Below are 57,303 nucleotides of genomic sequence, written 5' to 3'. Positions count from 1 at the left end.
GCCCCCTGCCGGTTGCTGACGCATGTGCGGAATCGCAGGTTTCGCCGGTGCCGTACAGGGTCTTCCCGAAGATCGCCTGGCCCTGCAGCGCATGATCGGCACGCTGCACCACCGCGGACCGGACGGTAGCGGCACGCATCTGGCGCCCGGCGTCGGCCTGGCGCATGCACGACTGGCGATCATCGACCTCGCCACCGGCCAACAGCCGCTGCACGACGGCCATGAGACCGTCTGGACCGTGTTCAACGGCGAGATCTTCAACTACGTCGAATTGCGCGACGAGCTGGAAAAGCAGGGGTACCGGTTCCGCACGCGGTCCGACACCGAAGTCATCGTCCACCTCTACCACCGCGACGGCGACCGTTTCGTCGAAAAGCTCAACGGCCAGTTCGCCATCGCGCTGTGGGATGCACGGCGGCGCAGGCTGCTGCTGGCGCGTGATCGCGCCGGCATCCGCCCGCTGTACCACGCCACCGTGCGCGGACGCGTGTGGTTCGCCTCCGAGGTCAAGGCGCTGCTGGCCGTGTTGCCGGAATGCGCGGCGATCAATCCGGATGGCCTGGCGCAGGCGTTCACCTTCTGGGGACCGTGCGATCCGGACACGCTGTTTTCGGGCATCGAGAGCCTGCCACCCGGTCACCTGATGACCGTGGAGGCGGACGGCACCCGCACCGTCGAACAGTACTGGGACTGGACGTTCCCGCGCGTCGGCGACGCACCGGCCTTCACCTCCTTCGACGACGCCGTGCATGAGCTGCGCGACCTGCTCGACGATGCGGTGCGCCTGCAACTGCGCGCGGACGTGCCGGTGGGCGCCTACCTCAGCGGCGGACTGGATTCCTCGGGCATCGTCGCACTGGTCAAACAGGCTGGCATCGCCGCGGTACGCACGTTCTCGGTGACGTTCGAAGACGCCGAATTCGACGAGCGGGAACAGCAGCAGGCGATGGTGCGCCATCTCGGCACCGACCACACCACCCTGCACTGCACGCGCCGCGACATCGCCGATGCGTTCCCTACCCTGATCCGGCATACCGAAGCGCCCGTGCTACGTACGGCGCCGGTGCCGCTGATGCTGCTGTCCGCAAAAGTGCGCCAATCGGGATACAAGGTGGTACTGACGGGCGAAGGCGCCGACGAGGTATTCGGCGGCTACGACCTGTTCAAGGAAGCCAAGGTGCGGCGCTTCTGGGCGCGCAACGCCGACTCGCAATGGCGTCACTTGCTGTTGGGTCGCCTGTACGGCTACCTGAAGCATTCGCCGGTTGGCACACCGGGATTCGCCCGCACGTTCTTCGGACAGGGCATGGAACACCTGCCGCGCCCGATCTTTGCGCACGCGCCGCGCTGGACGACCTCGCGGCGCGCGCTCGCCTTCCTTGCGCCGGATGTGCAGGCGCGCATCAGTGCATTCGATCCGTTCGCGTTCTACGAAGATCGACTGCCTGCGGCCATCAAGGACTGGTCGCCGCTGGCGCGCGACCAGTACGTGGAAGCGAAGTCGTTGATGGCCGCGTACCTGCTCTCCTCGCAAGGCGACCGCGTCGCGATGGCCAACTCCATCGAGGGCCGCTTCCCGTTCCTCGACCATCGGCTGATCGAGTTCGCCAACCGGCTGCCGCCGCAATGGAAGCTGCGCGGACTGACCGAAAAGCACATCCTGCGCAAGGCGCTGGCGCCATTGCTGCCAGCGGAAATCGCCAGCCGCACCAAGCAACCCTACCGGGCACCGGACGCCAGCAGCTTCTTCAGCGACGGCCGCCCGGCCGACTACGTCGACGAGTTGTTGTCGGCCGAGCGCATCCGCGATGCCGGCTGCTTCGACGCCGGCAAGGTCCGCCTGCTGTTCGAAAAATGCCGCACCGGACGCGCTGTCGGCTTCGCCGACAACCAGGCCTTCGTCGGCATCCTCTCGACGATGCTGCTGCACGACGGCTTCATCCGAGATCGCATCCCCCAGACCACCACGCTGCCGGCCACCGGAACGGAATGAACATGACCGAGACCACCATCCGCGAGAAGATCCGCGGCCACATCCTCAACAACCTGATGTTCACCAACGACCAGGCCAGGCTCGCCGACGACGCCTCGCTGCTGGATCTTGGCGTGATCGACTCCACCGGCGTGCTCGAACTGGTCCTGGTGATCGAGGAGAACTTCGCCGTGCAGGTGAAAGACTCGGCGATGGTGCCGGAGAATTTCGATTCGGTGGACAGGATCGTGTCGTTCGTCATGCGCTCGAAGGCGGCATGACCGCGGCGAGCGAGCGACGGCTGCGTACGCTCCAGGCGCACTGGCAGACCGCGCACGACAAGCCCGAGGAAACGCCGGAAAACACCTTGCAGGCGTTGTGGTCCGCAGCCGCCGGCATGCCGCTGTCGGCCGTCGCCGCCACCGCCGCCGTACTGCCCGACCTGGATGCCGATGCCGAGCAACGGCTGGACGCGCTGTTGGCGCAGCGCCTGGCGGGCGTGCCGCTGGCGCACCTGACCGGACGCCAGCACTTCCTGGGCCTGGAGTTGCTGGCGGGCCCCGAAGCGCTGATCCCACGTCGCGAGACCGAATTGCTGGGGCGCGCGGCGATCGAACTTGCGCGCGCGGCCGCCACGCACGGCCGTAACGCCATCGCGATCGATGTCTGCACCGGCTCCGGCAACCTGGCGCTGGCGCTGGCGCTCCATGTCGACGGCCTGCGCGTGTTCGGTGCCGACCTCAGCGAGGATGCCGTGGCCCTTGCGCGTCGCAATGCGGCGCTGCTGGGTCTGTCCGACCGTGTCGAGTTCCGCGCGGGCGACCTGCTCGCGCCATTCGACGACGACGCCTTCCACGGTGTCGTTGACCTGCTGCTCTGCAATCCGCCGTATATCAGCAGCGGGAAGGTCGGGGCGATGCCGGAGGAGATCTCCGCGCACGAGCCCCGGCTGGCGTTCGATGGCGGTCCGCTCGGCGTGTCGCTGCTGGCGCGGCTGATGCAGGACGGCGGCCGCTTCGTGCGCCCCGGCGGCTGGCTCGCGTTCGAAGTCGGGCTGGGCCAGGGTGCGGCGATGGCGAGGCGGCTTCGCAACGACGGCGCATGGGACGACGTGCGTGAACTGATGGATGACAGCGGAGCCGTGCGCGCGTTGCTGGCGCGACGCTCGGACCGCGTGACGGGAGAAAACGGATGAGCGTATTCGGCTGGGAAGCACTGGACATCGACTACGAACAGGAAGCCGAGCGCATCTGCGCGCGCCTGCGCGAGACCTTGGCGCAATCCTTGCGCAGGCGGGGGCTGGTGGTCGCCATCTCCGGCGGCATCGACAGCTCGGTCTGCGCCGCGCTGGCGGTACGCGCGCTGGGGAGCGAGCGCGTGCACTGCCTGATCCTGCCCGAACGCGATTCCGACCCGGACAGCGCTGCACGCGCCGGCTTGCTGGCCGAGACACTGGGCGTGGGCGTGGACACGTTCGACATCGCGCCCGCGTTGGAGGCGATTGGCGCGTATGCCGCGCGTGACGCCGCCGTTCGCACCGTGCTGCCCGAGTACGACGAAACATGGAAGATGAAGCTGGCGATCGCCGGCGGCAGCGAGGGCGCGATCAACCGCTTCCGCCTGGTCGCCCAGTCGCCGGATGGCACGATGCACGACCGCGAGCTCCGGCTGCACGAGTACCTGACCATCGTGGCCGCCACCAGTTACAAGCAGCGGCTGCGCAAGACCATCGAATACTTCCATGCCGACCGCTTGCACTACGCGGTGGTGGGCACGCCGAACCGGCTGGAATACGACCAGGGTTTCTTCGTGAAGAATGGCGATGGCTCGGCCGACGTCAAGCCGATCGCGCATCTCTACAAATCGCAGGTCTACGGCATGGCCCGCCACCTCGGCCTGCCGGAGCGGCTGTGCAACGCACAGCCGACCACCGACACCTACAGCCTGGAACAGGGCCAGGACGAGTTCTACTTCGCCCTGCCCTACCGCGCGATGGACCTGGCGTTGTGGGGCCTCGAACACGACGTGCCGGCGGCGCAGCTCGCGCACGTGCTTGAAACGACGGTCGAGCAGGCGGAAGCCGTCTATGCCGACATCGTCAGGAAACGCCGGAGCACGGCGCCGCTGCACTTGCGCCCGGTCCTGCTGGGCACGGTCTCGGTCGGCGACACCGCGGGCGAACGCGCTGCGTGAACGCGCCGCTCGCCGACGGCAGTTCCTACGCGATCACGCCCGCGGACTTCGTGCGCGATCAGGACGCCGTGGTCGACGTCTGGCGGTCCAGCCTGCACGACGACCAGGCGCGTGCGCTGAAATTGGACTGGTTCTACCGGCATGCGCCACATGCGGCGCTGCTGCAGGTGCTGGTGCACCAGCCCAGCCAGGCCATCGTCGGCACGGCGGGGGTCGGCTGGCGGCACATGCGGCTGGACGGCAGGGCACTCCGCGGCGGCCTGCTCGCGGACATGGCGGTCATGACCGGACACCGCATGCTCGGGCCGGCGTTGCTGCTGCAGCGCACAGCCTGCGAAGTGGCCCTCCAGGTGGGCGACCTGGTCTACGGTTTCCCCAACCCCAATGCGGTGCCGGTGGTGAAGCGACTGGGTTACGTCCATGTCGGCGACATGACCACCTACGTGCGCGCGGTGCGCCACACTTCCTATCTGGCGCGCCGGCTACCCACCGCACTGGCCGGCCTGCTGGGCACCGGCATCGACCGCCTGGTGCGTCTGCGCGACCGGCTTCACCGGTTGACCGGCCGACGCCTGCATGCCGCCTGGCGCACCACGCCCCACGAAACGGTGCACGCGCAGGCATGGTCCAGCCCCGGCACGCTGGAAGGCGTGCACGATCGCGATGCGCTGCAGTGGCGATTCGCACGCTGCCCGCTGGCGAGCTTCCGCTTCCTCTACGTCCGGCGCGACGGCGACACGCAACCGTGCGCCTGGTTCGTCTGCCGGCAGGACGGCGACACCCTGCGCGTGGCCGACTTCAAGACCGATCCCGCGGGCGATGCTTCGCGCAGCCTGGCCGTACTCGCGGACAGCGCCTTTCGGCTGGGCTGCCGCTCGATCTCGCTGGAAGGCTGCCTGCCCGAAGGCGAGAAAGCGCTGCTGCGCAGGCATGGCTTCTTCGTCCGCCAGGCACGCCCCGTGTATGCGCGCTGGAAGCAGCCCGACGCAGCGCCGCGTGCGGCGTTCCGGCTGACGCCGTTCGACGAGGACGAATAAACCTTCGACACCGCAACGCAAAAGGGACATGCCGATGGCATGTCCCTTCGCGATCCGTGCCCGTCGTCCGGGCCCGCAATGGCTTACCAGGCGATCTGCGTGCGCAGCGCGTACTGGCCGGTCTCGTCGGGACCGTTGGCAAAAGCCTCGTTCTTGCCCTTCGTGTAGTTGAACATGAAGCGCAGGTTCGGGTTGACGTAGTAGTTCATGCCGAGGATCCAGCTGGTGACCTGGCGGTTCAGCGTTTCGTTCTCGACATAGTCGTAGCGGCCGGTCAGCTCCCACAGGCCCTTGTCGGCGACCTTGGGCGAACCGAACACGCCGGTGGCGCTCTTGTACGGCTTGTGGCCACCGTTGAGCATGAAGCTGCCCTGCACGTAGTACGTCGTGACGTTCTGGTCGCGGCCCAGCGGCTGGCCGTAGGTGGCGTCGGCGTATTCGGCCTGGAAGAAGGCGGGGCCGAACGAACCGGCGGCTTCCACCGCCATCACGTCGACGGTATTGCGGCTGGCACCGGTCGTCGTGGCGATCACCTGCGACGGACCGCGACGGCCGGCGTAGTTGGAGGTGGCGACCAGGTCGGCCGAACCCTGGTTGTTGTTTTCGAGGCTGTACCACGCGCCGAAGTGCAGCGTGCTGTTGTCGGTGTTGATCGGCGCGAACGTCACGCGACCGGCGACACCCGTGCCCTCATTGCGCGTGCCGGCGGCACCACGCAGGTTGAACACGCTCATGCCGGCGGTGTAGTTCTCGCCGGCGCGCATGTAGCCCACGCCCTGCTGGAACTGGCGACCACTGAACAGGCCGGTCGCGGACGAGAACGGACGCTCCATGGTCAGCAGCTCGTTGGAGCTGGTCAGTTCCTCCATCGCACGGTAGGGCTTGAAGTGACCGATGGTGAACTTGCCGCCCAGCGCGGACTTGGCGATGTAGACGTCGCGGAAGCCGTCGAGACCACCGCCGGCACCGAAATCGTTCTCCATCTTGTATTCCCAACCGTAGGCCTTGCCCGACAGGGTCAGGCGCGCGCGGCGGAACTCGGTGGTGCCGGTGCTGCTGGCCAGGTCACGATCGAATGCATAGGTGTCGAAGTGGATGCGGCCACCGACGGAGGCTTCGAACTTGCCGTCGGCCGATGTCACCTTGACGCCGCCCTTGGTGTCGATCTTCGGCGAGCCGTTGCTGAGCTTGTCCAGCTGCGACGCGGTGTCCAGGTTGACGTCGGACTGCGCGTCGCTGCGCTCTTCCAGTTCCAGCAGTTTGGTCTGCATGGCTTCCAGCTGCGCCTTCAGTTCGGCGATCTGCTGGTCACGGTTGTCGGCGGCGGCGGCCGAAAAGCTGGTGCTGCCCATCGCAACGGCAAGCGCGGCAGCCAGGAGGGAATAACGCATGGGTGACTCTCCGAGTGGAATAGAAGTAAAGGCGCGGGCTTCGTGGGCGCCGTGCTTCGCTTCCGAGATCACCTTCGGAAATCATTAAGCGCCCGTCAAAGATGCGCTAAAGCATGGGAGTGAAATCTTGCAGTCACATGTGAGTTTCATGACCATGATGTGACAAAGCGTGCAGGGGCACGGTATCGGCTGCCGTCCGGGTCGCAACATATAGAAGCGTGTCGCGCGCCACCCCGACGCGGCCCGGGAACGACCTTCGCTCCCGGCATGGCCCGCCTCCATCCCGGCGTGTATCCAGGCGCGCCATCGGCAAGCGTCACGGGACTGTCGCAATGGCGACACGGGGCTGTCACACAAACGTCGTGGAATGGCCACCCAACGGGCATGCCCGTCCTTCCACCCTGCCTTCTCCCAGGAGACTTCCGTGTTGAATTCGATCAAATCCCGCGTGGCGCTGCTGGCGCTCGCCTCGGCTTTCTCGGCGCAGGCCTTCGCCGCCGACGTGACCGGCGCCGGTGCGTCGTTCGTGTACCCGGTGATGACCAAGTGGTCCGCCGACTACGCCAAGGCCACCAACAACCGCGTCAACTACCAGTCCATCGGTTCGGGCGGTGGTATCGCGCAGATCAAGGCCGGCACGGTGGACTTCGGCTCGTCCGACGCCCCGCTGAAGCCGGAAGAGCTGGCCAAGTACGGCCTGGCGCAGTTCCCGTCGGTGATCGGCGGCGTGGTGCCGGTGCTGAACGTGGCCGGCCTGAAGCCGGGCCAGCTGAAGCTGGACGGCCCGACCCTGGCCAACATCTTCCTCGGCACCATCAAGACCTGGAACGACCCGGCCATCGCCGCGCTGAACCCGGGCGTGACCCTGCCGTCGCAGCGCATCACCGTCGTCCGTCGTTCGGACGGTTCGGGCACCACCTTCAACTTCGTCAACTACCTGTCCAAGGTCAGCCCGGAATGGAAGAGCAAAGTCGGTGAAGGCACCACGGTGCAGTGGCCGACCGGCGTGGGCGGCAAGGGCAACGAAGGCGTCGCCGCGTACGTGAAGCAGATCAAGGGCGGCATCGGCTACGTCGAACTGTCCTACGCGCTGCAGAACAAGATGTCCTACGCCAGCCTGAAGAACGCCTCGGGCGCCTTCGTGCAGCCGAGCGAAGAGAGCTTCGCCGCCGCCGCCGCCAGCGCCGAGTGGGGCAAGTCGAAGGACTTCTACCTGGTGATGACCAACGCCCCGGGCGCGCAGTCCTGGCCGATCACCGCCACCAACTTCATCCTGATGTACAAGGCACCGAAGAAGGGCAACAAGGACGCACGCGATTTCTTCCGCTGGGTCTATGCCAATGGCGACGCCCAGGCCAAGTCGCTCGACTACGTCCCGCTGCCGCCGGCACTGGTGCAGCAGATCGAGACCTACTGGAAAGCCAACCTGAAGTACTGAGGCACCCCGCCGGCACGGTCTCTCCCCGTGCCGGCCCGATGCGGCGTCCCTCCCACGCCCGCATCACCGGGCGGACCTTCGGGTCCGCCCGTTTTTATTGGGCACGTTTGCCGGGCGCGGCTTGTTGTCGGGAACGGCCCGCCAGTCGTCGCATGACAGTGCGAGATGGCGATGTCATCACGCTGTAACAAAAACATCATTTCATAGCATGGATCACAAACGACCCGTCTGGAGAGCCCATGCACGTCCGTACCGCCCGCCTGGCCACGCTGGCCCTGGCCACCGCCCTCTTCGCCACCGCGTGCGGCGGCAAGACCGATGCGCCCGCCGCGGCGGCCGGCACCGACGCGACCCCGACCGCCGCCGCTGGCGCGCAGAAGATCTCCGCCGAGCTGACCGGCGCGGGCGCGTCGTTCATCTATCCGCTGATGGCCCGCTGGTCCACGGACTACAACAAGGCCACCGGCGCCAAGATCAACTACCAGTCCATCGGGTCCGGCGGCGGTATCGCGCAGATCAAGGCCGCGACCGTCGATTTCGGCTCGTCCGACAAGCCGCTGTCGTCCGAGGAACTGGCGCAGGCCGGCCTGGCGCAGTTCCCGTCGGTCATCGGCGGTGTGGTCCCGGTCATCAACGTTGAAGGCCTGCAGCCGGGCCAACTGAAGCTCAACGGCACCGTGCTGGCCGACATCTTCCTGCACAAGATCACCACCTGGAACGATCCGGCGATCGCCGCGCTGAACCCAGGCGTCGCCCTGCCTACCGGCAAGATCAACACCGTGCACCGCTCCGACGGATCGGGCACCACCTTCAACTTCGTCAACTACCTGTCCAAGGTCAGCCCGGCGTGGAAGAGCTCGGTCGGCGAAGGCACCTCGGTCAACTGGCCGGGCGGCGTCGGCGGCAAGGGCAACGAAGGCGTCGCCGCCTACGTGCGCCAGCTGAAGGGTTCGATCGGCTACGTCGAACTGGCCTACGCCGAACAGAACGCCATGTCGTACGCCTCGCTGCAGAACGCGGCCGGCCAGTTCGTGAAGCCCACCCCCGAAAGCTTCGCCGCCGCCGCGGCCAGCGCCGACTGGGCGAACGCGAAGGACTTCAACCTGGTCATCACCAACGCGCCCGGCGAGCAGGCGTGGCCGATCACCGCGACCAACTTCATCCTGGTCTACAAGCAGCCGAAGGACGCCACCAAGGCCAAGCACACGCTGGAGTTCTTCAAGTGGGCCTACGCGCAGGGCCAGGCACAGGCGAACGAGCTGGACTACGTGCCGCTGCCGCCGGCACTGGTCGGTCAGATCGAGCAGTACTGGGGCACCGAGATCACGCTCTGATCCTTGCTGCATCCGGCGGGCCGTCCACTCGGGCGGCCCGCTGTCATCACGCGGTAACCGCACCACCGTGCACTAGATCTTCACGCGACAACCGCCCCTTCCCCACTTCCCGGGTTGCATGAACGCCACCGCCCTCCCCGCTTCCCTGACGGACGTGCGCACTGCGAAAGACGCACGTGCCGACACGTTGTTCCGGCTGACCCTGACCGGCGCCGGCCTGTTCGTCCTGTTCTCCCTGATCGCGGCCGCCGTCTCGATGCTGTGGGGCGGCCGCGAGGCCCTGCAGACCTTCGGCCTCGGCTTCTTCACCAGCAGCAACTGGAACGTCGGCACGCGCGAATTCGGTGCGCTGGTGCCGATCTTCGGCACGCTGGTCAGCGCCGGCATCGCCATGCTGATCGCGGTGCCGGTGAGCTTCGGCATCGCGGTGTTCCTGACCGAAGTGGCGCCGGCCTGGATGCGCGGCCCGGTCGGCATGGCCATCGAACTGCTGGCCGGCATCCCCTCGATCATCTACGGCATGTGGGGCCTGTTCGTGCTGGCGCCGCAGCTGAGCGAACACGTCTATCCGTGGATCAACGACAACCTGGGCCAGCTGCCGCTGGTCGGCGTGCTGCTGTCGGGCCCACCGCTGGGCATCGGCATGATGACCGCCGGCCTGGTGCTGGCGATCATGGTGATCCCCTTCATCTCGTCGGTGATGCGCGAGGTCTTCCTGACCGTTCCCGGCCGCCTGAAGGAATCCGCCTACGCGCTGGGCTCGACCAAGTGGGAAGTGGTCTGGGACATCGTGCTGCCGTACACCCGCTCGGCGGTGATCGGCGGCGTGTTCCTCGGCCTCGGCCGCGCACTGGGCGAGACGATGGCGGTGACCTTCGTCATCGGCAACGCCTACGCGATCAGCCTGGCGCTGCTGGAACCCGGCACCTCGATCGCCGCGACGATCGCCAATGAATTCGCCGAAGCCACGGACCCGTTGCACAAGGGCTCGCTGCTGCTGCTCGGTTTCACCCTGTTCGTGCTGACCTTCATCGTGCTGGCGATCGCCCGCCTGATGCTGCGCCAGCTCGCCAAGCGGGAGGGCAACTGATGTCCGCTTCGCTCTACACCTGGCGCAAGGTCAAGAATGTCGCTGCGCTGACGCTGTCCATCGCCGCTGCCGCGTTCGGCCTGATGTGGCTGGTCTGGATCCTCTGGACCACGATCACCAAGGGCATGGGCAGCCTGAACCTGGACCTGTTCACCCAGATGACGCCGCCGCCGAACGAACCCGGCGGCCTGGCGAACGCACTGTTCGGCAGCGTGGTGATCAGCCTGCTGGCGATCCTGCTGGGCACGCCGATCGGCATCGCCGCCGGCACCTACCTGGCCGAGTACGCCAACAAGCACTGGCTGGGCGAAACCGTCCGCTTCGTCAACGACATCCTGCTGTCGGCGCCGTCGATCGTGCTGGGCCTCTTCATCTACACCGTGATGGTGGCGCAGATGGGGCACTACTCGGCCTGGGCCGGTGCGGTGGCGCTGGCGTTCATCGCGTTGCCAGTGATCGTGCGCACCACCGACGAGATGCTGCGGCTGGTGCCGCAGCAGATGCGCGAAGCGGCGCTGTCGCTGGGCGTGCCGCAGTGGAAGGTGACCACGCAGGTGCTGATGCGGTCGGCGTTGCCTGGCATCGTCACCGGCATCCTGCTGGCGCTGGCGCGCATCAGCGGCGAAACCGCGCCGCTGCTGTTCACCGCCTTCAACAACCAGTTCTGGAGCACGGACCTCAACCAGTCCATGGCCAACCTGCCCATGGTGATCTTCCAGTACGCGATGAGCCCCTACGACTCGTGGAACTCGCTGGCCTGGGCCGGCGCCTTCCTCGTCACCGGCATGGTGCTGGTCCTGAGCCTGATTGCGCGAACCATCCTTCTTCGAAACAAGGTGACCCATGAATGACGCCGCCCGCATTGCCGTGGTGACGCCGCAGCGCCACGACGACCTCGCCGCGCCGGCCAGCGTGAAGCTGGCGGCCAAGGGCCTGGACTTCTACTACGGCGACTTCCACGCGCTGAAGAACATCAACCTGGAGATCCCGGAAAAGCGCGTCACCGCGCTGATCGGCCCCTCCGGCTGCGGCAAGTCCACCCTGCTGCGCATCTTCAACCGCATCTATTCGCTGTACCCGAAGCTGCGCGCCACCGGCGACGTGCTGCTGGACGGCGAGAACATCCTCGACGCCAAGTATCCGATGAACCGGCTGCGCAGCAAGGTGGGCATGGTGTTCCAGAAGCCGGTGCCGTTCCCGATGACGATCTTCGAGAACGTCGCCTACGGTATCCGCCACCATGAGCGCCTGAACAAGGCCGACATGGAGGTGCGCGTCGAACAGGCGCTGCGCCAGGCGGCCCTGTGGGACGAAGCCAAGGACAAGCTCAAGCAGAGCGCGCTGGGCCTGTCCGGCGGCCAGCAGCAGCGCCTGTGCATCGCGCGTGCGGTCGCGCTGCGTCCGGACGTGATCCTGCTGGACGAACCGACCTCGGCGCTGGATCCGATCTCGACCAGCAAGATCGAACAGCTGATCGAGGAATTGAAGCACCAGTACACGATCGCGATCGTCACCCACAACATGCAGCAGGCGGCGCGCGTGTCGGACTACACCGCCTTCATGTACCTGGGCGAGCTGGTGGAGCACGACGTCACCTCGACGATCTTCTCCAACCCCGGCAAGCAGCAGACCGAAGACTACATCACCGGACGTTTTGGCTGAGGCCCCCATGACTACCCAACCCAACGACCATATCGTGAAGAGCTACGACGAAGAACAGCGTCGCGTTGTCGCCGAGATCGTGCGCATGGGCGAAACCGCCGTCGCCCAGCTGGAGGCCGCACTGGACGTGGTCGAACGCCGCGACGACAAGGCCGCCCAGCGCATCATCGCCAACGACGAAGCCATCGACGCCATCGAACACCAGGTGAGCCATGACGTGATGCACCTGGCCCTGCGCGGCCCGATGGCCCGCGACCTCCGCGAGATCCTGGCCGGCCTGCGCATCCCCGCCGACATCGAGCGCATCGGCGACTACGCCGCCAACGTGGCCAAGCGCTCGATTGCCCTGAACGTGTCGCCGCCGATGCCGCACATCACCGGCCTGCGTGCGCTCGGCAAGCTGGCCGTGCGCCAGGTGCGCGATGCGATGACCGCGTACCAGAACGGCGACGCGGAGTACGCGGTGCACGTGCGTGCGCGCGACGCTGAACTGGACGCGCACTACACCGCGCTGTTCCGCGAGCTGCTCACCTACATGATGGAAGACCCGCGCAACATCACGCCGTGCACGCACCTGCTGTTCATGGCCAAGAACCTGGAACGCATCGGCGACCACGCCACCAACATCGCCGAGAACGTGTGGTTCCTCGTGCACGGCGACCAACCGCTGCCGCCGCGCGACAAGCGCGACGAGACCAGCACCACCGGCGTCGTCTGAACGGGCGAGCTTCCGCACCGCAGCATCACAGGCGCCCCGCCCCGTGCGGGGCGCCTGCGTTACGGGCCCTTTGCATACGGCCCGCTAACGTCCTGCGTCTACACTGAGGCTACTTCCCGTGCGGCGCTTGCCGCACCCACTTTGGAGAGCACGACGATGTCCAAGACGAACAAGCCCGCCGCAATCGCCATCGCCCTGGTCGGCGGCCTCGCCCTGACCGGTTCCGCCTTCGCCATGGAACCGCTGGCGCAGGGCTACCTGCTCGCCGCCGGCGAAGCCGCCAAGGCCGGCGAAGGCAAGTGCGGTGAGGGCAAGTGCGGCCTCGCCAAGGCCGACGCCGACAAGGACGGCAAGGTCTCCCGGACCGAATTCACCGCCGCCCATCCCGACAAGGCCGGCAAGTTCACCGAGATCGACACCAACAAGGACGGCTTCATCGACGCTGCCGAGCACAAGGCCCACGAGGGTGCCAAGGGCGCGAAAGGTGCCGAGGGCAAGTGCGGCGAAGGCAAGTGCGGCGGCGACAAGAAGACCGGCGACAAGTAAGCCAACCACCACGGGCCCTGGCGCCAGCCGGGGCCCGTATTCTTTCTGCATGAGCATCACCATCGACCTGCCCGCGGCATCCGCCGGCCTCGGCCTGCGCCGCGTCCTGCTGGACGAACTGCTGGACGCACCAGCCGGTGCGTTCGACTTCCTCGAATGCGCGCCGGACAACTGGATCGGCATCGGCGGCCGTTACCGCGACGCGCTGCAGACGCTGTCTTCGCGCCACCCGGTCACCTGCCATGGCCTGTCGCTGTCGCTGGGCGGCATGGCGCCGCTGGACGACACGTTCCTTGCGCGGACGCGCCGTTTCCTCGACCAGCATGCCGTCACGCTCTACAGCGAACATCTGAGCTACTGCGCCGACGACGGCCATCTGTACGACCTGATGCCGATCCCGTTCACCGAGGAGGCCGTGCGCCACGTCGCCGCACGCATCCGCCAGGCGCAGGATGCGCTGGGCCGGCGGATCGCGGTGGAGAACGTCTCCTATTACGCCGCGCCGTACCAGGCGATGGACGAAGTGGACTTCGTCACGGCGGTGCTCGACGAAGCCGACTGCGACCTGCTGCTCGACGTCAACAACGTCTTCGTCAACGCCATCAACCACGATTACGACGCGCGCGCGTTCCTTGCGCGCATGCCCTCCGCGCGGATCGTGTCGTACCACATCGCCGGCCACTACGATGAAGCGGATGACCTCAAGGTCGACACGCACGGCGCACCGGTGAAGGACGACGTGTGGACGCTGCTGGCGATGGCCTACGCCACCCATGGCGTGCGTCCCACCCTGCTGGAGCGCGACTTCAATTTCCCGCCGCTGGCGGAGCTGTGCGCGGAACTGCAGCAGATCCGCGAGTTGCAGGCGGTGCATGCGACCGGTGCTGCGGCGCAGGCGACGCATGGCTGACGTGCTGCACGACCAGCAGTTCGCGCTGTCGCGCCACCTGCGTGATCCGTCATCGCATCCGCCACCGCCCAGCATCGAAGCGCGCCGGCTCGCGATCTACCGCGACCTGTTCTTCAACAACATCGAAGCCTTGCTCGCCGGCAATTTCCCGGTGATCCGCAAGACCCTGGGCGACGACGCGTGGCGTGCGCTGGTGCGCCGGTTCTATGCCGACCATCGCAGCCAGACGCCGCTGTTCCCGGAGATCGCGCGCGAGTTCATCCGCTACCTGGAATCGCGCGAGGACGACGCACTGCCGCCCTGGCTGCGCGAACTCGCGCACTACGAGTGGGTCGAGCTGGCCCTGCAGATCGCCGACGACACCATGCCCCCGCATGCGCCGGATGGCGACCTGCTCGCGGGTGAGCCCGTGGTGTCGCCGTTCGCCTGGGCGCTGGCCTACCAGTGGCCGGTGCACCGCATCGGCCCGGATTTCCAGCCCGACGTTCCCTCGGGGGAACCTACCCTGCTGCTGGTCCGGCGCGATGCCGGCCACCAGGTGAGGTTCGCCGCCATTTCTCCGCTGGTGTACCGGCTGGTGGAACTGCTCGGCGAGGGCGGCCGCAGCGGTGGCGATACGTTGCGGCAGCTCGCGATGGAAGCAGGTGTGGAGGATGTATCCGCCTTCGTCGACCAAGGCGCGGCGATGCTGTCGCGCATGCGCGAGGAAGGCACGCTGCTGGGGACGGGACCGTAGCGCCGGTGGGAGCAACGTAAGTAGCGATCGCGTCACGGCGTCGGTCCATCGCGACTCACGTCGCTCCCACACGTGCCATTCCGCCGCCAGTCGAAGTCCGGCCATGGCGACCTGCTACGCTTTCCCCCATGGAAAACACCGCCGAACCGACCCGTATCACTCCCATGGCCCAGCGCTTCCGCGGCTACCTGCCCGTGGTGGTGGACGTGGAAACCGGTGGCTTCGACTGGAACCGTCACGCGCTGCTGGAACTGGCGGCGGTGCCGCTGGACCTGGACGAGAACGGCGCGCTGGTCTGCGGCGAGACCGCCAGCGTGCACCTGCACCCCGCACCCGGCACCGAGATCGACCCGAAGTCGCTGGAAGTCACCGGCATCGACCTGGACCACCCCTTCCGTTTCGCCAAGCACGAGAAGGACGCGCTGGACCACGTGTTCGCGCCGGTGCGCGCGGCGGTGAAGAAGCACGGCTGCCAGCGCGCGATCCTGGTGGGGCACAACGCGCACTTCGACCTCAACTTCCTCAACGCCGCGGTCGCGCGCGTGGCGCACAAGCGCAATCCGTTCCACCCCTTCAGCGTGTTCGACACGGTATCGCTGGCCGGCGTGGCCTACGGCCAGACCGTGCTCGCGCGCGCGGTACAGGCCGCGGGCTTCGACTGGAATGCCGAGGACGCCCATTCGGCCGTGTACGACGCCGAGCAGACCGCGAGGCTGTTCTGCAAGATCGTCAACGCGTGGCCCAGGCACGCAGCGTCCACGCCGGTTGCGGAGCCCGAGCAGGACACCGTCACCATGTATCGGCCCACCGGCCCGGAAGAACTCGCTCTACTGTCACGGCACGATTTCCGTCGTTGGCCGCCCCGCCTGCCCGAACAGCCCATCTTCTATCCCGTCACCAACGAGCAGTACGCCGCTGAAATCGCTGAGCGGTGGAACATCAAGGACAGCGGGATCGGTTACGTGACGCGCTTCAGGGTGCGCAAGGACTTCATGGCGCGCTATCCCATACAGAAAGTCGGTGGTGCCCACCATACCGAATGGTGGGTGCCTGCCGAGGAGCTGGAACTGTTCAACGACAATATCGTGGGCACCATCGAAGTCATCCGCGAATTCAAGTGATGGTCATCCGCGCGCTGCGCGCCGACATCACCACCCTGCAGGTCGACGCCATCGTCAACGCAGCGAACAGCTCGCTGCTCGGCGGCGGCGGTGTGGATGGCGCCATCCATCGCGCGGCAGGTCCGGACCTGGTGCACGAGTGCCGGCTGCTCGGCGGTTGCAGGACCGGCGAAGCGAAGATCACGAAGGGATATCGCCTGCCGGCGCGCCATGTGATCCATACCGTTGGCCCGGTCTGGCGCGGCGGCGAGCAGGGAGAACCCGACCTGCTGGCTGCGTGTTACCGCAACAGCCTGGCGCTCGCGGCGAAGCACGACCTGCGCAGCATTGCCTTTCCCTGCATCAGCACCGGCATCTTCGGCTACCCCGCGGATGCCGCCGCGCGTGTTGCGGTCGACACGGTGCGCGCCGCACTGGCTGCGTCGACCGCACCGCCGGACGTGACCTTCTGCTGCTTCTCCGCCGACGACCTGGCGCACTACCAGGCGCTGCTGGACTGACTACGCGCTGCCGCTGCCGGCGGTCTCCACCGGCGCTCGTGATGTCATCGCTGCGCCGGCGGATGCCACGATGATCGACGCGATCGCCAGCCACTGCAGCATCGACAGGCGCTCGTGCAGGAACAGCAGGCCGCACAGCGCGGCGATGGCCGGTTCCAGGCTCATCAGCATGCCGAAGGTGCGCGTCGGCATCTTCGTCAGCGCCACCATCTCCAGGCTGTAGGGAATCGCCGTGGACAGCAGCGCCACCGCCAGCGCGATGGGCAGCAGCGCGGGCGCCAGCAACGCGCCACCGGCATGCGCCACACCGAACGGCACCGCGACCGCCGCGGCGATGCAACTGCCGATGGCGACGGTCTGCGGACCATGCGCGTTGCCCGCCTTCTGGCCGAACACGATGTACATCGCCCAGCAGGCACCGGCGCCCAGCGCGTACGCCACGCCGACGGGATCCAGTGCCTGCGCACCCTGCTCCGGCACCAGCAGCACCAGTCCGATCACGGCCAGCACCACCCAGCCCACGTCGCGCAAATGACGCGACCCCAGCAACGCGACCGCGAGCGGGCCGGTGAACTCGAGCGCGACCGCAATGCCCAGCGGCACGGTCTCCAGCGACTTGTAGAACAGCAGGTTCATCAGGCCCAGCGAGGTGCCGTAGAACAGCAGCAGCGGCCACTGGTCGCGGGTGACGCGCATGCGCCACGGCCGGAACACCGCCACCAGGATCAGCGTGGCCAGCGCCAGTCGCAGCGCGGTCGCGCCGGTCGCACCGACGGCCGGGAACAGGCTCTTCGCCATCGACGCGCCCGCCTGGATGGACAGCATGGCGACGAGCAGCAGTGCGATCGGCTGCCAGTGGACGGGGGCATGGGAATTCGAGGACGACATGACGGCACTACCTGCGGACGCCGGTGCGCCGCGCTTGAGGGGAAACGATCTGCGCACTATATTGCGCAGACTGAAGCTTACCGGATGCGCAATATAATGCGCAACCCTCGCCTATGAGTGTGCTGGAACACGTCGCCGACAACATTCGCCGCCTGCGGACGGACGCAGGCCTCAGCCAGCAGGCGCTGTCCGTCGCCGCGGACGTGTCCCGCCGCATGCTGGTGGGCATCGAATCCGGCGACGCCAATGTCAGCCTCAACACCCTTGATCGCATCGCCGAGGCGCTGAAGGTGACGTTCGCGGACCTGGTGAAGCCGCCGAGCGCGCCCGGCCTGGACCGCATCGAAGCGCTGGCCTGGAGCGGCCGCACGGCGGGATCGCAGGGCGTGCTGCTCGCAACGGCGCCAGCCTCGCACGACGTGGAACTGTGGGCGTGGACGCTGATGCCCGGCGACCGCTATACGTCGGCAGCCGATCCGGCAGGCTGGCACGAGATGTTCTTCGTCATCGAAGGCAGCCTGCTGATCGAACTCCCGGACCGCGAACACGTCGTCGCAGCCGGCGACTTCTTCGTGTTCCCCAGCGACTGCGACTACGCCTACCGCAACGACGGCAACGCCCCGCTGCGCTTCATCCGCAACGTCGTGCACTGATCCCCGGGGGATCACTTCGTCGGCGGTGCGATGCCGTGCTGTTTCAGGATCCGGCGCACGCGATCCAGCGGGATGGCTTCGACGGTCTCGCCGTTGCCACTGACCGTGGTGGCCATGAAGATCGAGTTGTAGATCGCCTCCTCGACCGCTTCCACGCTGGCCTGGAACACGGCGCTCATCTGTTCGTTCGCCAGTTCCGAGGTCTCCAGCCGCGGCGCATCGAAGGCACGCCGCACCGAATCCGCGGTCGAGAACGCAAGGATGTAATCGCCGCTGCCGTTCGAGGCCGAACTGCCGGTGCGGCCCAGGCCCATCATCGCGCGCGACGCGACGCGACGCAGGTTGCGGTCACCCAACGGCGCATCCGTGGCGATGACGATGATGATCGAGCCATCGCCGCGATCGTCGGCAAGGCCGCGGCGGCCATCGGCCTGCATGGCGACCGCCTTCTGGAACGCATAACGATCCAGTTCGCGTCCGACCGGCGCACCCGACACCTGCAGCACGCCACCGAAATTGCTCTGCACCAGCACGCCGACGGTCCAGCCGCCCAGCGATTCGGGCAGCTTGCGCGAGGACGTGCCGATGCCGCCCTTCCAGCCGAACGCCACCGTGCCGGTGCCGGCACCGACGCTGCCTTCCTGCACGATGCCGTCGGCGGCGGATTCCAGCGCGCGGCGCACGGCATCGGCGGTGACCGGGCGCGCACGGATATCGTTGAGTCCGCCGTCATTGGTCTCGCCGACCACCACGTTGAGCGAGCGCACTTGCTGCATGTCCGGCTTGGCCAGCATCCACTCCGCCATCGCATCGGCGGCTTTCCACACGCACAGCGTGCAGGTCAGCAGGATCGGCGTTTCCAGTTCGCCGAGTTCGTTGACCTGCGTGCTGCCGACGAACTTGCCGAAGCCGTTGCCGACGTGCACCGCCGCCGGCACGCGCGAGCGGTAGACGTTGCCGGCATGCGGCAGGATCGCGGTAACGCCGGTGCGGACGGTATCGCCTTCCTTCAGCGTCACCTGGCCGACACGCACGCCGGCCACATCGGTGATGGCGTTGTGCGTGCCGGGCGCGAAGATGCCCGGCGCGACGCCGAGATCGCGCGCACGGGTACGCGCTTCATCCTTCGCGGTGGCGGACAACGAACATGCCACCAGCGACAGCGCGACCAGATGGCGGAAGATCATGCGGCGTTCCCTGCTCATGCGATGGTCCCGATTACTGGCGCTGGCGGACGGCCTCGAACAGCGTGATGCCGGCCGCGACCGAGACGTTGAGGCTTTCGATGTCGCCGGGCATGGGGATCTTCACCAGCCCGTCGCAATGCTCGCGCGTCAGCCGGCGCAGGCCGTCGGCTTCTCCGCCCAGCGCCAGCGCCACGTTGCCGCGCAGGTCGGTCGCATAGAGCGATGCCGTGGCTTCACCGGCCAGGCCGTAGATCCACACGCCGAGTTGCTGCAGGTCGCGCAGGCAGCGCGAGAGATTGGTGACCTGCACGACGGGAATGCGGTCGGCGGCACCGGCCGAGGTCTTGCGGACCGTCGCGTTGACGCCGACCGACTTGTCCTTGGGAATGATCACCGCCGTGACGCCGGCAGCCGCCGCGCTGCGCAGGCAGGCGCCGAGGTTGTGCGGGTCCTGCACGCCGTCCAGCACCAGCAACAGTGCCTTGCCATCCGCGGCTTCCACCAGGCCCTGCAGTTCGTTCTCGTCCCAGGTTGGCGCGGCGGCGTAGCGCGCCGCCACGCCCTGGTGGCGCAGTGAACCGGCCACACCGTCCAGCGCCTGGCTGGTGACGCGGCGCACGTCGATGCCCTTGCGGCGTGCGTTCTCTTCGATCTCGGTCAGGCGCGCGTTCTTGCTGCCACCCTCGACCAGGATCTCGCGCACGTTGTCGGCATCGTTCTCGACGGCCGAGGCCACCGCGTTGACGCCGACGATCCACTGGTTCTGCTTGCTCATGCGCTGTACGGCCGCCCTGGAAAGGCCGGCATTATCGCACCGACGGGTCGGTCAGCGCGGCGGCCACGCGGCCGTGTCGTGGTCCGGATGCTGGAAGGACTCCACCCCGGCAAGGAAAGCCGCCGCGGCGGCATCCTCTTCGGTGCGACGCTGCGGCAGCGACGGCAAGTCATCGACGTACGGCAACTTGCGCTCCACGCCGTACTGCACCCAAGGCGCCAGCCCTTCAGGTGCATCGAACGCCCCCGCGGCCAACGCCACCCCATCCGGCGCCTCGTAGGTCAGCGGCGTGCCACAGTCGGCACAGAAGCCACGCTGCACGACGTTCGAAGATTGGAAGCGCTTCGGCTCACCGCGCGTCCACTCAAGCGAGGCGCCGCGCGTCGACACCAGCGGCGCGTAGTACGCACCGAACGCCTTCTGGCACATCCGGCAATGGCAGATCGACGCGTCGTTCAATTCCCCGGTGACGCGGAAGCGGACCGCGCCGCATTGGCAACCGCCGGTGTGGATCGTGTCCGCCACGCCTCAATACTTTTTCTTCGTGCGCTTGGCCGGCTGGCCGCGCGGCGGGGGCGGCGGCAGGCCGCTGTCCTTGGTCTTGTCCTCGACCAGGCGGAAGTCGATCTTGCGCTCCTCCAGGCTGGCCTTCAGCACGATGATGCGCACGCGGTCGCCCAGGCGGAACGACAGGCCACGACGCTCGCCCGACAGCGTCTTGCGCATCGGGTCGAAGTGGTAGTAGTCCTGCGGCAGCTGGGTCACGTGGACCAGGCCGTTGACCTTGGACTGGTCAAGCTCCACGAATAGGCCGAAGCTGGTCACGCCGCTGATGACGCCATCGAACTGGCCGCCGACGTGCTTCTCCATCCATGCGGCGCGGTAGCGCTCGTCGACCTCGCGCTCGGCCTCGTCGGCGCGACGTTCGCGCTCGGAACACTGCAGCGCCAGCGCGGCCATGTCGCGCGGCGAGTACTGGAACGCGTCTGGCGGCTTCCGCGACAGGCCATGCTTGATCGCACGATGCACCAGCAGGTCCGGGTAACGACGGATCGGCGAGGTGAAATGCGCATAGGCCGTCAGCGCCAGGCCGAAATGACCGATGTTCTCGGGCGCATACACGGCCAGGCTCTGGCTGCGCAACAGCACCGATTCCAGCAGCGCCGCGTCCGGACGCTCGCGCACCTTCTTCAACAACTGGGTGAAATCCTTCGGCTGTACCTTGCCCCACGACGGCATCGACAGCTTGAACTCCTTGAGGAATTCCAGCAGGTCGCCGTACTTGGTTTCCGGCGGCTTGTCGTGGATGCGGTACGGCGCCGGAATATGCGCGGCAAGCAGGTACTTCGCCGCTTCCACGTTGGCGGCGATCATGCACTCCTCGATCAGCTTGTGCGCGTCGTTGCGCACCAGCATCCCGGCCTGGGTGACTTCGCCCCGGTTGTCCAACACGAAGCGCACTTCCGAGCTTTCGAACTCGATGGCGCCACGGGTCGCGCGTGCTTTCGCCAGCACGTGGTACAGCTGGTACAGGCGCTCGACGTGCGGCAGCACCGGCGCGATCAGCGTACGTACTTCCTCATCGTTCTCGCCGACCGCCTTCCACACCTGCGTGTAGGTCAGGCGCGCGTGCGAGTTCATCACCGCCTCGTAGAACCGCGACTGCGTGACTTCGCCGTCGCGGTTGACCTGCATGTCGCAGACGAAGGTCATGCGATCGACCTTCGGATTCAGCGAGCAGATGCCGTTGGACAGTGTCTCCGGCAGCATCGGCACCACGAACCCGGGGAAATACACCGAGGTCGCGCGCTTCTGCGCTTCGTCGTCCAGCGGCGTGCCGGGACGGACGTAATGTGAGACGTCGGCGATGGCGACGATCAGGCGGAAGCCGTCGCGCGTCGGTTCGCAGTAGACCGCGTCGTCGAAATCCTTGGCATCCTCGCCGTCGATGGTCACCAGCGGCGTGGACCGCAGGTCCACGCGATCGCCGATCATCGTCGGCTCGACCACCAGTGGCACCGCCGTGGCTTCGTCCAGTACTTCCTGCGGGAATTCGTGCGGCAGGTTGTGGCCGTGGATCGCGGCTTCGACCACCAGCGACGGGGTCAGGCTGTCGCCCAGCACCGCGATGATCTTGCCGATGGGGGGACGACGCGCATCCGGCGCCTGCGTCAGCTCGACGACGACCAGCTGGCCGTCGCGCGCGCCACCGGTGGCGTCCTGCGGGATCTGCACGTTGCGCTGGATGCGCTTGTCGTCCGGCGCCACGTAGGCAATGCCGGCCTCGAAGCCGAAGCGCCCGATCAGACGGGTGACGCCACGTTCCAGCACGCGCGCGATGCTGCCTTCGCGGCGGCCGCGCCGATCGATGCCGGTGACGTTGGCCAGCGCGCGATCGCCGTGCATCACCTTGCGCATCTCGAACGGGGGCAGGAAGAGATCGTCGCCACCGCCCGTGTCGGGACGAAGGAAACCGAAGCCGTCCGGATTGGCGATCACCGTACCGGCGATCAGGTCGGTGTGCTGCACCGGCGCGAAGCCACCGCGGCGGTTCTGCACGAGCTGGCCATCGCGGACCATCGCACCCAGGCGCTTGGACAGCGCGTCGAAACGGTCGGGCGCATCAAGGCCCAACGGCCCGGCGATCTCCTCCGCAGTCTGCGGACCCTCGGCGGCCTCAAGGAAGCCAAGGATGGCTTCGCGGCTGGCGATGGGCTGTTCGTACCGCTGGGCTTCGCGCTGTGCGTGCGGATCGACGAACCGGCCGGCGGCACGCGGTGCGGGACCGGGCGACGGGCGACGGGACGGCGCCTTGGCGTTCGATGGACGGGACGCCACGTCGGGCATCCACGGCGGCAGGCTCTTCTTGGCGGGTTTGCCGGTCTTGGCCGGCTTCCCGGTGGTACCGGAGGCGGACGCGCCGCCCGGCTTGCTTCCTTTCCCGGCGGGCGTCTTGCCGCCGCTTCGTTGTGTTTTCTTGGTCATGGCGGGATGGTACACCTCGCCTGAACACCGCCACGCGAAGGAACCGTTGACATTCCTCCGCCACCCCCACAAAATGCGCGCCTCGCTTACCTGCCCAGGTGGCGGAATTGGTAGACGCACTAGTTTCAGGTACTAGCGGGTAAAACCGTGGAGGTTCGAGTCCTCTCCTGGGCACCACGCATAACGAGACCCTCGCGCAAGCGGGGGTTTTTCGTTTCCGGCGTTCTTGCGCTTCACCGCGCTCAGGCCGTGAGACCACGACGGGTAGAATTGCCGCAGGACACTGCTGCAGACGAACGTACCCGATGAGCGAAACGATACGCCCCACCTTCCACGGTTTCGAACAGATCCCGCTGCGCGAGTACGCCGAGCGCGCCTACCTCGACTACTCGATGTACGTGGTGCTGGACCGCGCCCTGCCCTTCATCGGCGACGGGCTGAAGCCGGTACAGCGGCGCATCGTCTATTCGATGAGCGAGCTGGGCCTCAACGCCGGTGCCAAGCCGAAGAAGTCCGCGCGCACGGTGGGCGATGTCATCGGCAAGTACCACCCGCACGGCGACAGCGCCTGCTACGAAGCGCTGGTGCTGATGGCGCAGCCGTTCTCGTACCGCTATCCGCTGATCGAAGGCCAGGGCAACTTCGGTTCGCCGGACGACCCGAAGTCGTTCGCCGCGATGCGCTACACCGAGTCCAAGCTCACGCCGATCGCCGAGGTGCTGCTGGGCGAACTCGGCCAGGGCACGGTCGACTGGACGCCGAACTTCGACGGCACACTGGAAGAACCGACCTGGTTGCCGGCGCGCCTGCCGCACCTGTTGCTCAACGGCACCACCGGCATCGCCGTCGGCATGGCGACCGACGTGCCGCCGCACAACCTCAACGAGATCGTCAGCGCCTGCATCCGGCTGATCGACGATCCGGATGCGACGGTCGCCGACCTGTGCGAACACGTGCGTGGTCCGGATTACCCCACCAAGGCGGAGATCATCACTGCCGCCTCCGATCTGCGCGCGATGTACGAGAACGGGACCGGCAGCGTCCGCGCGCGCGCGGTGTGGCGTAAGGACAACGCCAACATCGTCATCGACGCCCTGCCCTACCAGGTGTCGCCGTCGAAGGTGATCGAACAGATCGCCGCGCAGATGCGCGCCAAGAAACTGCCGTGGCTGGAGGACATCCGCGACGAGTCCGACCACGCCAATCCGGTGCGCGTGGTGCTGATTCCGCGTTCGAACCGCGTGGATGCCGAACAGCTGATGGGCCACCTGTTCGCCACCACCGACCTGGAGAAGAGCTACCGGGTCAACCTCAACATCATCGGGCTGGACGGCCGCCCCCAGGTCAAGAACCTGAAGATGTTCCTGACCGAATGGCTGGCGTTCCGCAGCGACACCGTCACCCGCCGCCTCAAGCACCGGCTGGAGAAGGTCGAACGCCGCCTGCACCTGTTGGAAGGCCTGCTGGTCGCGTTCCTCAACCTGGATGAAGTGATCCGCATCATCCGCACCGAGGACGAACCGAAAGCCGCGCTGATCGCGCGCTTCAAGCTGAGCGAGGAACAGGCGGATTACATCCTCGACACCAAACTGAAGCAGCTGGCCCGCCTCGAGGAAATGAAGATCCGCGGCGAGCAGGACGAGCTGCAGGCCGAGCGCGAGAAGATCGCCGGCATCCTGGAATCGAAGACCAAGCTGAAGAAGCTGATCAAGGACGAACTGACCGCCGACGCGAAGAAGTTCGGCGATGCCCGCCTGTCGCCGCTGGTGCAGCGCGACGCCGCGCAGGCGCTGGACGAAACCGAACTGGTCGCCAGCGAACCGATGACCGTGGTGCTGTCGGAGAAGGGCTGGATCCGCGCGGCGAAGGGCCACGACGTGGATGCGTCCACGCTGTCCTACCGCGATGGCGACGGGTTGCTTGGTGCTGTGCGTTCACGCAGCAACCAGCAGGTGGCGTTCCTGGATTCGGAGGGCCGCAGTTACTCGACCGCCGTGCACACGCTGCCATCCGCGCGCGGCAACGGCGAACCGCTGACCGGCCGCTTCTCGCCGGCGGCAGGCGCGTCGTTCCAGGCACTGGCCACCGGCGACAACGATGCGCGCTTCGTGCTGGCGTCTTCGCACGGCTATGGCTTCGTCACCCGCTTCGAGAACCTCACCGGCCGCCAGAAGGCGGGCAAGGCGATGCTCAACCTGACGATCGGTGCGAACGTACTGCAACCGGCACCGGTCCCCAACACCGAGACCGACCGCATCGTCGCCGTCACCAGCGCCGGCCACTTGCTCGCGTTCCCGGTCAGCGAACTGCCGGAGCTGGACAAGGGCAAAGGCAACAAGATCATCGAGATCCCGAAGGCCAAGCTGGGCACCGAACGCGTGGTCGCGATCGCCGCGGTGTCGCCGGGTGCGACGCTGCAGGTCAAGAGCGGCCAGCGCACGATGAGCCTGTCGTTCAAGGACCTGGACGAGTATGTCGGTGCGCGTGCGACGCGGGGTGGGTTGTTGCCGCGGGGATGGCAGAAGGTCGACGGACTGGATGTCCAGTAATTCATCAAACGGGCGCGCTGCGGCGCGTTCGTCATCGCCACGACCTGCTTTTCAGGTGGCGCGGCAGAAGGTCGACGGACTGGATGTCCAGTAATTCGCTTCGGCACAACGAATCAACAACGAGGACCACACGATGGACGCCGATTTCTGGTTGCAGCGCTGGCAGGAAGGACAGATCGGCTTCCATCGCCATGACGTGATGCCGCTGCTGCAGAAGCACTGGCCCTCCCTGCAACTGCCGGAAGGCTCGCGCGCGCTGGTGCCGCTGTGCGGCAAGTCGCTGGACATGCACTGGCTGGCGGCACAGGGCCACCGCGTGCTGGGCGTGGAGCTGTCGCCGCTGGCGGTGACACAGTTCTTCGAAGAGGCGGGACTGGAGCCCGTACGCACGTCCAGCCATTACGGCGAGCACTTCAGCGCCGGACCCATCGAGATCATCCTCGGTGACGCGTTCGGACTGGATCCTGCGCTGCTGGCGGACGTCGCCGGCGTCTACGACCGCGCCGCACTGATCGCGCTGCCGCCGGACCTGCGCCTGCGCTACCGCGACACGGTGTATGCCGCCCTGCCGGCCGGCTGCCAGGGGTTGCTGATTACCCTGGAGTATCCGCAGGAGGAGAAGGCCGGGCCCCCGTTCTCGGTGGCGCAGGCCGAAGTGGAAGCGTTGTTCGCCGCGCCGTGGCGGCACACGCTGCTGGAACGGCGAGACATCCTGGACCAGGAGCCGCGCTTCCGCGAGGAAGGACTGAGCGCGTTGGAGACGGCGGTCTACCGGCTCCGGCGCGGCTGATCACTCGGCGGCGGGTTCGCCGTCGAGCTTGGAGGTCAGGTACAGCTGGATGCCCAGGCGCTTGATCAGGCCCAGCTGCTGTTCCAGCCAGTGCGCGTGGTCTTCCTCGGTATCCTTCAGCTGGGCCAGAAGGATCTCGCGGCTGATGTAGTCGCCATGCTGTTCGCACAGCGCCACGCCCTTCGCCAGGTGGGCACGCACCGCGTACTCGACCTCCAGGTCGCGCTGCAGCATCTCCTCGACGGTCTTGCCGGCCACGAAGGCCTCCGGCCGCATGTCGGGGTCGCCTTCCAGGAACAGGATGCGGCGCAGCAGCGCGTCGGCGTGTTCGGTCTCTTCCTGCATCTCGTGGTCGAGGCGATGGAACAGGGCTTTCAGTCCCTGGTCCTCGTAGCGGCGCGAATGGATGAAGTACTGGTCGCGCGCCGCCAGTTCGCCACGCAGCAGGAACTTGAGGTAATCGACGACGTGGGGGTGGCCTTTCATGGGGTGGGCTCCGGTGGCGAGGCGCACAGGATGCCCGATCGAATCCGGGCATGACCGAATCGGAATCAGTCTCGTTCGTCGTTGCGCCGCGGCAGAGATGGTCATGGCTTCCGTGGAATAATCCGGCCACTCGCCACACCCCTCTCGCAAGGACTCCGCAATGCTGAAGTGGACCCGGCGCATCGCGCTGCTGCTGTTGGCCCTGGTGGTGGTGGCGTTGCTGCTGGCGTGGTGGCTGATGCGGGGCAGCCTGGCCCATCTGGACGGTGAGCAGCCGCTCGCCGGCCTCTCCGCGCCGGTGTCCCTCCAGCGCGACGCACTCGGCGTAGTGACCATCGAGGCGGCGAGCGAAGCCGACGCGGTGCGCGCGCTTGGCTTCGTGCACGCGCAGGAGCGCTACTTCGAGATGGACCTGATGCGGCGCAGCTCCGCCGGCGAGCTGGCCGGACTGTTCGGCCCGATCGCGGTGGACATGGACAAGGCGCGACGGATGCACCGCATGCGCGCGCGCGCGACCGCATCGCTCGATGGATTCGCCGGCGACCGCATGCCGCAGCTGCAGGCCTATGCCGACGGCGTGAACGATGGCCTCGGCGCGCTGAAGTCGCGGCCCTGGCCGTACCTGCTGCTGCGGCAGTCGCCGCGCGCCTGGGAAGTGGCCGACTCCGCGCTGGCCGGCTACGCCATGTACTTCGACCTGCAGGACGCGGACAACGTACGCGAGCTCGGCCTGTGGAAGCTCCGTCGTCAGGTCCCGCCTGCGCTGTACGCGCTGTTGACCCACGACGGCACCGAATGGGACGCGCCGCTGCAGGGCGAACCGCGCGGCAATGCCGTGTTGCCGACGGCGGACGAGGTCGACCTGCGCACGCTGCCGATGCCGGAAACCGGTACCCACCAGCGCCTGGCCGACAAGGGCACGCCCGGCAGCAACAACTGGGCCGTGGCCGGTGCGCTGACGGCGGACGGTCGCGCCATCGTCGCCGACGACATGCACCTGGGGCTGCGCGCGCCGAACATCTGGTTCCGCGTACGCCTGCGCTATCCGGACCCGCGCGCGCCCGGTGGCAAGGTCGATGTCTCCGGCTTCAGCCTGCCCGGCCTGCCGGCGATCATCGTGGGCAGCAACGGACACGTGGCGTGGGGCTTCACCAACAGCTACGCGGACACGGCGGACTGGTATCCGGTGAAGCCCTGCGGCAAGGGCGATGCCGCGGAGACCTGCGACGCGGTCGAACACCATGCCGAAACGATCGAGGTCGCGGGCGCCGATCCGGTGACGCTGGACGTGCCGGAAACGCGCTACGGGCCGATCATCCATGCCGCGAAGGGCAAGCAGCCGGCGCTGGCATTGCGCTGGGTCGCGCACCAGCCGGGCGCACTGAACTTCGGACTGGCGGACTTCGCCGCGGCAGGCGACCTGTCGGCCGCGCTGTCGGTTGCCCAGCGCACCGCGACGCCCGCGCAGAACCTGGTGATCGCCGACCACAACGGCCGCATCGGCTGGCGCATCCTCGGCCCGCTGCCGTCGCGCGCGGCCTCGTGCCCGCATACGCTGGAACTTGCACCGTCGGCACCGCCGGACGATGCAGCCCCCCAGGCACCGGGCAGCTGCACGCCGTGGGTGATTTCCAGCCAGCTGACGCCGGTGCTCACCTCCCCGGCCAACCACCGGCTGTGGACCGCGAATGCGCGCGTGCTGGACGGCGCCTCGCTCGCCCGGGTCGGCGATGGCGGCTATGCGCTGGGCGCACGCGCGAAGCAGATCCGCGACGGCCTGCTGGCGAAGGATCGGTTCACCGAGCAGGACCTGCTGGCGATCCAGCTCGATGACCGAGCGCTGTTCCTGCAGCGCTGGTGGCAACTGCTGCAGGACGAAGCGAAGCGACAGCCGGCCAACGCATCGATCAAGGCGCTCGCCGATGCCGGCAAGACCTGGGAAGGCGTCGCCAGCGTCGATTCCGTGAGCTATCGGCTGGTGCGCGCATGGCGGCTCGCCGTGCACGCGCGCATCGCCGACGGCCTGACCGCACCCGCGCAGGCAGCACTCGGCGACGACTTCGTCATGCCCGACCTGCCGCAGCTGGAAGGCGCGGTGTGGCCGCTGCTGGAGCAGCGACCCGCGCACCTGCTGTCGCGCCGCTACCAGAGCTGGGATGCGCTGCTGGAAGACGCCGCCAAGGAAGTGCGCGACGACCTCGCCGGACAAGGTCCGCTGGCCGAGCGCCGCTGGGGTGAGCGCAACACCGCGAAGATCTGCCACCCGCTCGCCAACGCCCTGCCCGCCTTCCTCAAGCCGAAGCTGTGCATGCCGGGCGAACCGCTCGCCGGCGACGGCGCGATGCCGCGCGTGCAGGGTCCGGCCTTCGGTGCATCCGAACGCATGGTGGTGTCACCCGGTCACGAGGCCGACGGCATCATCCACATGCCGGGCGGCCAGAGCGGCCACCCGATGTCGCCGTTCTGGGGCGCGGGCCACGATGACTGGGTGCATGGCCGGCCCACGCCGTTCCTGCCCGGCGCCACGACCCACACGCTGACGCTGCGCCCGAGCAACACTCAACCCAGGTAGTGCGCCGGTACCGGCAGCCCCTGCTGCCGGAAGAAGCTGAGCTGGTCGAAGTAACCGCGCTGGAACACGATCCGCCCCTCGCGCACGTGGAAGAAGCCGCAGCCGCGCAGGCCGAGCGGATCCCGCCACTCGAGGATGGCCCATTCGCCGTCCTCGAACAGGTTGTCCACGATGCACACCATCGTGGCGCGGCCGAACTCGGTGCGGAACATCGCGGCGATCGCCTCGCGTCCGTGCAGCGGCTCGGTCACCACCTGATGGTTGACCGCGTCCTCTGCATACAGCGCCGCCAGTCCGTCGATATCCGCCGCATTGAAACGACGGACCCATTCGCGGACGAGATCGGAGGGCGTCATGAGGGTGATGCGTCCAGTGCCGCGGCGTGCACCCCGGCGACCGCGCGACCAGAGGGATCGGCCATCTTCGCAAAGCTCGCGTCCCACGCGATGGCGGCCGGCGACGAGCACGCAATCGACTTGCCACCGGGCACCGTCTCCGCACACGCCTGGCCAGGATAGTGCTGCTCGAACAGCGTGCGGTAGAAGTACGCTTCCTTGGTCTGCGGCGGATTGACCGGGAAGCGCTTGTCGGCGGCGGCGAGTTCGCGGTCGCTGACCTGCGCTTCGGCATGCGCCTTCAGCCCGTCGATCCAGCCGTAGCCGACACCATCGCTGAACTGCTCCTTCTGCCGCCACAGGATCGATCCCGGCAGGTAACCGTCGAAGGCCTCGCGCAACACGCCCTTCTCCATGCGCTGCGCACCGGCGCTGCCCTTGTCGATCATCTTGTGCAGGGCATCCATCTTCATCGCCACATCGAGGAACTCGACGTCAAGGAAGGGCACGCGCGGCTCCACGCCCCAGGCCATCATCGACTTGTTCGCGCGCAGGCAGTCGTAGTTGTGCAGCGCGTCCAGCTTGCGCACCAGTTCCTCGTGGAACTCGCGCGCGTTGGGCGCCTTGTGGAAGTACAGATAGCCGCCAAAGATCTCGTCGCTGCCCTCGCCCGACAGCACCATCTTCACGCCCATCGCCTTGATGCGGCGCGCCAGCAGGTACATCGGCGTCGACGCACGGATGGTGGTGACGTCGTAGGTCTCGATATGGCGGATCACTTCCGGGATCGCATCGAGGCCTTCCTGGAAGGTGTAGGTGAAGCCGTGGTGCACCGTACCCAGCGCCTTCGCGGCGACCTCGGCGGCGGCAAGGTCCGGCGAACCTTCCAGGCCGATGGCGAACGAGTGCAGGCGCGGCCACCAGGCTTCCGTCGTGTCGTTGTCCTCGATGCGATGGCGCGCGTAACGCGCCGCGACCGCCGCTACCAGCGACGAATCCAGCCCGCCCGACAGCAGCACGCCATACGGCACGTCGGTCATCAGCTGGCGATGCACGGCGCGTTCGAAGGCTTCGCGCAGTTCGTCCTTCGCCAGTTGCACACCGTCCACCGCGGAATACTCGCGCCAGGCCGTGGCGTAGTACTTCACCAGTTCGCGTGTCGCCGAATCGTAGTAGTGCCCAGGCGGGAACTGGGCGACGTCCGCACAGATCGGCGACAGCGCCTTCATCTCCGATGCCACGCACAGGCGGCCTTCGCGGTCGTGGCCCCAGTACAGCGGACAGACGCCGATGGGATCGCGTGCGATCAGTGTGCGCCCGTTCGCCTTGTCCCACAGCGCGAACGCGAAGATGCCGTTGAGGCGATTGAGGAAGGAGGCAGGTGCGTCTTCGCGATACAGCGCGTTGATGACCTCGCAGTCCGACCCAGTCTGGAACGCGTAGTCCTGCGCCAGTTCCGCCTTCAGCTCGCGGTGGTTGTAGATCTCGCCGTTGACCGCCAGCACCAGTCCGCCATCGGCCGAACGCAACGGCTGCGAGCCGCCGGCGGGATCGACGATGGCCAGGCGCTCGTGCACGAGGATGGCGCCGTCGTCGTGGTAAACGCCGCTCCAGTCGGGACCGCGATGGCGCTGCTTCTGCGAAAGCTCCAGCGACTGCCGTCGCAGCGCCTGGACGTCGTCACCGGGTTGCAGCCCGAAGATGCCGAAGATGGAACACATGGAAAACTCCTGGTGGGGTTTGAGGGCAGGCGCCCGGAACGAAAAAACCCGCATCTCGCGATGCGGGTTTCTGGTATCCGGCAGGTGTTTCGTTGCCTAGTCGCAGAACCGCATCGCCCGCGTCCCGTTGTTCGGACGCAGGTTATTGCGGTTGTTATTGATGGCGGTGCGGCGGGGCATGGAGCGAACGTAACCGGTCGCGTCGGCGCTTGGCAACTGTTTCATCCGAAAGCGAAGCGCGCTGCCCGGCCCCCTCAGGAACCCCGTTCGGTCAGCATCAGCCGCTCCACCAGCGCCTGGTACAGACCCGGCAGCGCCTCCAGGTCGGCCACGCGCACATGCTCGTCGACCTTGTGGATGCTGGCGTTGACCGGTCCGACCTCGATGCATTCCGCACCCAGCGGTGCGATGAAGCGCGCATCGGACGTACCGCCCGCCGTGCTCTCTTCCGGCGGTCCGCCAGCGAATTCGCCCAGCACCGCTCGCGCGGTGGCGCGCAGGTGGCCTTCCGGTGTGTAGAACGGCTCGCCGCCGCGCAGCCACTGGATGCTGTACTCCAGCCCATGCTTGCGGAAGATGCCTTCGATCTCCTGCTCCAGCCGCTCCGCTGTCCAGCTCGGATTGAAGCGCAGGTTGAACACCAGTTGCAGTTCGCCCGGGATGACGTTGCTGGCGCCGGTGCCCGCATGGATGTTGGAGATCTGCAGGCTGGTCGGCGGGAAGGTTTCGTAGCCTTCGTCCCACTGGCGCGCCGCCAGTTCATCCAGCGCAGGCAGGGCCTTGTGGATGGGGTTGAGCGCCTTGTGCGGATAGGCCACGTGACCTTGTATGCCGTGCACCTGCAAGGTGCCGGTCAGCGTGCCGCGACGACCCACGCGCAACAGGTCACCCAGTGCGTCCTTCGAGGAGGGCTCGCCGGTGATGCACCAGTCGATCTTCTGTCCACGCTCGCGGAACAGCTCGGCGACCTTCTTCACGCCATCGTGCGCAGGCCCTTCCTCGTCCGACGTGACCAGCAGGGCGACTGTGCCCGGATGGTCCGGATGCGCGTCGACGAAGCGCTCCAGCGCGATCGTGCATGCAGCCACGCTGCACTTCATGTCGGCGGTGCCGCGTCCGTACAGCACGCCATCGCGCACGGTGGGCACGAAGGGATCGCTGGTCCACGCGGACAGCGGACCAGGCGGGACCACGTCGGTGTGGCCGAGCAGCACCAGCACCGGCGAGCCGCTGCCGTGCGTGGCCCACAGATTGTCGGTGTCGCCGAAGCGCAGGTGTTCGCATTGGAATCCCCACTGCGCCAGCCGCGTCGCCAGCACCTGCTGGCAGCCCGCATCGTCCGGCGTCACCGAATGACGGCGGATCAGTTCGCTGGAAAGCTCGACGACATCGCTCACGCTTCGGCTCCGAACTGCTTCTTGAAGCCATTGTCGCTGAAGCCCTGTGAAAAGCCCGCCGCACCGCCGATCACCACCGGGCGACGGATAAGCTGCGGATATTCCTTCAACAGCAGCTTCCACTCCGCATCGGAACCTGGTGTCTTGCGGTTCTCCGGCAACTGCCGCCAGGTCGTCGACGACTTGTTGATCAGCGCATCCCAGCCGCCCGCTTTCTCCGCCCAGTCCTTCAGCGTCTCGGGCGCCTGCCGGTTGTCGCGGTAGTCGACGAATTCGTACGCGACACCGAAGCGGTCCAGCCACTTCGTCGCCTTCTTGCAGGTGTCGCAGTTCTTCAGTCCGTAGAGCGTAGTGGTCATCGCGGCGTGGGAAAGAAACCGACTTGCGATGTTACAGCAGCTGCTCGGACACGACCCGGAATGCCACCCGCGGCACCAGGAAACAGAACGCTTCTGCCGGGCTGGCCCCCATCTGCGCCACCATCGGACACGCGATGTCGATCACGCGCAGCGGCGTGACGGCATCCGGGTCTATCGGTAGCGAAATCTTCGTGTAGGCCACGCGTGCATCCGGCGCCACTGCGATCGCGGCGTCCTGGCAGGCCAGGAATCGCACTGCGTCGGCATGCGAGCCAAAGCAATCCACCCATGCGGAGCCGTATTCCTGGCGGTCCCCCTGTTCGAGTGTCGTGGCCAGGGTGGGCGCAACTCCGGTCCCGGCATCGATCACCGTCGACACGTTCCCGCCTTCCACGCGGTGATGCAGACGGAAAGCGAGCTGCGGCTGCATGGCATCGCTCCACAGCCTGGCCCCGACGACATGAAGCAGGCTGTCCATGACGTTGCGCGCGAACAGCACGGTCGGCACCGCGTCTGCGGCTTCGTCGTCGCGCAGGACATACCAGCGCCAGTTGCTTTGTGATGGCGAGGGAAACAGGCGGCGCATCGGTCCGAGGAATGCAGGACCGAAACAGCCATGGCGGTAGGTGAGGACAGTGAAGGGCGTGCGCCCCTTCCACGTCCAGTAGCGATAACCGGCAGGGGGTCGCGGCAGCGCCCCGGCGTCGACCCACCAGCTCAGATAGGCGACGTCGCTGACGTCACTGACCAAGGCCGGCAACGGTACCATCGCCGTCCACCGACGGCGCCATCGCCTCCAGAAGTCGCAGCCAACAAGGGCGACCACCCACCGCCCCATCGCACCCGGGTGCGGATGCCGGTAACCGGATGCCTGGTCGAGGGGAGTGCCGGCGTCCATGCGGCGACTGTGTCAGTCGGCCAGCCCGCGCAGCAACTCGTTGACGCTGGTCTTGCTGCGGGTCTTCTCGTCGACCTGCTTGACGATCACTGCGCAGTACAGCGAGTGCGAACCGTCGGCGGCCGGCAGCGAGCCGGACACGACGACGCTGCCCGGCGGCACGTAGCCGTAGGTGATTTCCTTCGTCGCGCGGTTGTAGATGCGGGTGGACTGGCCGATGAACACGCCCATGCCGATCACGCTGTGATGGCCGACGACCACGCCTTCGACGACTTCCGAGCGCGCACCGATGAAGCAGTGGTCTTCGATGATGGTCGGGCTGGCCTGCAGCGGCTCCAGCACGCCGCCAATGCCGGCGCCACCGGACAGGTGGCAGTGCTTGCCGATCTGCGCGCACGAGCCCACGGTCGCCCACGTGTCGACCATCGTGCCCTCGCCGACGTAGGCGCCGATGTTGACGAAGCTCGGCATCAGTACGACATCCTTGCCGAAGTACGTACCGCGACGGGCGATCGCCCCCGGCACGACGCGCACGCCGAGCTTGCGGAAGTCGTTCTCGTCGAACGCGCCGAAGCGCGCTTCCACCTTGTCCCAGAACGGCGCGGGATAGGCTTCGACCAGTTCCATCTCGTTGACACGGAAATACAGCAGCACCGCTTTCTTCAGCCACTCGTTGACCTTCCAGCCACCCTTGCCGTCGGGCTCGGCCACGCGAAGCTTGCCGCTCTCGAGGCCATCGATGGCGAGTTCGACGGCGGTGCGGGTGGAGCCCTCGATCTCTGCCGGGGTCAGCTCGGCGCGGCGCTCGAAGGCGCTTTCGATGGTGGACTTCAGTTCTTCGGTCTTGCTGGCTTTGCGGGTCATCAAACGTCCTGCGGGATTCTGCTACGGGGGAGTGTCGAGGCCGGCGCGCAGCGCATCGCGCAGCGCGTCCTGCTGGGAAAGGTCGGTGAGCGGTTGGTCGTGCTCGTCGGTGATCTGGAACACGTCCTCCGCGCGCTCGCCGAAGGTCGCGATGCGCGCATCGTGCACGCGCAGTCCCTGCCGGCGCAGCACCTGCGCCACGTCCGACAACAGGCCGGGACGATCGGGCGCGACCAGGCCAAGGATCGTCCGGCGACCATCGGGCGTGGTGCCGAACTCGATCCGCGGCGCGAACCGGAAATGCTTGAGCTGGCGTGGCACCGCGCGCCGCGAAGTGCGCACGCTGTCGAGCGGCCGCGCCAGTGCCGCACCGAGCATGCCTTCGATGTCGGCAGGATCGCGGGGCGCGTACGTATCAGCCGGCAGGACTTCGAACGTATCGAAGATCGCGCCCTGCGGGCCCACCAGCACGCGCGCCTGGTGGATCGCGAAGCCCATGCGGTCGAGGGTGGCGAGGATGGCGGCGAACAGGCCGTCGCGGTCGGGCGAGTGCACGAACACTTCCATCGCATCCGCATCGTCGGCAATGCGGCGCGCACGAACGCGCGTCTCGCCGGCGGTCGCGCCGCGAATGGCATGCGTCTGCCAGGCCAGTTGCTCGGGACGGAAGCGCAGGAAGCTCTCTTCCGGCATGGTGGTGAACAGTGCATCCGCCTGCGCTGCCGACAGACCCTGCAGTTCCAGCATGGCGCGGACGCTGCCGCGCGCTTCATCCAGCCGCTCGTCGACGGCCACCGGATTCTCCAGGCCTTCGCGCAGCACGCGACGCGCGGCGAAGTACAGGTCCGCCAGCAGCCGGTCCTTCCATGCGTTCCACAGCTTGGGACTGGTCCCGGCGATGTCCGCGCATGTCAGCAGGTACAGGTAGTCGAGGCGCTCGCGGTCCTCGATCAGCGCGGCGAACGCATGGATGACGTCGGGATCGGAAATGTCCTGCTTCTGCGCCGTCACCGACATGCGCAAGTGCTGCTCGACCAGCCAGGCCACCAGTGCGGTGTCGGCCTCGCTGAGCGCATGCGCCGCACAGAACTCGCGCGCATCCACGGCACCCAGTTCCGAATGGTCGCCGCCCCGGCCCTTGGCGATGTCGTGGAACAGGCCCGCCAGCAGCAGCAGCTCCGGCTTGCGCAGACGCGGCCAGACCTCGTGCGCGATCGAGAAGCGCTCGTCGGCACGGCCCGCGGCGAAGGCGGCGATGTTACGCAACACCATCAGCGTGTGCTGGTCGACGGTGTAGACATGGAACAGGTCGAACTGCATGCGCCCGGACACGCGCGCGAACGCGGGGATCCATTGCCCCAGCACGCCAAGCCTGGCCATGCGGGTAAGGGTCTCCACCGCGCGCGGGCCACGCAGCAGCGCCATGAAGGCATCCCGTTGCGCGCGACTGCCCGACGGATAGTCCGAGAGTCCGGGCAACGACTCCGCCAGCGCGCGGGCTGTGCGCGAATGCAGGCCGCGCACCTGCGGGTGCTCGGCCCATGTCTTGAACATGGCGAAGACGCGCGCCGCGTCGCCCTCGGGCCAGGCGGCATCACGCGCCGCGAGATAACCGCGGCGCAGGGCGAACCCGTCGCCGAGCGGTTCCGGCAGCGCTTCACCATCGAACTGTTCTTCGAACCGCTGCAGCAAACGGTCGCTGATCCGCCGCACGATCGCCGCGCTGCGATAGAACCCCTGCATCATCTTTTCGACGCCGAGGTTCTCGGCGTCGTCGGCGAAGCCCAACCGCTGCGCCAGCGTCTTCTGGTAATCGAAGCGCAGGCGCTCCTCTGGCCGTCCGGCGACGCGGTGCAGGCCATAACGCAGCCGGCCCAGCGCGCGACGTTCGCGCGCCAATGCGAATGCTTCGTCCTGGCCCAGGTGACCGAGGCCGACCAACGCCTCCAGGTCGCGCACACCGAACGTGCGCAGCGCCATCCAGCCCAGCGTATGCAGGTCACGCAGCCCGCCAGGGCCTTCCTTGATGTTGGGCTCCAGGTTGTCGGAGGTATCGCCGAACCGCGCATGGCGGATGCGCAACTCCTCGCGCTTGGCGACGAAGAAATCCCGTGGCGGCCAGACCCGTGCGGGACCGGTCGCATCGATCAGTTGCCCTTCGTCCACGGGCTCGCCGACGATCAACCGTTCTTCGATCAGTGCGGTCAGCACACTCTGGTCGGCCGCCGCGGCCGCGGTGCATTCGCCGGCGGATCGCACGCTGTGGCTGATCGGCAAGCCCGCATCCCACAGCAGCGCGAACAGGCGCGCGACCGCCCCATGGCAGGCCTGCTGGGTATCGGGTGATGCCAGCACCAGCACATCGATATCGGAATGCGGGAACAGTTCGCCGCGTCCGTAGCCACCCACCGCGAACAGCGCCATCGGCGCAGTCGCCGGGATGCAGCGCAGCCACGCGTCCTTCAACAGATGGTCGACCGCCCGCGCGCGCAGCGCGAGGATGCGGTCCATGCCATCCGCCTGGTCGAATCGCTTGTCCAACCGCGCATCGGTGTGGCCCAGCGAAGCGCGCGCCGCCGCCGACCATGCCGCGTCATCGGCGGCATCCGGGCCGATATCCGGAAGCCGCGTCGCTTGTCCGTTCGCGGCTGCAGGGGTGCTCACAGGTCGTTGTCGTCGCCGGGCACGCGGGTCAGGATCTCGACGCCATCCTCGGTGACCGCCACGGTGTGCTCCCACTGCGCGGACAGCTTCCGGTCCTTGGTCACCACGGTCCAGCCGTCGGGCAGCACGCGGGTGTGGCGGGCGCCTTCATTGATCATCGGCTCGATGGTGAAGGTCATGCCGGGCTTCAGCACCACGCCTTCGCCGGAGCGGCCGTAGTGCAGCACCTGCGGCTCGTCGTGATAGACCTTGCCGATGCCGTGGCCGCAGTACTCGCGCACCACGCTGAAACGCTCGCCTTCCGCGTACTGCTGGATCGCGTGGCCGACGTCGCCGAGGGTGGCGCCGGGCTTCACCGCGCGGATGCCGCGGAACATCGCCTCGCGGGTGACGTCCACCAGCCGCTTGGCCATCACCGACGGGGTCCCGACGAGGTACATGCGACTGGTGTCGCCGTGCCAGCCGTCCTTGATCACGGTGACGTCGATATTGAGGATGTCGCCATCCTTGAGCACCTTGGCCTCGTTGGGGATGCCGTGGCAGATGACGTTGTTGACCGACGTGCACACCGTCGCAGGGAAGCCCTTGTAGCCGACGTTGGCCGGGATCGCCTGCTGCACGTTGACGATATGATCGTGGCAGATGCGGTCAAGTTCGGCGGTGGTCACGCCCGGCTTCACATGCGGGGCGACCACCTGCAGCACCTCGGCGGCGAGCCGGCCGGCGATGCGCATCTGGGCGAGGTCTTCGGGGGTCTTGAGCTGGATGGCCATTGGCCGATTATCCCCCATTTGACGCCCCGGCTGAACGGCCCAGGGCCGGGTGCCCGTTCCAAGTGGCGGGGTCCGGTTTGCGGCGACGGGGGCAAGACCGCTATACTCCCGCGGCTTCGCGCCCGGCACTGTCTGGCCGGACCGCCCACGTCGGGCGACACCGACGAATCCACACCTGCTGCCCCAACCCGTGCCGGGGTGCCCTTCGCTGAAGGGTTCGGACACGGAAGCCGCAGGGAGGCCCAACCCCGGAACCCCGCCCTCGCGGGCACCGTCCTCCATTGAACCGGACGGTGGGTTCCTCTTCGATGGAGTTACTGCAATGCCCCAAGTCACCATGCGCCAGATGCTGGAAGCCGGCGTCCATTTCGGCCACCAGACCCGCTACTGGAACCCCAAGATGGCACCGTACATCTTCGGTGCCCGCGGCAAGATCCACATCATCAACCTCGAGAAGACCGTTCCGCTGTTCAACGACGCGATGAACTTCATCTCGGGCGTTGCCCAGAAGCGCGGCACCATCCTGTTCCTGGGCACCAAGCGCAGCGCGCGCGAGTCCATGAAGGAAGAAGCCGAGCGTTGCGGCATGCCGTTCATGACCCAGCGCTGGCTGGGCGGCACGCTGACCAACTTCGCCACGGTGAAGAAGTCGGTCGCCCGCCTGAAGGAACTGGAAGCCGCCGAGACCGACGGCACCTTCGACAAGCTGGTCAAGCACGAAGTGCTGGGCCTGCGCCGCGAGCGCGAAAAGCTGCTGGCCTCGCTGGGCGGCATCAAGGAAATGAACCGCCTGCCGGACGCCCTGTTCGTCATCGACATCGGCCATGAAGACATCGCCATCAAGGAAGCCAAGAAGCTCGGCATCCCGGTGATCGCGGTGGTCGACTCGAACTACGACCCGGCCCTGGTCGACTACGCCATCCCGGGCAACGACGACGCCATCCGCGCCGTGCAGTTGTACGCCCGTGCCGCCGCCGACGCCGTGCTGGAAGGCAAGGCCGCGTCGCCGAACGCCGCGACCGTGCGCGAGGAAGAGTTCGCCGAAGGTGGCGACGACAAGGGTGCCCGCCGCGCTCCGGGCAAGAAGCCCGCCGGCAAGAAGCCCGACGAAGCCACCGCCGAGTAATCCTGCTGCAATGCCGCCGCGCCATGCTGCGCGGCGGCTCATGCTCATCCCTTCTCCCATCGGAAGAAGGTGCCCGAAGGGCGGATGAGGGTGCGGGAAGCACGTTGGCGCTCAACGCGTCGCGACTCCGCCGGACCCTCACCCCAACCCCTCTCCCGACGGGAGAGGGGCTTTGCCAATCCAAATAGAGGTAATCCCGTGGAAATCACCGCTTCCCTGGTCAAGGAACTGCGCGAGCGCACTGGCGCCGGCATGATGGAGTGCAAGAAGGCGCTCACCGAAAACAACGCCGACATCGACGCCGCGGCCGAGTGGCTGCGCAAGTCGGGTCTGGCCAAGGCCGACAAGAAGGCTGACCGCGTCACCGCCGAAGGCCGCGTCTCCGTGGCCCAGGACGGCGGCAAGGCCGTGCTGGTCGAGATCAACTCCGAGACGGACTTCGTCGCCAAGGACGTCAACTTCATCGCCTTCACCGACGCCATCGCGCAGGCCGCGCTGACCTCCGGCGCCGCCGATGTCGAAGCCCTGAAGGGCGCCAAGCTGGCCTCCGGCGAGACCGTCGAGGAAGCCCGGGCCGCCGCCATCGCCAAGCTGGGCGAGAACATGCAGATCCGTCGCCTGGTCAGCATCGACAGCGCCAACAACGTCGCGGCCTATGTGCATGGCGGCAAGATCGGCGTGCTGGTCGAGGTCAAGGGCGGCGACGCCGAACTGGCCCGCGGCCTGGCGATGCACATCGCGGCGATGAACCCGCCGCACAACAAGGCCGCCGACGTGCCGGCCGAGTTCGTGGCGAAGGAAAAGGAAATCGAGCTGGCCAAGATGTCCGACAAGGACAAGGCCAAGCCCGCCGACATCCTGGAGAAGATCATCTCCGGCAAGATCAACAAGATCGTCAACGAAGTGACCCTGTACGGCCAGCCGTACGTGCTGGACAGCGACAAGTCGGTCGAGCAGGTGGTCAAGGCCGCCGGCGCCGACGTGATCGGCTTCCAGCGCCTGGTGGTCGGCGAAGGCATCGAGAAGGTGGTGGAAGATTACGCCGCCGAAGTGATGAAGCAGGCCGGCCTGGCGTAAGCCACGCCTCAGCGCTGCTGCAGGAAAGCCGCGGGCAACCGCGGCTTTTTTGTTGCCTGTCGCACTCTGCGAATGCGGCGCGACCTTTCGTCGCGCGCGGCTAAAGTTTGCCTAATCTGCGCCGAAACTGGTTACAAAGCTGACACTTCGTCACGCTTTGCTGGCATCCTGCCGGCCCACCCATTTCAGCGCCACCACCTCCGGATGCGTCCCGAACTCGAATCCCAGCTGTCGAACTGCCGCAACCTGCCCAGCCCGCCGGGCGTGGCATTGCGCATCATCGAGCTGGCCCAGGATCCCGAGGTCGTGATGGCGACGGCCGCCGACGCGATCGGACTGGATGCGGCGCTGAGCGCGCGCATGCTGCGCATCGCCAACTCCCCGCTCTACGCCAGCCGTCGCCGTGTCGAGAACCTGTCGCAGGCACTGACGGTGCTGGGACTCAACGCAACGCTGACGCTGGCACTGGGCTTCTCGCTGGCCCGTTGCGGCAGTGGCAACCATCCGGTCGCACAGGAGCGCGTCTGGCGCCGCAGCGTGATCGCCGCGCTGGCATGCCGCCTGCTGGGCCAGCATGCCGGCATGCGCAAGGCCGAAGAGCTGATGCTGGCCGGCCTGCTGCAGGACATCGGCATGCTCGCGCTGCTGGAAGTGCTGGGTGAGGACTATGCGCGGCTGGTCGAGCGTGCCGAAGACAATGCGGCCCTGCTGGCCGCCGAACGCGAGTGGCTGGATTGCGATCACGCCGCCGTCGGAGGCTGGCTGGCGCGGCAATGGAACTTGCCGGCACTGCTGCGGGAAGCGGTCATCGAGAGCGAATCCCCCGCATCGGACACCACGTTCAATGCCTGCGTCGCGGTGTCCGGCCATGTCGCCGACATCTGGCTCGCCGGTGCGGACGAAGCACATGCGGAAGAAGCGCATCGGTCCGCGGCGCTGCAGGCCGCGACGCGCCTGGGACTGGACTACGCGGCGTTCCTCGCGCTGACCGAGGACATGATCGCCGCCCTGCCCGAGGTCTGCGCGATGTTCGACGTCCCGCCCGCGCCACCGGCCCGTATCCAGGCAATCCTGGAGCAGGCGCGCGAGCTGCTGGTGGTGCGCAACCTGCGCGAGATCCAGGAGGCCGCGCGCGCGCGCAAGGAAGCCGACGAACACGAGGACCGGGCCCGCCGCCTGGCCGAGGAAGTCCGTCGCGACCCGCTGACCGGCGCGTACAACCGCAGCCAGCTGGAAGAGGTGCTCGAGAAGGAGTTCGATGCCGCCACGCGCCACGGCTGGCCGCTGTCGATCGCTTTCATCGACCTGGACGATTTCAAGCAGGTCAACGACCGCTGGGGCCACCTGGTCGGCGACGACGTGCTGCGCAACTTCGCCAAGGCGCTGATGCGGCACGTGCGCAGCAGCGACTTCGTTGCGCGTTACGGCGGTGAAGAATTCCTGGTCGTGCTGCCGGGCATCAACGAGGAAGCCGCCGCCCACGTGGTGCGACGCATCCTGTCGGAAGTCGCCGGCGTGGCCATGGCCCACGTCAATGGACAGCCGCTGCACATCACCTTCTCCGCGGGCCTCGCCACGCAGGGCGCGCTGGAACAGTTCCGCCACGTCGATGACCTGCTGCGTGCCGCGGACGAAGCGCTCTACGGGGCCAAGCGGCAAGGCCGCAACCGCGTCTCGGTGGGGACCATCAGCGCCTGAGCCACCGAGGCGATGCCGCGGCTACTGCCGCGGCCGCAGTGCCAGCTCCTCGTACGGCTGCACGACCACCCAGCCCTCGCCCGCGAAACGCAGCTGGACGCTCTCGCCCGAGCCACGCCCCAGCAGGGTGCCCAGCGAGATGTCGGTGATGATTTCCGGCGTCAAGCCACCCGACCAGGCCACGGTTGCATTCGGGTCGGTGAACACCGGACCGGTCTGCGCATTCACCGGCAACGTCAGCGGCTCGTAGTGCGAGGTGATGGCGACGATGCCGTGTCCGCTCAACCGCACGTTGAACAGCCCGCCCGAGAGCATGCCGGCGACCTTGCGCATCATCGTGATGCGGCTTTCGATGCCTGATTCGACCGCCAGCACGTCGTTGCCATTGACGAAGATGGATTCGCCGGCGAGACGCAGCAGGGTGATCCGCTTGCCTGCATCGGCCAGGTAGACACGCCCCTGCCCCTCGATCTTCATCAACTGCATGCCTTCGCCGCTCACCGCCTTCTTCAGCAGGTTGCCCAGGCCCTGTTCCAGCACGCCCTGGCGGGTGAACTTCACCGCCCCCTTGCGCGCCACCATCGCGCCGGCCTTGGCCCAGACCAGCCCGTCCAGCCGGACTTCCAGCAGGTGGGGGCTTTCCAGTTCAAACGCTTCGGCCGTGGCGTCCTTTTCCCGGGACGAGGCGAGGAATTCCTGCAGGGTGCGCACACTCATGTCTGTTCCTTGATGGCGGCCGAAAGGGAGCCTCATCATACCGGGCCCGACCCGAGGCCTCGCCCATGCCCCACATCGTGCCCGTTCCACATGCGCCCGACGACGCGACCCGCGCGCCGGTCGCCACCGACCGCCTGGTCGACGGCCAGCCATGGCAGGCCGTCGGCAATGCCTACTCCACCCACGATGACCGCTTCCACTGTGGCGTGTGGGAAGGCGATGTGGGCCGCTGGCGCGTGCACTACACCGAACACGAGTTCTGCCACCTGCTCAGCGGGCGCGTGCGCCTGCGCGGCGACGATGGCAGCGACGTGCTGCTGCAAGCAGGCCAGAGCTTCGTCGTGCCGGCCGGGTTCACCGGCACCTGGGAGGTGCAGGAAGCGGCGCGCAAGCTCTACGCGATCTACGAACCCGGCGACTGAAGGCCTGGCTCTCGGCTAGAATCGCCCTGTTTGCCCCACGCCGAGAACCCCATGCCCGCTCCCCTCGCCTATCGCCGCATCCTGCTCAAACTGTCCGGCGAGGCGCTGATGGGGTCCGAGGACTACGGCATCGATCCCGCCGTGATCACGCGCATTGCCCGCGAAATCATCGAAGCGCGCGACGCGGGGGCCGAAATAGGCCTGGTGATCGGCGGTGGCAACATCTTCCGCGGCGCGGGCCTGGCCGCGGGCGGCATGGACCGCGTCACCGGCGACCAGATGGGCATGTTGGCCACCGTCATCAACGCGTTGGCCATGCAGGACTCGCTCGAAAAGCTCGGCGCGAAGTGCCGCGTGATGAGCGCCATCAAGATCAACGACGTGTGCGAGGACTATATCCGCCGGCGCGCGATCCGCCACCTCGAGAAGGGCCGCATCGCGATCTTCGCGGCCGGCACCGGCAACCCGTTCTTCACCACCGACTCCGGCGCCGCGCTGCGCGCGATCGAGATCGGCGCGGACCTGCTGCTGAAGGCGACCAAGGTGGACGGCGTCTACGACAAGGATCCCAGCAAGCACGCCGATGCCGTCCGTTACGAACAGTTGACCTACGACGACGTCATTGCCCGCGACCTGCAGGTGATGGATACCGCGGCATTCGCGCTGTGTCGCGACAGCGACGTGCCGCTGCGCATCTACGATCTGTCGGTACCCGGCAACCTGATGCGCATCCTGCGTGGCGAGCACATCGGCACGCTGGTGAAAGGCCGCAACTGACCGCCGCCGTAATGGTGTCCGTCCCGGCTCCGTCCGCAGCCTGACGGCAGGAGACACAGGCACCGGCACGACTCCCGCGCACACGGGCGTGCATCGATGACACGCTCGCTCGCGTGGGTCACGCTGATCGACCCCCGCCCGCCGTCGAGGCGGGCAACGGCTTCCATACCACCTCGCTGGCGCTATTGGCGCGCGTTGCGCAACCTGGGCGGCCCGCGGGGACCGGCACAGGCCTGGTTGGGCGCCGCATCTGCGGGACGCCCGCCACGCGGCGGGCATACCTGCAGCGGCCGCGAGCCACCCTGCTGCTCCCCCGCTCGCCAACGCGATCCTGCCGGTGGTCTTCTCCGGCGCCGCTGGACGACCGTTCCGGCATCATCCACGCCTCCCTGCAGATCGAGCGGAGCCCGGATGCGACCACGATCTGCACGATGCCGCGCCGCATCATTCGCACCGAACCACGCGCCGGCGGTCGGCATCGGCACCGAATCGCCCTATAATCGGTCGTTTACGGCTTTGCAACGGAAAGGGCGATGCTCAACGACATCAAGAAAGACGCGCAAGCGCGCATGACCAAGAGCATCGAAGCGCTCCGCCACACGCTGGTGAAGGTCCGCACGGGCCGCGCCTCGACCGCCCTGGTGGAGCACCTGAAGGTCAACTACTACGGTTCCGACATGCCGCTCAGCCAGGTGGCCACCGTTTCCGTCGCCGACTCCCGCTCGCTGGTCATCACCCCCTGGGAAAAGCAGATGGTCGGGGCAGTCGAGAAGGCCATCCTCGCCTCCGACCTGGGGCTGACCCCGAACACGGCCGGCACCACCATCCGCCTGAACCTGCCTGCCCTCACCGAAGAGCGGCGCAAGGAATTGTCCAAGGTCGTCCACGGCGAAGGCGAAGACGCCAAGGTCGCGATCCGCAACATCCGCCGCGACGCCAACCAGCAGGTCAAGGACCTGCTGAAGGACAAGCAGATCACCGAAGACGAAGAGCGCCGGACCGAAGACGAGATCCAGAAACTCACCGACAAGTCCATCAAGGACGTCGACGATGTCGTCAAGGCCAAGGAACAGGAACTGATGGCAGTCTGAGGACTGCCATGTCCTCCGCCGTTCCCGTGTCCCTCCCCCGCCACCTGGCCGTCATCATGGACGGCAACGGGCGCTGGGCGGAACGTCGCCGCCGTCCGCGCGTGATCGGCCATCGCGCCGGCGCGCGCGCGGTCAACGTCTGCATCGATTTCTGTCTCGAACGCGGCATCGGCGCGCTGACGCTGTTCGCGTTCTCCAGCGAGAACTGGGGCCGGCCGGAGGAGGAAGTAGGCGCCTTGATGAAGCTGTTCCTCAACGCGCTGGACCGCGAAGTCGAGGAATTGCACCGCCGCCAGGTCCGGGTGCGCTTCATCGGTGATCGCCCGCGTTTTTCTCCCGACATCCGTGCACGCATGGACGGCGCGGAAGCGCTGACGCGCGACAACACGCGCCTGCATCTGGTCATCGCCGCCAGTTACGGCGGACGGCAGGACATCGCGCACGCCGCGCGCGCGCTCGCCACCGAAGTCGCGGCGGGCCGCCTGCAACCGGAACACATCGACGAAGCCGCGCTCGGTGCGCACGTCGCGCTGGCCGACCTGCCGCCGCCCGATCTGTTCATCCGCACCGGCGGCGACCACCGCATCAGCAACTTCCTGCTGTGGCAGCTGGCCTATACCGAGCTCTGGTTCACCGACGTGCTGTGGCCCGACCTGGATGCGACGCTGCTGCAGCGCGCGCTGGACGACTTCGCGCAGCGCGAGCGCCGCTTCGGCCTGACCAGTGCCCAGGTGACCGGCAGCGCGACCGAGAGCAGCCCCGCATGAGAGCGAGCACCGCATGAGCGCCACCCGCACCCGTGTCATCGCCGCATTGGTGATGGCGCCCTTCGCCATCGGGGCGATTCTCCTGCTGCGCACCGAATGGCTGGTCATGCTGGCCACGCTGGTGTTCCTGGTCGGTTTGTGGGAGTGGCTCAAGCTCGCCGAGATCGACGACACCCTGCAACGCACCGTGCTACTGACCGCCAACCTGCTGCTGATGGTGGCGCTGGTCTGGGCGTCGCGTGGCTCCGGCGATGCCACCGACCTGGTGCCGCTGCGGCTGATGGCGCTGGCCGGCGTCGTCTGGTGGCTGCTGGCGCTGCTGTGGTTGCGCTTCTTCAATTTCGCCTCCGACCACGAGACCTGGGCCCGCGTGTTCAAGCTGGCGGCGGGCACGCTGGCCGTGGTGCCGGCCTGGTGCGCGCTGGGCCTGATCCACTCGTCGCAGCCCAACGGCCATATCTGGCTGTTCGTCGCGCTGGCCATCGTGTGGGCGGCCGACAGCGGCGCCTATTTCGCGGGCCGCCATTTCGGCGGCCGCTGGTTCGCGGGCCGCAAGCTGGCGCCGCGGATCAGCCCGAACAAGACGCTGGAAGGCCTGCTCGGTGGCCTGGCCGCGGGCATGCTGGTGGCAGCCGCAGGTGCGCTGATCGCGGGTGCTGGCGTGGGCCAACTGGCCGGGGTACTGGTCGTGGCGGTGTTCACGGTGCTGTTCTCGGTGGTCGGCGACCTGTTCGAGAGCCTGCTCAAGCGGCATGTCGGCGCCAAGGATTCGGGCGACCTGATCCCCGGCCACGGCGGCGTGCTGGACCGCATCGACGGCGTGCTCGCAGCCTTGCCGATCTTCGTGCTGGGCAAGGAAATCTTCGGATTCTGAGCATGGCCGTGCACGCACCCCGCAATGTGGCGGTCCTGGGCGCGACGGGCTCGATCGGCGCGTCGTCGCTGGACGTCATCGCGCGCCATGCCGATCGGTATCGCGCCAGCGTGCTGGCGGCAGGCCACAACGTGGACGCCCTGGTCGCCCTTTGCCGCACACACCGCCCCGACCATGCGGTGATCGCCGATGAACGCCTCTACGAGCGGCTGCATGATGGCCTGTCCGATGCCGGTCTGGACACACGGCCGCACGCGGGCATGGCGGCGCTTGACGCGCTGGTCGCGGAACCGGCCTGCGACATCGTGGTGGCCGCCATCGTGGGCGCCGCCGGCCTGTCGTCGACACTGGCGGCCGCCCGCGCCGGCAAGCGCCTGCTGCTGGCAAACAAGGAGTCGCTGGTGCTCGCCGGCGAGCTGGTGACTGCCGCCGCGGAGGCATCCGGCGCCGAGATCATCCCGATCGACAGCGAGCACAACGCCATCTTCCAGTGCCTGCGTTCACGACAGGCTCAGACCGAGGTCAGCCGCATCGTGCTGACCGCATCGGGTGGCCCGTTCCGTGGCCGCCGCCGGTCCGAACTCGCGCACGTCACGCGCGACCAGGCCGTGGCCCACCCCAAATGGTCGATGGGGCCCAAGATCTCGGTCGATTCGGCCACGCTGATGAACAAGGGCCTGGAGCTGATCGAGGCCCATCACCTGTTCAACGTCGACCGTGATCGACTGGACGTGCTGGTGCATCCGCAGAGCCTGGTGCATTCACTGGTCGAGTTCATCGATGGCTCGACGCTCGCGCAGCTGGGCCTGCCTGACATGCGCACGTCGCTCGCCGTCGGACTGGGCTGGCCCGAGCGCATCGGCTCCGGGGTGGGCGGTCTTGACCTGTTGAAGCACCCACGACTGGATTTCGAGGCGCCGGACATGGAGGCCTTCCCCTGCCTTCGATTGGCGTGGGAGGCCATGGCGGCCGGCGGTACCGCGCCAGCCGTCCTGAACGCTGCGAACGAAGTCGCGGTTTCAGCCTTTCTTCAGGGCCAGATCGGTTTCCTATCCATCCCTGCGCTGGTCGAGGATGCCCTCGCTGCGATGCCTGCGGCGCCTGCCGATTCGCTGGATGCGTTGTTGGCGGCGGATGGGCAGGCCCGTCGATTGACCGAACGCAACCTCGCAGGGCATCTCTCACCATGAGCGCCGACATCCGATGAGTGAAGTGCTGGGCTCAATCTGGTGGATGATCGTGGCGCTGGGCGTACTGGTCACGTTCCACGAATTCGGCCACTACTGGGTGGCACGCCGCTGCGGCGTGAAAGTGCTGCGCTTTTCGGTGGGCTTCGGCAAGCCACTGTGGTCGCGCCGCAACCGCCATGGCACCGAGTTCGCGATCGCCGCCATCCCGCTGGGCGGTTACGTGAAGATGCTGGACGAGGCCGAGGGCGACGTTCCTGCCGCGCAGCTGGACCAGGCGTTCAACCGCAAATCCGTCTGGCAGCGCATCGCCGTGGTCGCGGCCGGCCCGCTGGCGAACATCCTGCTGTGCGTGATTCTGCTGTGGGCGATGTTCGTGATCGGCAAGCAGGACTACTCGGCCACGGTGGGCAGCGTATCGGGCCTCGCGGCCGACGCGGGCTTCCAGCGTGGCGACCGGATCATCCGGGTCGGTGATCGCACGATCGACACCTGGACCGATGCGTCCATCGTGCTGTCGAAGGCTGCCATCGATGGCGATGACCTTCCGGTGGAGGTCGAAACCACTGCCGGTACGACGGCGACCCGAACCCTGCCGCTGTCCCGCTTGCCGGCCGGGTTCGACCAGGAAAACGCCGTCGGCCTGAGCGGGCTGGTCTGGCAGCACTGGGTGACGCCGGCGGTCATCGGCAAGGTCACGCCCGGCTCGGTGGCCGACGGCGTCCTGGAGGCCGGCGACACGGTGACCGCCGTCGATGGCCAGATGGTGCATGGCTTTGATGACATCGCCCGCCAGGTCGATGCGCTCGGCAAGCGTGGCGGGAGCGCCATGGTCGAGGTGGATCGCAACGGCCAGCGGCTCGCGTTCGAACTGACGCCGCGCTGGACGAAGCATCCCGATGCCGGCAAACCGCACTACTGGGCGCTGGGCCTGGCACCGCCCAGCGAGGTCCGGATGCCGGCGTACGATACCCGGCTGCATTTCGGGCCGTTGGCCGCCGTCCCGGCCGCCCTGCGCGAGACGGGCAAGCTTACCGCCGACTCACTGGGCATGATCCGCCGCATGCTGACCGGCGAGGCATCGCTGAAGAACGTATCCGGCCCCATCACCATCGCCCAGGTCGCCAACGTGTCGGCCCAGCGCGGGGTGGACTGGTTCCTCTGGTTCCTGGCGGCCATGTCGCTCAGCCTGGCCATCATCAACCTGTTGCCGATCCCCGTCTTGGACGGCGGGCACCTGCTGTATTACCTTATTGAATTGGTCAAGGGCAGCCCCTTGAGCGAGCGCCACATGGTGGCCGGACAATACGTGGGCCTGGCGGCACTGGCGGGCCTGATGGGATTGGCGTTCTACAACGACATCCTTCGTCTCATGACGCGTCTGGTGACCTGATGCCCCTGAACTTCCACGGGCCGGCCCGCTCCAAGGTGGCCGCCCCCTGCCTGGCGACACCCAGGACCGCTTCCTTGCGATCCACTCCTGCACTGCAGGAACCACCCCAACCGGATGTGATGATGACGCGACTGCCTTCCCGCCGCCTGCTTGCCCTCGCCCTGGCTTCGGCCATCGCCTTGCCGGCACTGGCCCAGACGACGGAACCCGCTGCCGCGCCCGTGGCCGCCGCGCCATTGAGCAACGCCTCGTTCACCGCGACCGACATCCGCATCGATGGCCTGCAGCGCATTTCGACCGGCACCGCGCTGACCTATCTGCCGATCGAGCGCGGCGACCTGGTGACGCCAGCGAACGTGTCGGAATCGATCCGAGCCCTCTACAAGACCGGATTTTTCGAAGACGTGAAGCTCGACCGCCAGGGCGACATCCTGGTGGTGACCCTCACCGAGCGCCCGGCCATCAACAAGCTGACGCTGACCGGCAACAAGGACATCAAGACCGAAGACCTGATGTCCGGCCTGAAGGACATCGGCCTGGCCGAAGGCGAGACGTTCGATCGCCTCAGTCTTGATCGCGTGACCCAGGAACTGGTGCGCCAGTACAACAACCGCGGCAAGTACAACGTCGAGATCACGCCCACGGTCAGCCCGCTGGACCGCAACCGCGTGGACGTCACCATCGCGGTGAAGGAAGGCAAGGCTGCCAAGATCAAGCACGTCAACGTCGTCGGTGCGGAAAAGTTCGCCACCGAAGACCTGCTGGACAACTGGGAATCCAAGGAGTCCAGTTGGCTTTCGTGGTACCGGCGCGACGACCAGTACTCGAAGGAAAAGCTGTCGGGCGACATGGAGCGCCTGAACTCGTGGTACCTGGATCGCGGCTACGTTGACTTCAATATCGACTCCACGCAGGTGTCGATCAGCCCCGACAAGCGCGACATGTTCGTCACCGCCGGCATCACCGAGGGCGAGCAGTACAAGATCTCCGACGTGAAGGTCACCGGCGACACCGTGCTGCCCAAGGAAGAGATCGAGAAGCTGGTGATCGTGAAGCCGGAGCAGATATTCTCGCGCATCCTGCTGGAAATGACGGCCGACTCGATCACCTCCACGCTGGGCAACATCGGCCACGCGTTCGCGCAGGTCAACCCGATCCCGACCATCGACCGCGAGAATCGTACCGTCGCGGTCAACCTGCAGGTGGTACCGGGCCCGCGCGTCAACGTCCGGCGTATCGTGTTCAAGGGCAACACGCGCACCTCCGACGAAGTCATGCGTCGCGAAATGCGCCAGTTCGAAGGCAGCTGGTTCTCGCAGGTCGCGGTGGACCGCTCGCGCGTCCGCCTGCGCCGCCTTGGCTACTTCGAGACGGTGGACGTGGAAACCACGCCGGTACCGGGCACGAACGACCAGGTCGACATCGTCTTCAGCGTGAAGGAAACCACGTCGGGCAGTTTCGTGTTCGGCCTGGGCTACTCGCAACTGTCCGGCCTGACCACCTCGATCCAGCTCTCGCAGAACAACTTCCTGGGCGGCGGCAACCGCGTATCGGTCGAAACCCAGCGCAGCAACTACCTGCAGCGCTATTCGTTCTCGTACACCAATCCGTTCTTCACCGACGAAGGGATGTCACTGGGTTACAACCTGTGGTGGCGCGAGTTCGACTACTCGAGCTTCAACACCGCCCAGTACTCCACCACCAGCGCGGCCGCACAGGGCGTGCTGGGCCTGCCGATCACCGAGAACGACTCGGTGTCGCTGCTGTTCGGCATCGACAGCAACGAAATCCTGACCTTCGGCGGCTCCACCCCGCGCTCGATCACCAACTACATCGATGCGGTCGGCCAACGCACGTTCCATGCGTGGCGCACCGAACTGGGCTGGGCGCGCGACACCCGCAATGACTACTTCATGCCCACCGGCGGCACCTACCAGCGCGTGTCGGCCGAGGTTACGCTGCCGGGCTCGACCGCGCAGTACTACAAGCTCAACTACGAGTTCTCGAAGTACTGGTCGCTCGGCCCTTCATTCGTGCTGAATACCCGGGCCGTACTTGGCTACGGCGACAGCTACGGCAGCGACATGTACCGCTACATCTGCCGCGTGAACGGATCTGATCCGCAGATCCCGGGCCAGGGCACCACCACGGCGCCGGCCGCCGACGGCACCTGCGGCGATGGCGGCACGCTGGACAAGACACTGGTCGCCACCGGCCTGCCATTCTTCGAGAACTTCTACGCTGGCGGCACGCGCTCGGTACGCGGCTTCCGCGACAACACGCTGGGCCCGCGCTCGGAAGTCATTTCAGGCTACCGGGGCCAGCCGCTGGGTGGTTCGTTCAAGACCACCGGCTCGGTGGAACTGATCTTCCCGAAGCTGTTCGACTCCAACGCCGCGCGTGTTTCCGCCTTCTTCGACTTCGGCAACGTGTTCAACGGCGTGGACAACTTCGATGCGGGTGAACTACGTGCGTCCACTGGCGTGGCCCTGCTCTGGCGTGCGCCGGTCGGCCCGATTTCGATCAGCTATTCCTTCCCCATCAAGAACGAGGAAGGCGACCAGCTGGAACGCCTGCAGTTCACCTTCGGCGGCGCGTTCTGACCGAAGCCGAGCACGACCAGGATGACGGGAAGGGGGGCGAAAGCTCCCCTTCTGCCGTCCACCATACGCTACCGTGAAAGCGGTTCTCGGGCGGCAGGGGCTAAACTACGCGCCCTATGACCTTTCCCTCTTTCACTTCCGGTGACCTGGCCGCACGATTCGGCCTGGAGCTGCGTGGCGATGCGGACCTCCGCATCGATGGCGTGGCGACCTTGGCGCGTGCAGAACCGGGGCAGCTCGCCTTCCTGGCCAATAGCCGCTACCGCGCCCAGTTGGCGGACAGTCGCGCCAGCCTGGTGGTATTGCGCGCCGATGACGCCGGCGAGGCCGCCGGCACCGTACTGGTCGCGAAGGATCCGTACACGGCCTTCGCGAAAATGGCCGCACTGTTCGAACGCAAATCCGCCCGTGAGCCCGGCGTCCATCCGAGCGCCGTCATCGACCCGACCGCACGCATCGCGTCCAGCGCCTACGTCGGGCCGTTCGTCATGGTGGGCGCACACAGCATCGTCGGCGAAGGCAGTGTCATCGGCCCTGGCTGCGTGATCGGCGACGACTGCGTGGTCGGCGATGGCTGCGACCTGATCGCCCGCGTCACCCTGGTCACGCGCGTGCGGCTGGGCCAGCGCGTGCTGGTCCATCCCGGCGCCGTGATCGGCGCCGACGGTTTCGGCCTGGCGATGGACAGCGGGCACTGGATCAAGGTGCCGCAGCTCGGTGGCGTGGTGGTCGGCGACGACTGCGAGATCGGCGCCAATACGACCATCGACCGCGGCGCGCTCGATGACACCGTGCTGGAAGAAGACGTCCGCCTCGACAACCAGATCCAGATCGGCCACAACGTCCGCATCGGGGCGCACACCGCGATGGCCGGCTGCAGTGCCGCCGCCGGCAGCGCCCGCATCGGCCGCTACTGCCTGATCGGCGGCGGCGCCGGCGTGCTGGGGCACCTGGAGATCTGCGACCGCGTGGTGGTCACCGCCATGTCGCTGGTGACCAGTTCCATCACCGAGCCGGGCGAATACTCCAGCGGCACGCCGCTCACCGACAACCGTACCTGGCGCAAGAACGCCGCCCGCTTCAAGCAACTGGACGCCCTCGCACGACGGGTGCTGGCAGCCGACAAGGAATCCTGATGACCCTAGACCTGCAACTACCGATCGACGCCGCCACCATCCGCAAGCTGCTGCCGCACCGTTATCCGTTCCTGCTGGTGGACCGCGTGGTGGAGTTCGAGAAGGACAAGCGTGTGCTGGCCTACAAGAACATCACCCAGAACGAGCCCTTCTTCACCGGCCATTTCCCGGACCGCCCGATCATGCCGGGCGTGCTGATCATCGAGGCGCTGGCGCAGGCCGGCGGCCTGTTGACGCAGTTGTCGCACCAGGGCGATACCGCGGGCCGCATGTTCTACATGGTGAAGGTCGAGAACGCGCGTTTCACCCGCATGGTGGTGCCCGGCGATCGTCTGGACCTCGACGTCACCCTGAAACGGTTGATCCGCAACATGGCCTTCTACACCGGCGTGGCCTCGGTCAACGGCGAACAGGTCGCCTGCGCCGACGTGCTGTGCGCCGAGGACACCCGCTGAGATGAGCGCCCCCACCGCCATCCATCCCAGCGCGGTCGTCGATCCCGGCGCGACGCTGGGCGAAGGCGTGCGCATCGGTCCGTTCGCCTATGTGGGCCCCGAGGTCGAGATCGGCGACGGTACCGTCATCGGACCGCACTGTACGGTGACCGGCCCCACCCGCATCGGCCGCGACAATGTCTTCGTCGGCCACACCGCCATCGGCGGCGACCCGCAGGACAAGAAGTTCAAAGGCGAACGCGTCGAACTGGTGATCGGCGACCGCAACCAGGTGCGCGAGTTCGTCACCGTGAACCGTGGCACCGTCACCGGCGGCGGCATCACCCGCGTCGGCAACGACAATATGCTGCTGGCGTATACGCACGTGGCGCACGATTGCATCGTCGGCAACCACTGCGTGTTCTCCAACAATTCCACGCTGGCCGGCCACGTGACCGTCGAGGACTGGGTGATCATGAGCGGCTTCGCCGGCGTGCACCAGTTCTGCCGTGTGGGCGCGCATGCCTTCATCGGCATGGGCGTGCTGCTGAGCGGCGACGTGCCGCCATTCACCATGGTCGCCGGCGATGCCGCCGGCCGGCCACGTGGCATCAACAGCGAAGGGCTCAAGCGACGCGGCTTCGATGCCGACCGCATTGCCGCGATCAAGCGCGCCTACCGCACGCTGTACGTGGCCGGTCTGCCGCTGGCGGAAGCCAAGCAGCAACTGGCCGAGCAGGCCAGCGCCAGCGATGACGTGAAGGCGCTGCTGCACTTCATCGAAAGCGGCGACCGGCCGCTGCAGCGCTGATGGACGCCGTGCGGGAGCCGGGCAACGCGACTCCTGCGCCGGTGCCACTGCGTATCGCGCTGTGTGCAGGCGAAGCTTCCGGTGATGGCCTGGGTGCAGGCCTGATCGCTGCGTTGCGACACCGTTACCCCAATGCCGAATTCGCCGGCATCGGTGGCGATGCGATGCGCGCCGCCGGCTGCAAGACCTGGTTCGATGCGAACGAACTCGCCGTCATGGGTCTGGCCGAAGTGCTGCGCCACCTGCCGCGCCTGCTGCGCCTACGCAAGGCGTTCCGCCAGCGCGTGCTGGACTGGAAACCCGATGTCTACGTCGGCATCGACGCGCCCGACTTCAACCTCGGCATCGAACGCTGGCTGAAGGAACGCGGCGTCCGCACGGTGCATTACGTCAGCCCGTCGGTCTGGGCCTGGCGCGAGAAGCGCGCAGAGAAAATCGGCCGCAGTGCGGACCGCGTGCTCTGCCTGTTTCCGATGGAGCCGCCGATCTACGCCAAGCACGGCGTGGATGCGCGTTTCGTGGGCCATCCGATGGCGGACGACATCCCGCTGCAGCCGGACCGCGCCGCGGCACGCGCCGCGCTCGGCCTCCCGGCGGATGCGCCGGTGCTGGCCGTGCTGCCCGGCAGTCGGCTTGGCGAGATCGGACGACTCGCACCGGCCTTCTTCGATGCCGCGCGCCTGGTGGCTGCGCAGGTCCCGGGATTGCAGATCGTCGTGCCCGCCGCCAACGCGGCCTGCCGGCAGGCGCTGGAATCGCAGTTCGCCGTGCATGGCGCCGATGCCGCGTGGCATCTGCTGGACGGGCGCGCACGCGAGGCGATGATCGCCAGCGATGTTGTCCTGCTCGCCTCCGGCACGGCGACGCTGGAGGCGATGCTGTGCAAGCGGCCGATGGTGGTCGGCTACCGCATCGCGCCGCTCACCTACCGCATCGTCAAGGGATTGGGCCTGCTGAAGGTGGAACGCTACGCATTGCCCAACGTGCTGGCGGGCGAGGACATCGCACCGGAACTGATGCAGGACGATTGCACGCCTGAAAAGCTGTCAGCGGCCGTCCTGGGCTGGTTCCATGAACCGGAGGCCGTCGCCGCGTTGCAGCCCACGTACCAGCGCCTGCATCAACAACTGCGGCAGGATGCTTCGGCGAGCGCCGCCGAGGCGGTGAAGGCGTTGATCGGTCCCTCATTAGGAGCGACGTAAGCCGCGACCGCACGCCATGACTGCCGCGACGTCATCATCGACCGCCAGACAACGCCCTTCTGCATCCGCTCGTGCTACGAGAGGAGTTTCCGTGGCGGTCGTTTCCGCGGTCGCGACTTACGTCGCTCCCACAAGGAGCATCGTGCGTTGAGCATGGCATCGCTGTTTCCACCGGCGATCATCCGTCTCATCGCCGGCGTCGACGAAGCGGGACGCGGCCCATTGGCCGGCCCGGTATCGGTAGCGGCGGTGATCCTGGACGAGGCACGCCCCATTCCAGGCCTCAACGATTCCAAGCAGCTCAGTGAAGCGAAACGCGAGGCACTGTTCCCGCTGATCCAGGAACGCGCCTTGGCCTGGCACGTCACCTTCGTCGAACCCGACGAGATCGATCGCCTCAACATCCTGCAGGCGACGATGGAAGGCATGCGCCGCGCCGTCATGGCGCTGCAGCCGTTTCCCGAACTTGTCCGCATCGACGGCAATCGCGCCCCGAAGGGGCTGGACTGCATGACCGAGACGCTGGTGGGTGGCGACGCCATCGAACCGGCGATCATGGCCGCCTCGATCCTCGCCAAAGTGTCGCGGGATCGCCTGATGGTGCAGTTGCACGCGACGTTCCCGCAGTATGGCTTCGACGTGCACAAGGGCTATCCCACGCCCGCGCACCTGTCCGCACTGGCACTGCACGGCCCCTGCGCGCAGCACCGGCGCAGCTTTGCGCCTGTGCGCAAGGCGCTCGACAGGCGCTGACAACACGCACGATCGCCCGCGTGACGATCGGCACGGTGCCCATGGTCACGATGGCTTCCAGCAGGCGCGCACATCGCATCGCGGCGGCACCATGGTCCTGCATCCGGCGCCATCCCCACGCCGGAGCCCTCTCCCCCACGAGGTGCGCCATGACCCTGCTGAACGTTGTCGCTTCTTCATCTTCCTCCCCACCTCACCCCGTCGACGACGCACGCGTGCAGTTGCTGCGCAGCCTGCTGGCCGACCGCGACTGGTCGCAGGATTCCATCCTTCGCACGCGCCTACTGCAGGCGCTGGCCTCCTTGCGCGACCCGGCCGGCGCGTCGCTGGATGAAGCCACCTGGCTGATGGTCGCCGACGAAACCACGCGCTACCTGGATTTCCGTCGCCTGCGCACCCTCGAAGCGAAGTTGCGCGGCTGCCCACAGGAAGCGCTGCGTTACACCCGGGCCGACTGGGAAGCCGCGCGACATGCCGAAGCGGCGCTGGAATCCCACCTGCGGCACGTGCGCTTCAGCAGCTATGCGCCGGAACCGGTGCCGATGTTCCGTATCCACTGATACGTCTCCATTGAATCCGGGCGCGACTCCGCAGAGAGCCGCACCCACCCCACCCCGAGCCCTCGGGTTTTCCCCTGTGCCGCCTTCCCCAGGCGGCCTTTTTTTGCCCTGCATGGCCGGTTCCGCCATGC

General features: G+C 67.2%; 52 protein-coding genes, 1 tRNA gene and 2 pseudogenes. 39 read left to right on the top strand and 16 right to left on the bottom strand.

The annotated features are described in order from the left end of the window. Positions 1-22 precede the first annotated feature (22 nt). From asnB (AX730_RS08870) to AX730_RS08850, 5 genes are read left to right on the top strand one after another with little or no spacing between them, the layout of a single operon-like run. On the top strand, positions 23-1,993 hold the full coding sequence (gene asnB / locus AX730_RS08870; RefSeq protein WP_062354997.1) for an asparagine synthase (glutamine-hydrolyzing): 1,971 nt from the start codon (positions 23-25) through the stop codon (positions 1,991-1,993). A 2-nt stretch (positions 1,994-1,995) separates the two neighbouring features. Further along, positions 1,996-2,253 (top strand): acyl carrier protein, encoded by a 258-nt coding sequence (locus AX730_RS08865; RefSeq protein ID WP_157074171.1) that lies wholly within the window; start codon positions 1,996-1,998, stop codon positions 2,251-2,253. Further along, the gene (locus AX730_RS08860) at positions 2,250-3,167 is read left to right on the top strand and encodes a N5-glutamine methyltransferase family protein (protein ID WP_062354985.1); all 918 of its coding nucleotides are present in this window, start codon (positions 2,250-2,252) and stop codon (positions 3,165-3,167) included. Before AX730_RS08865 ends, AX730_RS08860 begins: the two co-directional genes overlap by 4 nt. After that, positions 3,164-4,165, top strand: a complete 1,002-nt coding sequence (gene nadE / locus AX730_RS08855) for an NAD(+) synthase (protein ID WP_062354982.1) — start codon at positions 3,164-3,166, stop codon at positions 4,163-4,165. Before AX730_RS08860 ends, nadE begins: the two co-directional genes overlap by 4 nt. Beyond that, a complete protein-coding gene (locus AX730_RS08850) occupies positions 4,162-5,202 on the top strand; it encodes a hypothetical protein (RefSeq protein WP_062354979.1) in 1,041 nt (346 codons plus the stop codon). The genes nadE and AX730_RS08850 overlap by 4 nt, the downstream gene beginning before the upstream one ends. 83 nt (positions 5,203-5,285) lie before the next feature. Here AX730_RS08850 and AX730_RS08845 read toward each other — a convergent pair whose 3' ends face one another. Beyond that, complete coding sequence (locus AX730_RS08845; protein ID WP_062354977.1) at positions 5,286-6,593, bottom strand: OprO/OprP family phosphate-selective porin; 1,308 nt, start codon at positions 6,591-6,593, stop codon at positions 5,286-5,288. A 427-nt stretch (positions 6,594-7,020) separates the two neighbouring features. Between AX730_RS08845 and pstS (AX730_RS08840) the strand changes: the two genes are divergently transcribed. The 12 genes and pseudogenes from pstS (AX730_RS08840) to AX730_RS08790 all read left to right on the top strand — a co-directional run bounded on the left by pstS (AX730_RS08840) (position 7,021) and on the right by AX730_RS08790 (position 16,648). Continuing rightward, positions 7,021-8,031, top strand: a complete 1,011-nt coding sequence (gene pstS / locus AX730_RS08840) for a phosphate ABC transporter substrate-binding protein PstS (RefSeq protein ID WP_407071483.1) — start codon at positions 7,021-7,023, stop codon at positions 8,029-8,031. 239 nt (positions 8,032-8,270) lie between these two features. Beyond that, positions 8,271-9,365 (top strand): phosphate ABC transporter substrate-binding protein PstS, encoded by a 1,095-nt coding sequence (gene pstS, locus AX730_RS08835; RefSeq protein WP_062354970.1) that lies wholly within the window; start codon positions 8,271-8,273, stop codon positions 9,363-9,365. A 118-nt stretch (positions 9,366-9,483) separates the two neighbouring features. Next, entirely contained in the window at positions 9,484-10,455 is a 972-nt protein-coding gene (gene pstC, locus AX730_RS08830) for a phosphate ABC transporter permease subunit PstC (RefSeq protein ID WP_062354967.1), read from the top strand. After that, positions 10,455-11,306: a phosphate ABC transporter permease PstA gene (gene pstA / locus AX730_RS08825; RefSeq protein ID WP_062354964.1), complete on the top strand. Its 852-nt coding sequence runs from the start codon at positions 10,455-10,457 to the stop codon at positions 11,304-11,306. The genes pstC and pstA overlap by 1 nt, the downstream gene beginning before the upstream one ends. Further along, the gene (gene pstB, locus AX730_RS08820) at positions 11,299-12,117 is read left to right on the top strand and encodes a phosphate ABC transporter ATP-binding protein PstB (protein WP_062354960.1); all 819 of its coding nucleotides are present in this window, start codon (positions 11,299-11,301) and stop codon (positions 12,115-12,117) included. The genes pstA and pstB overlap by 8 nt, the downstream gene beginning before the upstream one ends. A 7-nt stretch (positions 12,118-12,124) precedes the next feature. After that, a complete protein-coding gene (phoU, locus tag AX730_RS08815) occupies positions 12,125-12,835 on the top strand; it encodes a phosphate signaling complex protein PhoU (protein WP_062354957.1) in 711 nt (236 codons plus the stop codon). 156 nt (positions 12,836-12,991) lie between these two features. Next, positions 12,992-13,381: an HvfA family oxazolone/thioamide-modified RiPP metallophore gene (locus AX730_RS08810; RefSeq protein ID WP_062354954.1), complete on the top strand. Its 390-nt coding sequence runs from the start codon at positions 12,992-12,994 to the stop codon at positions 13,379-13,381. A gap of 49 nt (positions 13,382-13,430) precedes the next feature. Further along, complete coding sequence (locus AX730_RS08805; RefSeq protein WP_062354951.1) at positions 13,431-14,291, top strand: HvfB family MNIO-type RiPP peptide maturase; 861 nt, start codon at positions 13,431-13,433, stop codon at positions 14,289-14,291. Further along, positions 14,284-15,027, top strand: a complete 744-nt coding sequence (locus AX730_RS08800; protein ID WP_062354948.1) for an HvfC family RiPP maturation protein — start codon at positions 14,284-14,286, stop codon at positions 15,025-15,027. The genes AX730_RS08805 and AX730_RS08800 overlap by 8 nt, the downstream gene beginning before the upstream one ends. Positions 15,028-15,155: 128 nt before the next feature. Continuing rightward, a pseudogene (gene rnt, locus AX730_RS08795) lies at positions 15,156-15,770 on the top strand (ribonuclease T); the annotation flags it as partial. 51 nt (positions 15,771-15,821) lie between these two features. Further along, entirely contained in the window at positions 15,822-16,148 is a 327-nt protein-coding gene (locus tag AX730_RS19125) for an ADP-ribosylation/crystallin J1 (RefSeq protein ID WP_198147105.1), read from the top strand. Then, the gene (locus AX730_RS08790) at positions 16,148-16,648 is read left to right on the top strand and encodes an O-acetyl-ADP-ribose deacetylase (RefSeq protein ID WP_062354946.1); all 501 of its coding nucleotides are present in this window, start codon (positions 16,148-16,150) and stop codon (positions 16,646-16,648) included. The genes AX730_RS19125 and AX730_RS08790 overlap by 1 nt, the downstream gene beginning before the upstream one ends. Here the strand turns inward: AX730_RS08790 and rhtA are convergent, their stop codons facing one another. After that, on the bottom strand, positions 16,649-17,536 hold the full coding sequence (rhtA, locus tag AX730_RS08785; RefSeq protein WP_062354943.1) for a threonine/homoserine exporter RhtA: 888 nt from the start codon (positions 17,534-17,536) through the stop codon (positions 16,649-16,651). Positions 17,537-17,649: 113 nt separating this feature from the next. Between rhtA and AX730_RS08780 the strand changes: the two genes are divergently transcribed. Then, on the top strand, positions 17,650-18,189 hold the full coding sequence (locus AX730_RS08780; protein ID WP_062354940.1) for a helix-turn-helix domain-containing protein: 540 nt from the start codon (positions 17,650-17,652) through the stop codon (positions 18,187-18,189). Positions 18,190-18,200: 11 nt separating this feature from the next. On the opposite strand, the gene AX730_RS08775 is transcribed toward AX730_RS08780, so the two are convergent. The 4 genes from AX730_RS08775 to rnr are packed head-to-tail and all read right to left on the bottom strand — an operon-like array spanning position 18,201 to position 23,136. Then, positions 18,201-19,394, bottom strand: coding sequence for a DmpA family aminopeptidase (locus AX730_RS08775; RefSeq protein WP_198147097.1), 1,194 nt, complete (start codon positions 19,392-19,394; stop codon positions 18,201-18,203). 13 nt (positions 19,395-19,407) lie between these two features. Next, complete coding sequence (rlmB, locus tag AX730_RS08770; protein ID WP_062354938.1) at positions 19,408-20,151, bottom strand: 23S rRNA (guanosine(2251)-2'-O)-methyltransferase RlmB; 744 nt, start codon at positions 20,149-20,151, stop codon at positions 19,408-19,410. 51 nt (positions 20,152-20,202) lie between these two features. Beyond that, positions 20,203-20,676 (bottom strand): GFA family protein, encoded by a 474-nt coding sequence (locus AX730_RS08765; protein ID WP_232310213.1) that lies wholly within the window; start codon positions 20,674-20,676, stop codon positions 20,203-20,205. A 3-nt stretch (positions 20,677-20,679) separates the two neighbouring features. Next, on the bottom strand, positions 20,680-23,136 hold the full coding sequence (rnr, locus tag AX730_RS08760) for a ribonuclease R (protein WP_062354932.1): 2,457 nt from the start codon (positions 23,134-23,136) through the stop codon (positions 20,680-20,682). Between the two features lie 92 nt (positions 23,137-23,228). Here rnr and AX730_RS08755 point away from each other — a divergent pair. The 3 genes from AX730_RS08755 to AX730_RS08745 all read left to right on the top strand — a co-directional run bounded on the left by AX730_RS08755 (position 23,229) and on the right by AX730_RS08745 (position 26,475). Continuing rightward, a tRNA-Leu gene (locus AX730_RS08755) sits at positions 23,229-23,313 on the top strand. A 128-nt stretch (positions 23,314-23,441) separates the two neighbouring features. Continuing rightward, positions 23,442-25,685, top strand: a complete 2,244-nt coding sequence (gene parC, locus AX730_RS08750; protein ID WP_062354930.1) for a DNA topoisomerase IV subunit A — start codon at positions 23,442-23,444, stop codon at positions 25,683-25,685. 133 nt (positions 25,686-25,818) lie between these two features. Then, entirely contained in the window at positions 25,819-26,475 is a 657-nt protein-coding gene (locus tag AX730_RS08745; protein WP_062354928.1) for a thiopurine S-methyltransferase, read from the top strand. Here the strand turns inward: AX730_RS08745 and bfr are convergent, their stop codons facing one another. Next, positions 26,476-26,961, bottom strand: a complete 486-nt coding sequence (bfr, locus tag AX730_RS08740; RefSeq protein ID WP_062354924.1) for a bacterioferritin — start codon at positions 26,959-26,961, stop codon at positions 26,476-26,478. Positions 26,962-27,121: 160 nt separating this feature from the next. Between bfr and AX730_RS08735 the strand changes: the two genes are divergently transcribed. Next, entirely contained in the window at positions 27,122-29,533 is a 2,412-nt protein-coding gene (locus tag AX730_RS08735; protein WP_062354922.1) for a penicillin acylase family protein, read from the top strand. On the opposite strand, the gene AX730_RS08730 is transcribed toward AX730_RS08735, so the two are convergent. From AX730_RS08730 to map, 8 genes and pseudogenes are all read right to left on the bottom strand, one after another. Next, positions 29,521-29,889, bottom strand: a complete 369-nt coding sequence (locus tag AX730_RS08730; protein WP_062354921.1) for a nuclear transport factor 2 family protein — start codon at positions 29,887-29,889, stop codon at positions 29,521-29,523. The two genes, AX730_RS08735 and AX730_RS08730, sit on opposite strands and share 13 nt — an antisense overlap. Further along, positions 29,886-31,589, bottom strand: coding sequence for an asparagine synthase B (gene asnB / locus AX730_RS08725; RefSeq protein ID WP_062354919.1), 1,704 nt, complete (start codon positions 31,587-31,589; stop codon positions 29,886-29,888). The genes AX730_RS08730 and asnB (AX730_RS08725) overlap by 4 nt, the downstream gene beginning before the upstream one ends. Positions 31,590-31,843: 254 nt before the next feature. After that, a complete protein-coding gene (gene dapE, locus AX730_RS08720; protein WP_062354918.1) occupies positions 31,844-32,986 on the bottom strand; it encodes a succinyl-diaminopimelate desuccinylase in 1,143 nt (380 codons plus the stop codon). Then, a complete protein-coding gene (locus tag AX730_RS08715; protein WP_062354916.1) occupies positions 32,983-33,345 on the bottom strand; it encodes a Spx/MgsR family RNA polymerase-binding regulatory protein in 363 nt (120 codons plus the stop codon). Before AX730_RS08715 ends, dapE begins: the two co-directional genes overlap by 4 nt. A gap of 31 nt (positions 33,346-33,376) precedes the next feature. Then, positions 33,377-33,931: a hypothetical protein gene (locus tag AX730_RS08710; RefSeq protein ID WP_232310212.1), complete on the bottom strand. Its 555-nt coding sequence runs from the start codon at positions 33,929-33,931 to the stop codon at positions 33,377-33,379. Positions 33,932-34,255: 324 nt separating this feature from the next. Then, positions 34,256-35,083 (bottom strand): annotated as a pseudogene (gene dapD, locus AX730_RS08705) (2,3,4,5-tetrahydropyridine-2,6-dicarboxylate N-succinyltransferase); the annotation flags it as partial. Between the two features lie 45 nt (positions 35,084-35,128). Continuing rightward, positions 35,129-37,771, bottom strand: coding sequence for a [protein-PII] uridylyltransferase (gene glnD / locus AX730_RS08700; protein WP_062354898.1), 2,643 nt, complete (start codon positions 37,769-37,771; stop codon positions 35,129-35,131). After that, on the bottom strand, positions 37,768-38,544 hold the full coding sequence (gene map / locus AX730_RS08695) for a type I methionyl aminopeptidase (RefSeq protein WP_062354896.1): 777 nt from the start codon (positions 38,542-38,544) through the stop codon (positions 37,768-37,770). The genes glnD and map overlap by 4 nt, the downstream gene beginning before the upstream one ends. A gap of 322 nt (positions 38,545-38,866) precedes the next feature. Between map and rpsB the strand changes: the two genes are divergently transcribed. The 3 genes from rpsB to AX730_RS08680 all read left to right on the top strand — a co-directional run bounded on the left by rpsB (position 38,867) and on the right by AX730_RS08680 (position 42,445). Further along, positions 38,867-39,670, top strand: a complete 804-nt coding sequence (gene rpsB / locus AX730_RS08690; RefSeq protein ID WP_062354893.1) for a 30S ribosomal protein S2 — start codon at positions 38,867-38,869, stop codon at positions 39,668-39,670. Between the two features lie 198 nt (positions 39,671-39,868). Beyond that, positions 39,869-40,747, top strand: coding sequence for a translation elongation factor Ts (gene tsf, locus AX730_RS08685; protein ID WP_062354890.1), 879 nt, complete (start codon positions 39,869-39,871; stop codon positions 40,745-40,747). Positions 40,748-40,951: 204 nt separating this feature from the next. After that, on the top strand, positions 40,952-42,445 hold the full coding sequence (locus tag AX730_RS08680; RefSeq protein ID WP_062354887.1) for a GGDEF domain-containing protein: 1,494 nt from the start codon (positions 40,952-40,954) through the stop codon (positions 42,443-42,445). A gap of 21 nt (positions 42,446-42,466) precedes the next feature. Here the strand turns inward: AX730_RS08680 and AX730_RS08675 are convergent, their stop codons facing one another. Then, on the bottom strand, positions 42,467-43,162 hold the full coding sequence (locus AX730_RS08675; RefSeq protein WP_062354884.1) for an AIM24 family protein: 696 nt from the start codon (positions 43,160-43,162) through the stop codon (positions 42,467-42,469). A gap of 65 nt (positions 43,163-43,227) precedes the next feature. Between AX730_RS08675 and AX730_RS08670 the strand changes: the two genes are divergently transcribed. The 14 genes from AX730_RS08670 (at position 43,228) to AX730_RS08605 (ending at position 57,172) form a co-directional block, all read left to right on the top strand. Then, entirely contained in the window at positions 43,228-43,584 is a 357-nt protein-coding gene (locus AX730_RS08670; RefSeq protein ID WP_062354883.1) for a cupin domain-containing protein, read from the top strand. Positions 43,585-43,635: 51 nt separating this feature from the next. Next, a complete protein-coding gene (gene pyrH / locus AX730_RS08665; RefSeq protein ID WP_062354880.1) occupies positions 43,636-44,361 on the top strand; it encodes a UMP kinase in 726 nt (241 codons plus the stop codon). Positions 44,362-44,894: 533 nt separating this feature from the next. Beyond that, positions 44,895-45,452, top strand: a complete 558-nt coding sequence (gene frr / locus AX730_RS08660) for a ribosome recycling factor (RefSeq protein ID WP_062354878.1) — start codon at positions 44,895-44,897, stop codon at positions 45,450-45,452. 8 nt (positions 45,453-45,460) lie between these two features. After that, entirely contained in the window at positions 45,461-46,219 is a 759-nt protein-coding gene (gene uppS / locus AX730_RS08655; RefSeq protein ID WP_062354874.1) for a polyprenyl diphosphate synthase, read from the top strand. Between the two features lie 13 nt (positions 46,220-46,232). Next, positions 46,233-47,093, top strand: coding sequence for a phosphatidate cytidylyltransferase (locus AX730_RS08650; protein ID WP_062354871.1), 861 nt, complete (start codon positions 46,233-46,235; stop codon positions 47,091-47,093). Positions 47,094-47,095: 2 nt separating this feature from the next. Further along, positions 47,096-48,283 carry a 1-deoxy-D-xylulose-5-phosphate reductoisomerase gene (locus tag AX730_RS08645; protein ID WP_062354867.1) on the top strand — a complete coding sequence of 396 codons (1,188 nt, stop codon included), beginning with the start codon at positions 47,096-47,098 and terminating at the stop codon, positions 48,281-48,283. 13 nt (positions 48,284-48,296) lie between these two features. Beyond that, positions 48,297-49,673: an RIP metalloprotease RseP gene (rseP, locus tag AX730_RS08640; RefSeq protein ID WP_062354864.1), complete on the top strand. Its 1,377-nt coding sequence runs from the start codon at positions 48,297-48,299 to the stop codon at positions 49,671-49,673. Between the two features lie 122 nt (positions 49,674-49,795). Beyond that, a complete protein-coding gene (bamA, locus tag AX730_RS08635) occupies positions 49,796-52,276 on the top strand; it encodes an outer membrane protein assembly factor BamA (protein WP_062355084.1) in 2,481 nt (826 codons plus the stop codon). 116 nt (positions 52,277-52,392) lie between these two features. Beyond that, the gene (gene lpxD, locus AX730_RS08630; RefSeq protein WP_062354861.1) at positions 52,393-53,412 is read left to right on the top strand and encodes a UDP-3-O-(3-hydroxymyristoyl)glucosamine N-acyltransferase; all 1,020 of its coding nucleotides are present in this window, start codon (positions 52,393-52,395) and stop codon (positions 53,410-53,412) included. Further along, positions 53,412-53,867 carry a 3-hydroxyacyl-ACP dehydratase FabZ gene (gene fabZ, locus AX730_RS08625; protein WP_062354858.1) on the top strand — a complete coding sequence of 152 codons (456 nt, stop codon included), beginning with the start codon at positions 53,412-53,414 and terminating at the stop codon, positions 53,865-53,867. The genes lpxD and fabZ overlap by 1 nt, the downstream gene beginning before the upstream one ends. A 1-nt stretch (position 53,868) precedes the next feature. Further along, positions 53,869-54,657, top strand: coding sequence for an acyl-ACP--UDP-N-acetylglucosamine O-acyltransferase (gene lpxA / locus AX730_RS08620; protein ID WP_062354855.1), 789 nt, complete (start codon positions 53,869-53,871; stop codon positions 54,655-54,657). Next, on the top strand, positions 54,657-55,859 hold the full coding sequence (gene lpxB, locus AX730_RS08615) for a lipid-A-disaccharide synthase (protein WP_062354853.1): 1,203 nt from the start codon (positions 54,657-54,659) through the stop codon (positions 55,857-55,859). The genes lpxA and lpxB overlap by 1 nt, the downstream gene beginning before the upstream one ends. Positions 55,860-56,012: 153 nt before the next feature. Continuing rightward, on the top strand, positions 56,013-56,612 hold the full coding sequence (rnhB, locus tag AX730_RS08610) for a ribonuclease HII (RefSeq protein ID WP_062354850.1): 600 nt from the start codon (positions 56,013-56,015) through the stop codon (positions 56,610-56,612). Positions 56,613-56,761: 149 nt separating this feature from the next. After that, entirely contained in the window at positions 56,762-57,172 is a 411-nt protein-coding gene (locus AX730_RS08605) for a hypothetical protein (RefSeq protein WP_157074170.1), read from the top strand. Positions 57,173-57,303 lie beyond the last annotated feature (131 nt).

Origin of the sequence: Pseudoxanthomonas mexicana (assembly GCF_001556105.1) — a bacterium.
Classification (GTDB): domain Bacteria; phylum Pseudomonadota; class Gammaproteobacteria; order Xanthomonadales; family Xanthomonadaceae; genus Pseudoxanthomonas_A; species Pseudoxanthomonas_A mexicana_A.
This window is presented reverse-complemented; position numbering and strand designations above follow the sequence as displayed.

Coding starts and splice junctions, on each gene's coding strand:
- asnB (WP_062354997.1), top strand. CDS start 23: ATGTGCGGAATCGCAGGTTTCGCCGGTGCCGTACAGGGTCTTCCCGAA.
- AX730_RS08865 (WP_157074171.1), top strand. CDS start 1,996: ATGACCGAGACCACCATCCGCGAGAAGATCCGCGGCCACATCCTCAAC.
- AX730_RS08860 (WP_062354985.1), top strand. CDS start 2,250: ATGACCGCGGCGAGCGAGCGACGGCTGCGTACGCTCCAGGCGCACTGG.
- nadE (WP_062354982.1), top strand. CDS start 3,164: ATGAGCGTATTCGGCTGGGAAGCACTGGACATCGACTACGAACAGGAA.
- AX730_RS08845 (WP_062354977.1), bottom strand. CDS start 6,593: ATGCGTTATTCCCTCCTGGCTGCCGCGCTTGCCGTTGCGATGGGCAGC.
- pstS (WP_062354970.1), top strand. CDS start 8,271: ATGCACGTCCGTACCGCCCGCCTGGCCACGCTGGCCCTGGCCACCGCC.
- pstC (WP_062354967.1), top strand. CDS start 9,484: ATGAACGCCACCGCCCTCCCCGCTTCCCTGACGGACGTGCGCACTGCG.
- pstA (WP_062354964.1), top strand. CDS start 10,455: ATGTCCGCTTCGCTCTACACCTGGCGCAAGGTCAAGAATGTCGCTGCG.
- pstB (WP_062354960.1), top strand. CDS start 11,299: ATGAATGACGCCGCCCGCATTGCCGTGGTGACGCCGCAGCGCCACGAC.
- phoU (WP_062354957.1), top strand. CDS start 12,125: ATGACTACCCAACCCAACGACCATATCGTGAAGAGCTACGACGAAGAA.
- AX730_RS08810 (WP_062354954.1), top strand. CDS start 12,992: ATGTCCAAGACGAACAAGCCCGCCGCAATCGCCATCGCCCTGGTCGGC.
- AX730_RS08805 (WP_062354951.1), top strand. CDS start 13,431: ATGAGCATCACCATCGACCTGCCCGCGGCATCCGCCGGCCTCGGCCTG.
- AX730_RS08800 (WP_062354948.1), top strand. CDS start 14,284: ATGGCTGACGTGCTGCACGACCAGCAGTTCGCGCTGTCGCGCCACCTG.
- AX730_RS19125 (WP_198147105.1), top strand. CDS start 15,822: ATGTATCGGCCCACCGGCCCGGAAGAACTCGCTCTACTGTCACGGCAC.
- AX730_RS08790 (WP_062354946.1), top strand. CDS start 16,148: ATGGTCATCCGCGCGCTGCGCGCCGACATCACCACCCTGCAGGTCGAC.
- rhtA (WP_062354943.1), bottom strand. CDS start 17,536: ATGTCGTCCTCGAATTCCCATGCCCCCGTCCACTGGCAGCCGATCGCA.
- AX730_RS08780 (WP_062354940.1), top strand. CDS start 17,650: ATGAGTGTGCTGGAACACGTCGCCGACAACATTCGCCGCCTGCGGACG.
- AX730_RS08775 (WP_198147097.1), bottom strand. CDS start 19,394: ATGAGCAGGGAACGCCGCATGATCTTCCGCCATCTGGTCGCGCTGTCG.
- rlmB (WP_062354938.1), bottom strand. CDS start 20,151: ATGAGCAAGCAGAACCAGTGGATCGTCGGCGTCAACGCGGTGGCCTCG.
- rnr (WP_062354932.1), bottom strand. CDS start 23,136: ATGACCAAGAAAACACAACGAAGCGGCGGCAAGACGCCCGCCGGGAAA.
- parC (WP_062354930.1), top strand. CDS start 23,442: ATGAGCGAAACGATACGCCCCACCTTCCACGGTTTCGAACAGATCCCG.
- AX730_RS08745 (WP_062354928.1), top strand. CDS start 25,819: ATGGACGCCGATTTCTGGTTGCAGCGCTGGCAGGAAGGACAGATCGGC.
- bfr (WP_062354924.1), bottom strand. CDS start 26,961: ATGAAAGGCCACCCCCACGTCGTCGATTACCTCAAGTTCCTGCTGCGT.
- AX730_RS08735 (WP_062354922.1), top strand. CDS start 27,122: ATGCTGAAGTGGACCCGGCGCATCGCGCTGCTGCTGTTGGCCCTGGTG.
- AX730_RS08730 (WP_062354921.1), bottom strand. CDS start 29,889: ATGACGCCCTCCGATCTCGTCCGCGAATGGGTCCGTCGTTTCAATGCG.
- asnB (WP_062354919.1), bottom strand. CDS start 31,589: ATGTGTTCCATCTTCGGCATCTTCGGGCTGCAACCCGGTGACGACGTC.
- AX730_RS08715 (WP_062354916.1), bottom strand. CDS start 33,345: ATGACCACTACGCTCTACGGACTGAAGAACTGCGACACCTGCAAGAAG.
- AX730_RS08710 (WP_232310212.1), bottom strand. CDS start 33,931: ATGCGCCGCCTGTTTCCCTCGCCATCACAAAGCAACTGGCGCTGGTAT.
- map (WP_062354896.1), bottom strand. CDS start 38,544: ATGGCCATCCAGCTCAAGACCCCCGAAGACCTCGCCCAGATGCGCATC.
- rpsB (WP_062354893.1), top strand. CDS start 38,867: ATGCCCCAAGTCACCATGCGCCAGATGCTGGAAGCCGGCGTCCATTTC.
- AX730_RS08680 (WP_062354887.1), top strand. CDS start 40,952: ATGCGTCCCGAACTCGAATCCCAGCTGTCGAACTGCCGCAACCTGCCC.
- AX730_RS08675 (WP_062354884.1), bottom strand. CDS start 43,162: ATGAGTGTGCGCACCCTGCAGGAATTCCTCGCCTCGTCCCGGGAAAAG.
- AX730_RS08670 (WP_062354883.1), top strand. CDS start 43,228: ATGCCCCACATCGTGCCCGTTCCACATGCGCCCGACGACGCGACCCGC.
- pyrH (WP_062354880.1), top strand. CDS start 43,636: ATGCCCGCTCCCCTCGCCTATCGCCGCATCCTGCTCAAACTGTCCGGC.
- frr (WP_062354878.1), top strand. CDS start 44,895: ATGCTCAACGACATCAAGAAAGACGCGCAAGCGCGCATGACCAAGAGC.
- uppS (WP_062354874.1), top strand. CDS start 45,461: ATGTCCTCCGCCGTTCCCGTGTCCCTCCCCCGCCACCTGGCCGTCATC.
- AX730_RS08650 (WP_062354871.1), top strand. CDS start 46,233: ATGAGCGCCACCCGCACCCGTGTCATCGCCGCATTGGTGATGGCGCCC.
- AX730_RS08645 (WP_062354867.1), top strand. CDS start 47,096: ATGGCCGTGCACGCACCCCGCAATGTGGCGGTCCTGGGCGCGACGGGC.
- rseP (WP_062354864.1), top strand. CDS start 48,297: ATGAGTGAAGTGCTGGGCTCAATCTGGTGGATGATCGTGGCGCTGGGC.
- bamA (WP_062355084.1), top strand. CDS start 49,796: ATGACGCGACTGCCTTCCCGCCGCCTGCTTGCCCTCGCCCTGGCTTCG.
- lpxD (WP_062354861.1), top strand. CDS start 52,393: ATGACCTTTCCCTCTTTCACTTCCGGTGACCTGGCCGCACGATTCGGC.
- fabZ (WP_062354858.1), top strand. CDS start 53,412: ATGACCCTAGACCTGCAACTACCGATCGACGCCGCCACCATCCGCAAG.
- lpxA (WP_062354855.1), top strand. CDS start 53,869: ATGAGCGCCCCCACCGCCATCCATCCCAGCGCGGTCGTCGATCCCGGC.
- lpxB (WP_062354853.1), top strand. CDS start 54,657: ATGGACGCCGTGCGGGAGCCGGGCAACGCGACTCCTGCGCCGGTGCCA.
- rnhB (WP_062354850.1), top strand. CDS start 56,013: ATGGCATCGCTGTTTCCACCGGCGATCATCCGTCTCATCGCCGGCGTC.
- AX730_RS08605 (WP_157074170.1), top strand. CDS start 56,762: ATGACCCTGCTGAACGTTGTCGCTTCTTCATCTTCCTCCCCACCTCAC.